This window comes from Pseudoxanthomonas suwonensis (genome assembly GCF_010093235.1).
Taxonomy (GTDB): domain Bacteria; phylum Pseudomonadota; class Gammaproteobacteria; order Xanthomonadales; family Xanthomonadaceae; genus Pseudoxanthomonas; species Pseudoxanthomonas suwonensis.
The window spans coordinates 111,725-168,773 of the sequence record NZ_PDWP01000001.1 but is presented as its reverse complement, the minus strand read 5'-3'; the positions used below and the strand labels follow the sequence as shown (position 1 = coordinate 168,773).

The following is a 57,049-nucleotide window of genomic DNA, read 5'->3' as shown; positions in this document are numbered from 1 at the left end:
TGGCGCTCACCGAGGTGCGGTGCCGATAGAGGTAGTAACCCTCTGCGATCTTCCAGTGGATCTCGATCCGGCCCGGCTCGGGCGCGGTGGCGGTGAGGACGAAGGCCTGGTCCACCGGCAGCAGCTCGGATTCGTCGATGGCGGCGTGGGCGCCGGCAAAGGGCGCCAGCCAGGCCAGCAGCACCAGGAGCAGGCCGGGGAGTCGCCGGGCCGGCAGGGGGCGGTTCGGGGTCATGCAGGGCTTTCCGGATCCGGTCAGTCGCGGGTGGCCTCGACCACCCATCCGAGGTAGCCGGGCAGGCCGGCGGCGGCTTGGACCGCGATCACCTCGGGGAGTTCGTAGGGGTGCAGGGCCTGCAGCCGCTCGACCAGCAGCGGCAGCCGGTCCGCCGGCGCCTTGGCCAGCAGCAGCGCCTCGTCGGCGCGCTCCACCGCTCCCTGCCAGCGGTACACCGAGTGCATGCCGGGCAGCACGCTGGCGCATGCGGCCAGCCGCTCCTCCACCACCGCGGTGGCCAGGCGGGCCGCGGTTTCCGGATCGGGGCAGCTGCAGAAGACCATGTGGACGTCCATGGGCGAAGTGTAGCCGGCCGCCACCGGTGCCGGTCCCGCCGGTGCCGTACGCGGCCGTCCGGAAAAGAAAAGGCGTCGTGGCCCCTTGAAAGCCTTCCCGGGCTGCCCCATCTGCGGTCCATGCCCTCGGTCCGTCGGGGGTTTTCCTGTCGTCGCGGTCGCTGGCACTCACCAGGTCCGAGTGCTAGACTCGCCGCCCTTTTTCCAACCCAGTCAATCACTTGTGAGGGATTGAAATGAGCAACATCAAGCCGCTGTACGACCGCGTCGTGATCAAGCGCACCGAAGAGGAGAAGGTCTCCGCCGGTGGCATCGTGATCCCGGATTCGGCGACCGAGAAGCCGATCAAGGGTCAGGTGATCGCCGTGGGCGAGGGCAAGGTGCTCGACAACGGCAGCGTGCGCACCCCCAAGGTGAAGGTCGGCGACCAGGTCCTGTTCGGCAAGTACGCCGGCACCGAGGTCAAGCTCGACGGCACCGAGTACCTGGTGGTGAAGGAAGACGACATCTTCGCGATCCTGGGCTGAGCCCGGCCCGCTACGCGCTTCGACCCACACAACGCATAACGAATCACGGAGTTTTTCAAAATGGCTGCGAAGGAAATCCGCTTCGGTGAAGACGCCCGCTCGCGCATGGTGCGCGGCGTGAACATCCTCGCCAACGCCGTCAAGGCGACCCTGGGCCCGAAGGGCCGCAACGTCGTGCTCGAGAAGAGCTTCGGCGCCCCGACGATCACCAAGGACGGCGTGTCCGTCGCCAAGGAGATCGAGCTGGCCGACAAGTTCGAGAACATGGGCGCGCAGATGGTCAAGGAAGTCGCTTCCAAGACCTCCGACAACGCCGGTGACGGCACCACCACCGCGACCGTGCTGGCCCAGGCCTTCATCCGCGAAGGCTCCAAGGCCGTCGCCGCCGGCATGAACCCGATGGACCTCAAGCGCGGCATCGACCAGGCCGTCAAGGCCGCCGTCGAGGAGCTGAAGAAGCTGTCCAAGCCGACCGCCGACGACAAGGCGATCGCCCAGGTCGGCACCATCTCGGCCAACAGCGACGAGTCGATCGGCAACATCATCGCCGAGGCGATGAAGAAGGTCGGCAAGGAAGGCGTGATCACCGTCGAGGAAGGCTCGGGCCTGGACAACGAGCTGGACGTGGTCGAGGGCATGCAGTTCGACCGCGGCTACCTGTCGCCGTACTTCATCAACAACCAGCAGTCGCAGACCGCCGACCTGGACGATCCGTTCATCCTGCTGCACGACAAGAAGATCTCCAACGTGCGTGACCTGCTGCCCGTCCTCGAGGGCGTGGCCAAGGCCGGCAAGCCGCTGCTGATCGTGGCCGAGGAAGTCGAGGGCGAGGCCCTGGCGACCCTGGTGGTCAACACCATCCGCGGCATCGTCAAGGTCGTGGCCGTGAAGGCCCCGGGCTTCGGCGACCGTCGCAAGGCGATGCTGGAAGACATGGCCGTCCTGACCGGCGGCACCGTGATCTCCGAGGAAGTCGGCCTGCAGCTGGAGAAGGCCACCATCAAGGACCTGGGCCGCGCCAAGAAGGTGCAGGTCTCCAAGGAGAACACCACCATCATCGACGGCGCCGGCGACACCTCCGCCATCGAGGCGCGCATCAAGCAGATCAAGGCCCAGATCGAGGAGACCTCCTCGGACTACGACCGCGAGAAGCTGCAGGAGCGCGTGGCCAAGCTGGCCGGCGGCGTTGCCGTCATCAAGGTCGGCGCCGCCACCGAGGTCGAGATGAAGGAGAAGAAGGCCCGCGTCGAAGACGCCCTGCACGCCACCCGTGCGGCCGTCGAGGAAGGCGTGGTCCCGGGCGGCGGCGTCGCCCTGATCCGCGCCAAGGCCGCCATCGAGAACCTCAAGGGCATCAACGAGGACCAGAACCACGGCATCCAGATCGCCCTGCGCGCCATGGAAGCCCCGCTGCGCGAGATCGTCACCAATGCCGGCGAGGAGCCGTCGGTGATCGTCAACCAGGTCAAGGCCGGCACCGGCAACTTCGGTTACAACGCCGCCAATGGCCAGTTCGGCGACATGGTCGAGTTCGGCATCCTGGATCCGACCAAGGTGACCCGCACCGCGCTGCAGAACGCGGCCTCCATCGCCGGCCTGATGATCACCACCGAAGCCATGGTGGCCGAGCTGCCGAAGAAGGAAGAGCCGGCGGCTCCGGGCATGGGCGGCATGGGCGGCATGGACTTCTGATCCAGCCGCGGCCCCCGGGTGCCGTAACCGGAAAGGCCCCGCCGCAAGGCGGGGCCTTTTCTTTTGCGGTCGAACAGGTGACGTGCATCGCAGTAATCGGCGAGTGATGTGAAAGACTGGTTAAGAAACCGGATGGGGTGGTCGCTAAGACCCGATGGACCCTCGCGTCCCACCATCCACCGAACCGGAATTCCGCATGTCCAAGAACAAACTCGCCGCGCTGGCCCTCGCCCTGCCCGCCGCCCTGCTCGCACCCGCCGCCATCGCCGCCCCCTTCGAGGACGTGAGCGTGGGCGCCGGCGTCTCCACCCTGGGTTATGGCCTGGACGTCAATGCCAGCCTGAGCAAGCACTTCTCCGCCACCCTCGGCTACAGCACCTTCGAGATCGACGGTGACGAGGACACCGACGAGGTGAACTACAAGGGCGACCTGGAGTTCAGCAACACCCGCCTGCTGCTCAACTGGCACCCGCTGGGCGGCGGCTTCCAGGTCTCCGTCGGCGCCGTGGTCGGCGACATCAAGGCCTCGGTGACCGGCACCCCGCGCGCCGGCGGCGTCTACGAGTTCAACGGCACCGAGTACACCGCCGCGGAAGTGGGCACGCTGAAGGGCACCGTCGAGCTGAAGGACAACGTGGCGCCGTACGCCGGCATCGCCTACCGCTCGCGTGGCGGCAGTGGCCTGGGCTTCTACGTGGAGCTGGGCGCGGTCGCCGCCAAGACCTCGGTCTCGCTGCAGGCCACCGGCCTGGCCAGCGACCCGCGGTTCCAGGCCGACCTGGAAGCCGAGCGCCTGGACCTGGAAGACAGCGTGGACGTGAGCGTGTACCCGGTGCTGGGTGCCGGCCTGGTCTACCGCTTCTGATCGGCGGCCGCGCCGCCCGCGCAGGGCTACGCGGCACCAGGGGGCCGTCGGTCATCCGGCGGCCCTTTTCGTTTCTGTGATGGCAACCCCGCCGGAGCCGCGCGGGTTGCGGATGAAACTGTGGCACCGCACAAGAACGCGTGCTATCAATGCAAGCCATGACCGCAACCCGTGCCAGCTTTTACTTTTGGTACTACTTTCCGAAGCCGCTGGCGGAGGAAGGACTGCGCTCACCCTGAAGAAAGTTTCAGACGCATTCCCGAAAGCCGCCAGCGAACCTGGCGGCTTTTTTGTTGCCGCCTCGCTGGGCAGGCCCCAACCGAAGATGGAAACCGCCATGGCCCCGCACACCGACGACCTCCGCATCCGCAGCCTGCAGCCGCTGACTCCCCCCGCCGAGCTGCTGGCACAGATTCCCTGCGACGAGCAGGCCTCGCAGACCGTGGCCGACGCGCGCCATGCGCTGGCGGCGATCCTGCATGGCCGCGACGACCGCCTGGCGGTGGTCATCGGCCCATGCTCGATCCACGATCCGGAGGCCGCGATGGAATACGCGCGCCGCCTGCGGCCGTTGCGCGACAGCCTTGGCGACGCGCTGGAGATCGTGATGCGCGTGTACTTCGAGAAGCCGCGCACCACGGTGGGCTGGAAGGGACTGATCAACGACCCCGACCTGGACGGCAGCTTCCGCATCGACAAGGGGCTGCGCATCGCCCGCGGCCTGCTGCGCGACATCAACCTGCTCGGCCTGCCTGCCGGTTGCGAGTACCTGGACACGATCTCGCCGCAGTACGTCGCCGACCTGGTGGCCTGGGGCGCGATCGGCGCGCGTACCACCGAAAGCCAGATCCACCGCGAGATGGCTTCCGGCCTGTCGTGCCCGGTGGGCTTCAAGAACGGCACCGACGGCAACGTGCGCATCGCCGCCGACGCGGTGATGGCGGCGGCCCACCCGCACCATTTCCTGGCCGTGACCAAGGACGGGCGTTCGGCGATCGCCGCGACCGCCGGCAACCCCGACTGCCACCTGATCCTGCGCGGCGGCAAGGCGCCCAACTACGACGCGGCCAGCGTGCAGGCCGCCAGCGAGGTGCTGGAGCGCTCCGGCCTGGCGCCGCGCATCATGATCGATGCCAGCCACGCCAACAGTGGCAAGAATCCCGACAACCAGCCGGCCGTGGTGGAGGACATCGCGCGCCAGGTGGAACAGGGCGAACGCCGGATCATCGGCGTGATGGTCGAGAGCCATCTGGTCGGGGGGCGCCAGGATCCGGTGGCCGGACGCGCGCTGATCTACGGCCAGAGCATCACCGATGGCTGCCTCGGCTGGGAGGCGTCGGTGGCCGTGCTGGAGCGGCTCGCCAGCGCCGTGCGCCAGCGCCGCGCCCTGCCGGCCGAGCACCGGGCCGCCTGAAGAAGTTGCGCCGAGCCTGCCCCAGGCCCTCATCGTCGCGGGGGTCGCGTCGTGGCCCGCGCGCGGGCTCGTGCGGCGATTTCGCGCAATCCGTTCAGTTTCATGTCGACGTCGGACCCGCCCGCAACGTCGCCGGGGAAGCCGCATTCCTGGTCGGCAACCCAGTCCCGAATCTGTGATATCGCTATCACTCTAGGGAATACACGTATTCAGCGAAACCAGCCGAAAACCGCCGAAATTGAACCCGCAGGTCCTGTTTTGCAGTGCAGCGTGCAATGCCTGGAGGGGCTCATCACGATGGCCCCGCATCCCGACGTGGGGGAGGGAGCAGGCCCGCTGGCAGTACGCTGCAAGCGGGCTTTTTTATTGCCTGCCGCCGGCCTCGTCCGCCCGGGCCGCATGCCACAATCCGGGCGATGACGACCGCCAGTCCCGTGTCCGCCGCCGACATCCGCGCCCACTACGCCGATCGGGCACTTGCCACCTTGCGCGCGGCCTCGCCACGGCACGACGGGCTGCTGCAGGACGCTGAGCTCCGCGGGCGGGTCGCCCGCGTTGCGGTCGCCAGCGATTTCGCGATCGAAACCCTGCGCCGCCAGCCTTCGCTGCTGGAGCACCTGGCCGCGGACGATCCGCCGCCGCTGCCGCCACCGGTGCTGGACCCGCTGCAGCCACACGACTGGGCCGGGCAGCTCCGCCGCTTCCGCGCCGCCGCGTCCACCCGCCTGGTATGGCGCGACGTGCTTGGCCTGGACGACGTCGACGCCACCCTGGCCGGCAGCACGCAGCTGGCCGAGCAGTGCCTGGCGCTGGCGCTGGAGGCACTGGAGCAGGAGTTCGCGCAGCGCCACGGCGTGGTACGCGATCCGGCCGGCAGGCCGCAGCGGCTGGTCGTGTTCGGCCTGGGCAAGCTCGGCGGCGGGGAACTGAACTTCTCCTCCGACATCGACCTGGTCTACGCCTACGCGCACGACGGCGAATCCGACGGCCGCCGCGCGCTGGCCGCCGAGGAGTATTTCGCGCGCCTGGGCCAGCGCCTGGCCAAGCTGCTGGACGAGGTCACCGCCGACGGCTTCTGCCACCGCGTCGACCTGCGCCTGCGTCCGTTCGGCAATGCCGGCCGGGTGGCGTGGTCGTTCGCGGCGATGGACCAGTACTTCCAGCGCGAGGGCCGCGACTGGGAGCGCTATGCCTGGCTCAAGGCGCGCACCGTGGCCGGCGACATCGCCGCCGGCGAGGCCTGGCTGGAGACGCTGCGCCCGTTCGTCTACCGCCGCTACCTGGACTTCACCGCGCTCGACGGCCTGCGCGCGATGAAGGCGGCGATCGTGGCGGAGATGCAGCGCCGCGACATGGCCGACGACCTCAAGCGCGGCCGCGGCGGCATCCGCGAGATCGAGTTCCTGGTGCAGTCGCTGCAGCTGATCCGTGGTGGCCGCGAGCCGGCGCTGCGCGGCCGCCGGCTGTTGCCGGCGCTGCAGGCGCTGGTCGACGGCGGGCAGGTCGCGGCGGAAGACGGCGCCGCGCTGGCCGCGGCCTACCGCTTCCTGCGCCGGCTCGAGAACCGCGTGCAGATGTTGGCCGATGCCCAGGTGCATGCGTTGCCGGAGGATGCGCACGCGCGCGAGCGCATCGCCGTCGGGTTGGACTACGAGGGCTGGCCGCCGCTTCAGGCCGAGCTGGCGGAATGCCGTGCGCGGGTGTCGGCCGAGTTCGATGCGCTGCTGGTGCCGCGCCGGCGCGAGTCCGCGCCCGATGCGCTGGAAGGCTACTGGCGGCTGCTGCCGCAGGCCGGCGAACCGGCGGTGCTGGCGGACGCGGGATTCGGCGACGCTGCCGGCGCCGACGCGGCGCTGCGGGACTTCGCCCGCAGCAATGGCGTCCGCGCCCTGTCCGACGCCGCGCGCGCGCGCCTGGACCGGGTGGTTCCCGCGCTGCTCGGCGCGGCCTCGCGCTCGGCGCAGCCGGATGCGGCGCTCAGGCGCCTGCTGGGCCTGCTGCAGTCGATCCTGCGACGCGCCAGCTACCTTGCCCTGCTCGACGAACAGCCCAGCGCGCTGGCGCGGCTGGTCGACGTGCTCGCCCGCAGCGCGCTGCTGGCCGACCGCATCGCCGCCTATCCGCTGCTCCTGGACGAGCTGCTGGACGTGCGCGTCGCCGGTCCCATCCCCGATGCGGCGGAGATGCAACGCGCCTGCGCCGAGGCGGTGGCCAGCGGCGACGGCGACCCCGAGGCGGCGCTACGCGCGCTCAACGAGGTGCGCCTGGCGCTGAGCTTCCGCATCGCGCTGGCGGCGCTGGACCGCCGCCAGCCGGCCACCGACAGCGTGCGCCAGCTGGCCTGGCTGGCCGACGCGGTGGTGGTGCAGGTGCTGGCGATGGCAGAGGGGGAGGTCGCGGCAGCGCACGGGCGCATCGCCGGCGGCCGTTTCGCGGTGGTCGGCTATGGCAGCCTCGGCGGCTGCGAGCTGGGCTTCGGTTCCGACCTGGACCTGGTATTCCTCTACGACGCCGATCCCGAAGCCGCGTCCGACGGCGGGCGCCCGCTGGAGGCCGGACGCTGGTACGCGCGCCTGGCGCAGAAGCTCGTCGGCCTGCTGGGTGCGGTGACCAGCGCCGGACGCCTGTACGAGACCGACATGCGCCTGCGTCCCGATGGCGGCAAGAGCCTGCTGGTGTCGTCGCTGCCCAGCTATCTCGATTACCAGATGCACCGCGCCTGGACCTGGGAACACCAGGCCCTGGTGCGCGCCAGGGCGGTCGCCGGAGATCCCGCGCTGGCCGCCGACTTCGAACGCATCCGGGGGGAGACCCTGTCGCGGCCGCGCGAGCCGGCCGCGCTCGCCGCGGACGTGGCCAGCATGCGCCGGCGCATGCGCGCCGAGCTGGATCGCAGCGACGCGGGCCGGTTCGACCTCAAGCAGGGGGCGGGCGGCCTGGTCGACCTCGAATTCCTGGTCCAGTACCTGGTCCTGCGCGAAGCCGGTGCACAGCCGGCGCTGCAGGCTCCGCGCGACACGCCCGGGCTGCTGGCCGCGCTGGCGCAGGCCGGAGTACTCGGCCAGGCCACGGCTTCGGACCTGCTGGCGGCGCATGCGGTGTTCCTCGACGCTGGCCTGGCGTGCACCCTCGACCGCCGCCCGCGCCTGGTGCCGCCGGACGCCGCCGTGGAAGACGCGCGCGCGCGGGTCACCGCCGCCGTGGCGGCGCTGGGGCTGTCCTTCGATCCCTGAGTAGGGTGGCGCGGAGCCGGATCACAGGCCCAGGCGTTCGCGCACCACGTCCGCCACCCGCGCGGTCTCGCGCAGCGGCGTGACCTCGAACGGCTCCAGGTCGCCGCCGGTGGCACGGATGCGGCCGAGCGACTGCAGCGAGGCGATGAAGCTCCCGGCGCGGCTGCGTGCCAGGCCGGGTTCGATCACGTATACCGGCGCGCGCGTGGCGCAGGCCTCGGACAGCATGTTCACCGAATCCGGCGTGCACACGATGCGGTCGGCGCAGGCCAGCAGGCCTGGATAGGGGTTGGCGCCGGCACCTTCCCAGACCACGCCCGGCAGGCCCTGCATGGCCGCGTGCAGCGGCGCGGACACGGCGGCCGGAGTGCGGCGCGACACCGTGGCGAGCAGGCTGCCTGACTCGGCGCGCACCTGCGCGCGCAAGTCCGACAGGGCGGTTTCCAGCGTCTGCAGCGTCCACGGCGCCTGCCGGGTCGGGCCGCCCAGCAGCAGCGCCGTACGCGGCCTGGGCAGGGAGCAGAGCGCCCGGAACTGCTGGCGCGCCCGTTCCAGCCAGGCGTCATCGACCGGGTTGAGGCTGCCGAGCAGGGTGACCACGTTGCCGCCGCGCAGGCGGTCGTGCTCGGGCACGACCACCACGTCCCAGTGCCGGCTGTCGATGCGCGGATCCAGGATCTGCACCGCCCTGGCACCATGCTCGCGCGCCAGCCGCCCGGCCAGTGCGCCCTGGCGGCCGCAGCCGATGGCGATCTCCGGCGACTGGCCCCTGGCCAGCGCGGAGGCCAGGCCGGGCCCGAACGCGTGCCGCGCGCCCGGCATCCGTCGCGGGGCCAGCCAGCGCCAGGGCGCCCGTGGCGCCAGGGTCGGCAGGTGCGGCGATTCCAGGCCCATGGCGGCAGCCAGCGCCTCCGCCTGGCGTACGTTGCCGGCGTTGCCATCGGTCAGCAGCCAGGCCTTGGCGGGCGCTTTCCGTTCCATGCGCGACTCCAATACGTTCCAGGCCGAGTTTGGCAAAGCGTCGGTGCAACACTCTACACTGCCGCCACCCGTGGCCCGGCGCCGCACCCAGACCTTGCCAGAAATCATGAGCCAACCGTTGAACGAAGCCGTCCTCGACCAGCTGTTCACCAGCGCCCGCACCTACAACGCCTTCTCGGGCGAGGTCAGCGAGGAGACGCTGCGCCAGCTCTACGACCTGCTCAAGCTCGGGCCGACGGCCGCCAACACCGGGCCCGCGCGCCTGGTGTTCGTGAAGTCGGCCGAGGCCAAGGCCAGGCTGGCCCCGGCGCTGGCCCCGGGCAACCTGGACAAGACGATGTCCGCGCCGGTGACGGTGATCATCGGCCGCGACCTGGACTTCCACGAGAAGCTGCCGTACCTGTTCCCGCACGCCGACGCCAAGGCCTGGTTCGAAGGTCCGCGGGAGGGCCGCGACAAGCCTTCGCTGCTGAACATGTCCCTGCAGGCCGGCTACCTGGTCATGGCCGCGCGCGCGCTGGGCCTGGATGCCGGCCCGATGACCGGCTTCGACCACGACAAGGTCGACGAGGCCTTCTTCGCCGGCACGAACATCCGCTCGGAAATCCTGGTCAACCTCGGCTACGGTGATCCCGCGAGCCTGTACCCGCGTTCCCCGCGACTGTCCTTCGACGAGGCCGCGCGCATCGTCTGAGGCGTCGACCCATGCAGTCGTCCCCGCAATTCCCAAGGAGCCACACCATGCGCAAGACCCTGCTCGCCGCCGTACTGGCCACCTTCGCCGGCGCCGCCTTCGCCGCCCCCGTCACCTACGACCTCGATCCGACCCACACCAACGTGCTGGCCCAGTGGAGCCACTTCGGCTTCTCCCACCCGTTCGCCAACTTCGGCGACGTGGAAGGCACCCTGGTCTACGACGCCGACAACGTCGCCGCCTCCAGCGTGGAAGTGACCCTGCCGCTGTCGGGCCTGGAGGCCTTCAGCAGCAAGTTCAACGACCACCTGCGCAGCGCCGACTTCTTCGACGCCGCCAAGTACCCGGCCGCGAAGTTCAAGAGCACCAGGGTCGAGGCCGCCGGCGAGGGCAAGCTCAAGGTCACCGGCGACCTGACCATCAAGGACATCACCCGCCCGGTGGTGCTGGACGTGACCTTCAACAAGGCGGCCGACCATCCCATGCTCAAGGCCCCGGCGATCGGCTTCGACGCCACCGCCACCATCCTGCGCAGCGAGTTCGGCGTGGGCGCCTACGCCCCGAACGTGGGCGACGAGGTCACCCTGCGCATCACCACCGAGGCCCACGCCAAGGCCAAGTGATGCCGCGCGGCGCCGGCCCCGGGCGGGCCGGCGCCGTTCCTGCGGTCGCGGGCGGCCGCGACGGCGCGCGCGCTGGTAGAATCCGCGTGCTTCCTGCCGATCCGACCTACACGCCATGAACACCACCGCCGCCGCGCCCGCCAATGCCGAGAAGCGTTACACCGTGCACCGCGCGGACCTGCCGCTGAGCTGCCCGACGCCGGAAATGGCGCTGTGGAACTCGCACCCGCGCGTGTACCTGCCGATCCAGGACGAGCCCAACGGCGAGGCCCAGTGCCCGTACTGCTCGGCCATCTACAAGCTGGTCGACTGAGCAACGCCCGGCGCCGGCCGTTCTTCCGTCGATGCGCCGCCTGACCGTCGTCCAGTTGCTGCCGGCGCTGGAATCCGGCGGGGTCGAACGCTCCACCCTCGAGATCGCCGCCGCGCTGGTCGCCTCCGGGCACCGCGCCATCGTCGTTTCCGCAGGCGGTCGCCTGGTGCCCGCGCTGCAGGCCGCCGGCGCCGAACACATAGCCCTGCCCATCGGCCGCAAGTCGCCGGCCGTGCTGCGCCATGTCCCGGCCCTGCGCCGGCTGTGCCTGGAGGTGGGCGCGGACATCGTCCATGCCCGCTCGCGCCTGCCGGCGTGGCTGGGGCGCATGGGCCTGGCGAGCCTGCCCGCGGCGCGCCGCCCGCGCTGGGTCACCACGGTGCATGGACTGAACTCGCCGGGCCGCTACAGCGCGGTGATGGCCAGCGGGGAGCGCGTTGTCTGCGTTTCGCACACCGTGCGCGACTACGTGCTGCGCCATTACCCCGATACCGATCCGGCACGCCTGCGGGTGATCGAGCGCGGCATCGATCCAGCGCAGTTTCCCCCGCGGCCGCTGCCCGACCCCGATGCCCGTGCCGCGATGGTGACGGAGCATCCGGCGCTGGCCGGCGCCGACCCGCTGCTGCTGCTGCCAGGCCGCGGCACCCGCCTGAAGGGCCATGCCGATGCGCTGCAACTGCTGGCGACGCTGCGCGCCGGTGGCCATCCGCAGGCAAGGCTCTGGCTGCCGGGCGCGCGCGAGGCAGGGCGCGAGGCCTATATCGCCGAACTGGAGGCGCTGGCCGGGCAGCTGGGCGTGGCCGATGCGGTGCTGTTCACCCCGGCCACGTCGCGCATCGCCACCGCCTACGCCGCCAGCGACCTGGTGCTGCAGCTGTCGCGCAAACCCGAGGCGTTCGGTCGCACGGTGGTCGAGGCGCTTTCGGTGGGCCGCCCCGTGCTGGGCTGGGCGCATGGCGGGGTGGGCGAGCTGCTGGCGCAGCTGCAGCCTGCCGGAGCGGTGCCGCCTTTCGACGCCGATGCGCTGGCCACCGCGGCCGCGGGCCTGCTGCGCGATCCGCCGGCGCCGGTCGCCGTTCCGTTCACGCTGCAGGCCATGCAGCAGGCCACCCTGGACCTGTATGCCGAACTGGCCGGCTGAGCACGCGCCCCCCGCAGGGCGTGCCTTCGCGTGGACGCCTGCCTGGGTGGTGCTTGCCGTGGCCCTGTGGCCGCTGCCGGGACCGGCGGAGGCGGTGTTTTCCCTCGGCGCCCTGGTGGTGGCCGGGCAGCTGGCCTGGGTCGCCGCCCGCGGCCGGCCGATGCCGCTGGATCGCGGTGCTTTCGTGCTGGCGGGCCTGCTGTTCGGTGCCTACTGGCTGCCGGAACTGCTGTCCGCGCCGGATGCGCTGGACCGTGGCCGCGCCTGGAAGGAAACGCTGGCCGACCTGCGCTACCTGCCGCTGCTGTGGGGGATCGCCATCGCCGTGCGCGAGCCGCGTGGTCGCCGCGTCGTGGCCGGTGGCATCGCCGTCCTCGCCCTGGCCTGGAGCATCGATGCACTGGTGCAGGCGCTGGCCGGTGCCAGCCCGCTGTTCCGCGGCCTGGACGCGCTGAAGGGGCTTTCCGGCGGCGGCCCGCTGTGTCCGGTCGACGAGGTCCAGGCCTGGGATCGCGTCAGCGGCGTGTTCGGCGACTGCAATCCCAAGCTGGGCCTGGTGCTGGCCAGCCTCTCGCCGTTCGCCCTGGCCTGGGCGGAGCGCCGCGGCCGGGCCCGGGGCTGGCGCGTCGCCGCCGGCCGGGTGGGGGCGGCGGTGCTGCTGGGCGGCGTGCGCGCCGGCTGGCTGACGTTCGGCCTCGTCGTGCTGGTGTCCGGCTGGCGCGTGCTTGGCCCCGTGCGGCTGGCGGGCTTCGCCGTGGCGGGCGTGCTGGCGCTGGGCATGCTCCACCTGGCCTCGCCGCAGCTGCAGCAGCGCGTGGCGCGCACCACCATGGTCCTGCAGGGCGATGCCGGTGGACTGGACGGCGCGCTGTCCGGGCGCGGACGGATCTGGCAGGGCGCGCTGTGCATGGCGCGCTCGCATCCGCTCAACGGCGTGGGCGTGCGCGGCTTCCGCGATGCCTGGGCCGGCTGCGATCCTGCGCCCGGCGAGGCCGCCGCGTGGGGCGATGGCGATGCGCTGCATGCCCACCAGCTGGTGCTGGAACTGCTGAGCGAGACCGGCGTCCTCGGCCTGCTGGCCTGGCTGGGCGGGGCGTTCGTGGCGTGGCGTGCCTGGGCGCGTGCCGATGCCGGCGCGCGCCTCCGCGCCGCTCCGGCGCTGCTGGCCCTGGCGGCGACCGTGTTCCCGCTCAATACCCACCTGGCGGCGTACTCGACCTTCTGGGGCGGGGTGCTGGTGCTGCTGGCCGGACTCCATGCGGGCCTGCTGCATGCCCGCGCGGATACCCCCGCGGAGGCGGGCGCCACGCACCGTTGAGGTGCCGGCGCGTGCGCCGGCTCAGCCGGCCGCAGCCGGTGGCGTGGGCAGGTCGCGGCCGCGGTCGTAGTAGTCGCTGCGGCCGTGCGGCTGGCGCTTGAAGCGGCGGTGGATCCACAGGTACTGGGCCGGCGCCTCGCGCACCATGGCCTCGATCGCCGCGTTGACCCGGGCGGTGTCGGCCACCGCGTCCTCGCTGGGGAAGTCGGGCAGCGGCGGCGCCACGCGCAGGATGTAGCGCCCGCCCTCGCGGCGGTGGAAGAACGGCACCACGGCGCAACCGGTGACCCGCGCCAGCTGGTGGGTGGCGGTGATGGTCGAGGCCGGCATGCCGAAGAACGGCGCGAACACCGAGTCCTTGCCGCGCATGTCCTGGTCGGGCGCGTACCACAGCATGCCGCCGCGCTTGAGGTGTCGCACCGCGCCGCGCAGGTCGCTGTTGGCGAACATCGCCACCGCATAGCGCAGGCGGCCGCGCTTGACCGCCCACTCCATCACCGGGTTGCGGTGGCGGCGGTACATGCCGGCCAGCGGCACCTGGCCGCACATCAGCCGGCCGCACATCTCCAGGGTCATGAAATGGCCCGAAACCAGCAGCACGCCGCGGCCCTGGGCCTGCAGTTCCTGCAGGTGCTCCAGTCCCTCGATCCGGGCCTGGCGTTCGATCGGGGCCAGCGAGCCCCACCACGCGCGCGCGAACTCGAACAGGCCGACGCCCAGCGCGTCGAAGCTGTCGCGGGCCAGGCGTGCGCGCCACTCCGGCGTCTGCTGCGGGAAGCACAGCGCGATGTTGACCTCGGCGGCGCGGCGGCGGGTACGTGCCAGGCGCCAGGCAAGCCAGCCGATGCCGCGCCCGATCGCGCGCTGCCACAGCCAGGGCAGGCGCGCGGCGGTGACCATGACTCCCAGCGCCAGCCACATGGGCCAGTTGCGCGGGGCGAGGGAGGGGCGGGGAGGTGGCGGGTCTGCGGCGCTCATGTGCCGATTCTAAGCCTGCGCCCGGGGCCGGCCGGCGTCGCCTCGGCTATCCTGCGTCCATGTCGACTCCGTTTCCGCGCAAGGAACGGGGCGAAAGCGTGGTGCGCTGGCTCTATTCGCTGGCCCTGTACCTGCTGTCGCCCTTCACCCTCTACCACCTGGTCTCGCGCGGCTTCCGCGTGCGCGAGTATTTCCGCCGCTGGGACGAGCGCTACGCGGCATACAGCACCGAGCAGGGCCGGCCCTGCGTGTGGCTGCACGCGGTGTCGGTGGGCGAGGTCAACGCGGCCGCCCCGCTGGTCAACGCGCTGTTGCGGCAGGGCAAGGGCACGCGCTGGGTGGTCACCACCATCACCCCCACCGGTTCGCAGCGCGTGCGCGCGCTGTGGGGCGAGCGCGTCGACCACGTCTACCTGCCCTACGACCTGCCGGGCAGCGTGGACCGCTTCCTGCAGCACTTCCGGCCGACGGTGGCGCTGATCATGGAGACCGAGCTGTGGCCGAACATGCTGTTCGGCTGCCGCGACCACCGCATCCCGGTGTACGTGCTCAACGCGCGGCTGTCGGCGCGCTCGCTGCGCGGCTACCGGCTGCTGCGGCCGCTGCTGGGCCGCGCCCTGCGCACCGTGCGCTGCGTGGCGGCGCAGTCGGCCGCCGACGCGCGCCGCTTCCAGGTGCTGGGCGCGCGCGCGGACCAGGTGCGCGTGCTGGGCAACCTCAAGTACGACGTGGAGGTGCCGGATGGCCTGGGGGCGCTGCGTTCGGCGTTCGCCGACGCGCTGGGCCGGCCGCGTCCGGTGTGGATCGCCGCCAGCACCCACGAGGGCGAGGAGGAGGCCGTGCTGGCCCTGCACCGGCGCCTGCGCGCGCGCTGGCCGGACCTGCTGCTGCTGTGGGCGCCGCGGCATCCGGAGCGTTTCGGCCGGGTCCAGGCGCAGGCCGCGGCCGCGGGCTGGCAGGTGGGCACGCGCAGCCGAGGTGGCTGGCCGGCGGCCGGCGACGAGGTGTTCGTGGTCGATACCCTGGGGGAGCTGATGGCGTTCTACGCCTGCGCCGACGTGGCCTTCGTCGGCGGCAGCCTGCAGCCGGTGGGCGGGCACAACCTCCTGGAGCCGGCGGCGGTGGGCACGGCGATCGTCACCGGTCCGCACCTGCACAACTTCGCCGAGGTCTCGCGCCGCCTCGACGAGGCCGGCGCGCTGCGCGTGGGCCAGGACCTCAACGAGGTCGGCGACGCGCTGGAGGCGCTGCTGGGCGATCCCGGGCTGCGCCAGGCCATGGTGGCCGCGGGACTGGGCCTGGTCGACCAGGGACGCGGTGCCCTGCGCCGGACCCTGGAGCTGATCGCGCCCGACCTGCCTGCCCCGGATCCGGTCGAGGACTGAGCCAGAGGCCGGAAAAGGGAAGGCCGCCCGGAGGCGGCCTTCCCGTCGTGCGGCGCGGAGCGGGGGCTTACTGCCGCAGGATCGACGGATCCTGCAGCTGGGCCTCGGCGTCCACCGTCAGCAGGGCGTTGACCTGGCGCAGCGCATCCACGTCCAGCTCGCCGGTGGCCTGCGACAGCAGCAGGCGGTTGAGCAGGAAGTTGTACTTGGAGCGCGCGTACTCGACCTGCGCCTGGAACAGCGTGCGCTGGTTCTGGACCACGTCCAGCACGGTGCGGGTGCCGACCTCCAGGCCGACCTGCGAAGCCTCGTAGGCGCTCTGCGCGGAGACCACGGCCAGGCGGCGGGCCTCGACCTCGCTCACGCCGGCGACCAGCGCCTGGTAGAGGTTGCGGGTGTTGCGGTCCAGGGCGCGGCGCTGCTGCTCGTACTGGTCCTGGGCGATATCGCGCTGGGCGACGGCCTGGCGCACGCGGGACTGGGTCGCGCCGCCGGAGAAGATCGGCACGGTCAGGGTGATGCCGATGCTGCTGCCGGTGCTTTCGCCGTTGCCGGCGCCGGTGAGGTTGTCGATGTCGCCCCAGGCCGCGTCCTTGCCCCAGTCGGCGTTGAGCGCCAGGGTGGGGTAGTGGCCGGCACGGGCGGTTTCCACGCTCTGGTCCGCGGCCTGGGCACGCAGCTCGGCCGAGCGCAGGCTGGGATTGCGCTCGATCGCGGCGGCCACCCAGGCGTCGGCGTCGCTGCGCAGGCTCGGCAGCTCCGGGCGGAAGTCGGCCGGCAGGGCGCGCAGGTCGCGCACCGGCTGCCCGGTCAGCTCGGCCAGCGCCTGGTAGGCGTCCTGCAGGGCGTTGCGGGCGAGGATGGTGTTGGCGCGGGCCTCGTCGTACTGGGCGCGGGCCTCGTGCACGTCGGTGATCGGGGCCAGGCCCACTTCCAGGCGCTTGTCGGCGTAGTCGAACTGGCGCTTGCCGGCGGCCTCGTTGGTCTCGGCGGCGGCCAGGGACTCGATCGCCACCAGTACGTCGAAGTAGGCGGCGGCGGTGCGCACCATCAGGTCGTCGCCGGCGGCGGCCAGGTCCTGGTCGGCGGCGGCGCTGAGCGTGCGCTCGGCGCGCAGGGTGGAGAAGTCGCCCCAGTTGAACAGCGTCTGCGAAGCGCGCAGGCCGTAGCTGCGGGAGGTCCTTTCGATGGTGCCGGGACGGCCATCGCGCTCGGTGCGCGAGCGGGTGAGGCTGGCGGAGCCGTTGACCTGCGGCAGCAGCGCCGCGCGCGCCTGGACCCGGCCTTCCTTGGTGATGAGGGTGTTCGATTCGGCGATCGCCAGCGTCGGGTCGCCGTTGCGGGCCATTTCGTAGGTCTGCAGCAGGTCGGCGGCGCTGGCGGTGACGGGGACCAGTGCGGCCGCCAGGGCCAGGGCGAGGGAACGGCGGATCATCAGCGGCTTCCTTATCTTCATGTTGGGCCCGGGTCCATGCCCGGGCCGTCGTGGGGATATCCGGATCGGACCGCTGCCCCGCGGGGCATTGCGGTCAGAAACTGAACTGCGGGGCCGGCTCGGCGCCACGCAGGTACTCGAGCTCGGTCTCGAACAACGATTCAACGGCCGGCGAGTTGACATCGCCGGTGTGGCGCAGCAGCACGGCTTCCATCACCGGCGCGCGGCCACGGACCACGAACAGGCGGCCGCCCGGGCGCAGCCACTCCAGGAAACGGGCCGGGACCGTGTCGACGGCGCCGGTCACGCAGACCGCGTCGAACTGGCGGGTCGGCGCGTAGTGCAGGGCGTCGGCGGTCTCGATGCGGACGTTGGTGCCCAGGCCGGTGGCGTCCAGGCGCGCACGCGCGGCCGTGGCTAGTTCCGGCACCAGTTCGATGCTGACGACCTCGCGGGCCATCGCGGCCAGGCAGGCGGTCGAATAGCCGCTGCCTGTGCCCACTTCCAGCACGCTGTCGCCGGGCTGCAGGGCCAGGGCCTGCAGCATGCGGCCCTCGACCACCGGCTTCATCATCCGGGCGCCGTGGCCCAGCGGGAGCTCGATGTCGGCGTAGGCCAGGGCGCGCTGGGCCTCCGGCACGAAGGCCTCGCGCGGCAGGCGGCCGATCACGTCCAGCACGGCGGCGTCCAGGACCTCCCAGGGTCGGACCTGCTGTTCCACCATCAGTTCGCGGGCAAGGGCGTAATCGATCGTCATGGCTGCTATCACAAGGCGCGGGAGGCCGGGCATTCTACTACCGCGGGGACCCGGGCCGGCGCAGAGAGGATGGCCGCGCGCGCCGGGGGGCGCTCAGTGCCGGAAGTCACCGAGACCACCGGCGCCGTGCGCGCCTGTTCAGGCGGCATAGGCGCGCAGGAAGAAGTCGGCGGTCGCCTCCAGGTGCCGGGCGAGCTGCTCGGGGGCCGGCGCACCGCACAGCCCGCAGGACATCCGCGAGTACAGCTCCCCCTTGAGCAGGCTGAAGAACTGGGAGGCGGCCAGCGGCACGTCGTCGATCCGCAGCTGGCCCTCGTCCACCCGGGCCTGCAGGAACTGGGCGAACACGTCCTGGACCCGCCGCGGGCCGGCGTTCCAGAACAGCAGGCGCAGGGCCTCCTCGCCGGTGCCGGTGTTCATCATGCGGTGGATGCGCAGCGCTTCCTCGCTGCTGATCAGGGTGAAGAAGGCATGCCCGATGGCCACCAGCTGCGCACGCAGCGGGCCTTCCGGCGGGTTCAGCAGCAGCTCGTCCGGCAGCACCTCGCGGCACTTGGCGGCAATGGCCTCGGAGAACAGCGTCTCCTTGTCGCCGAAATGGCTGTAGACCGTGAGCTTGGAAACGCCTGCGGCCGCGGCGATCTGGTCCATGCTCACGCCCTGGTAGCCCTGCTCCAGGAACATGCGCTTGGCCGCATCGAGGATCGCGGCGCGCTTGGCCAGGTCCTTGGGGCGGCCCGGGCCCGGATTGCGGACGGGAGCCGGAACGCTGGCCGGCGAGGTCTGACGGGTCATGGTGGTAATACTAGACTACTTGGTTTTCTATTTATACCATACCGCCCGGTTCACTATTTTCCATCTACGGGACGGAGCTGCTCCGATGCAGGGAAGGGTCAGGTATGGAGTGCTGGCGGCGATCGTGGCGATCGCGCTGGCCGGTTGCGGCAATGGCGACGAAGCACCGCAAGCCGCGCGTCCGGTATGGGTGGTGCAGCCGCAGCCGGCCGGTGGAAGCGCCGGGCTGGCGTTCCCGGGCGAAGTGCGTGCCCGCGAGGAGAGCCCGCTGGCCTTCCGCATCGGCGGCGAACTGGTGGCCCGGCGCGTCGACGCCGGCGCGCGCGTGGCCGAAGGCCAGGCGCTGGCCGAGCTGGATCCGGGCGACCAGGCGCTGCAGGCGCGCGCCGCGCGGGCGCAGTACGCCGCGGCCGAGGCCGAGCGCGTGCGCCTGAAGGGCGAGCTGGACCGCTATGCACAACTGGTCGGACAGCAGCTGGTCAGCCGTTCGGCCTACGAGGCGCAGGAAGCGGCCTACAAGGCCGCCGCCGGGCAGGCCGATGCCGCACGCGCGCAGTGGGAGGTCACCCGCAACCAGTCCGCCTACACCACCCTGCGTGCGCCGCATGCCGGCGTGATCGCCAGCCGCCAGGCCGAGGTCGGCCAGGTGGTGGCGGCGGGCCAGACCATTTTCATGCTGGCGGCCGATGGCGGGCGCGAGGTGGCGATCGACCTGCCGGAAGACCGCATCGGCCAGTTCAAGGTCGGCGACCCGGCCGAGGTCGAACTGTGGAGCCGCCCGGGCCAGCGCCTGCCGGCGCGGATCCGCGAGCTGGCCCCGGCCGCCGATCCGCAGACCCGCAGCTACGCCGTGCGCGTGGCGCTGGACGCCGCGGTGGCCGGCGACGTGGCCCTGGGCCAGAGCGCGCGGGTGTTCCTGGGTCGTGGCGATGCCGGGGCCGGCCTGCAGGTGCCGCTGTCGGCGCTGCAGCAGGGCGCGGATGGCAAACCCGTGGTCTGGGCGGTGCGCGAAGGCAAGGCGGTGCCGGTGCCGGTCGAGCACGGCCCGCTGGGCAGCGAGTCGGTGGACGTGCGCGGCGGGCTGCGCGCCGGGGACTGGGTGGTCGCCGCCGGCGGCCACCTGCTGCGCGAGGGCGAGGAGGTGGTCCCGGTGGACCGCGCCAACCGGCCGGTGGCCGCGGCCGCCGCCAAGCCGAAGGCGGACTGAGCCATGCGCCGCTTCAACGTCTCCGAGTGGGCGCTGCACAACCGCGGGCTGGTGCTGTACGCGATGATCGCGCTGGCGGTGATCGGCACCTGGTCCTACCTGCGCCTGGGCCAGAGCGAGGACCCGCCGTTCACCTTCAAGGCCATGGTGGTGCAGACCCTGTGGCCGGGCGCTACCGCCGAGGAAGTCTCGCAGCAGGTCACCGAACGCATCGAGAAGGCGGTGATGAACACCGGCAAGTACGAGTTCGTGCGCAGCTATTCGCGCCCGGGCGAGTCGCAGGTGATCTTCATGGCCCGCGATTCGATGCGTTCGAAGGACGTGCCGGACCTGTTCTACCAGGTGCGCAAGAAGGTCGGCGACATCCGCGCCACGCTCCCGGAAGGCGTGGTCGGTCCGTTCTTCAACGACGAGTTCGGCGACACCTTCGGCAACATCTACGCCCTGACCGGCGAGGGCTTCGACTACGCCATCCTCAAGGACTACGCCGACCGCATCCAGCTGGAGCTGCAGCGGGTGGCCGACGTAGGCAAGGTCGAGCTGATCGGCCTGCAGGACGAGAAGGTCTGGATCGAGATCGACAACGCGCGCCTGGCCACCCTGGGCATCCCGCTGCAGGCCGTGCAGCAGGCGCTGGAAGGCCAGAACGCGGTGGTGCCGGCGGGCTTCTACGAGACTCCCGGCGAGCGCGTGCAGCTGCGCGTGGACGGTTCCTTCCGCACCCTCGACGAGATCCGCGCGTTCCCGATCCGCGCCAACGGCCGCACGATCCGCCTGCAGGACGTGGCCACGGTCACCCGCGGCTTCGCCGATCCGGCCTCGCCGCGGATGCGCTTCATGGGCCAGGACGCGATCGGCATCGCCGTGGCCATGCGCGACGGCGGCCATATCCTGCGCCTGGGCGATGCCCTGGAGGCCGAGTTCGCGCGGCTGCAGGAGCAGCTGCCGGCGGGCATGGAGCTGCGCAAGGTCTCCGACCAGCCCGAGGCGGTACGCGACTCGGTGGGCGAGTTCGTGCGCGTGCTGGCCGAGGCGGTGACCATCGTGCTGCTGGTCAGTTTCTTCTCGCTGGGCTTCCGCACCGGACTGGTGGTGGCGGTGTCGATTCCGCTGGTGCTGGCGATGACCTTCGCGGTGATGAACTACTTCGGCATCGGCCTGCACAAGATCTCGCTGGGCGCGCTGGTGCTGGCCCTGGGCCTGCTGGTGGACGACGCGATCATCGCGGTGGAGATGATGGCCATCAAGATGGAGCAGGGCTTCGATCGCCTGCGCGCGGCCAGTTTCGCCTGGGAGTCCACCGCGTTCCCGATGCTCACCGGCACCCTGATCACCGCCGCCGGCTTCCTGCCGATCGCCACCGCCGCCTCGAGCACCGGCGAGTACACCCGCTCGCTGTTCCAGGTGGTGACCATCGCCCTGCTGGTGTCGTGGATCGCCGCGGTCCTGTTCATCCCGTACCTGGGCGACAAGATGCTGCCTGACCTGGCGCATCCGCAGCCGCCCAGGCCCGGCAGCCTGGCCGCGCGCCGCCGCGCCTTCCGCGAGCGGCTGGCCGACCGCTGGCCGCAGTACGCGGCCCTGCTGGCGCCGGCGCCGATCGACGGCCACCACCATGATCCTTACCAGCGCCCGTTCTACCAGCGCTTCCGTCGCCTGCTGGACGCCTGCCTGCGCCGGCGCTGGCTGGTGATCGGCGCGACCGTCGGCCTGTTCGTGCTGTCGCTGCTGATGTTCCGCTTCGTGCCGCAGCAGTTCTTCCCGGACTCGACCCGGCCGGAGCTGATGGTCGACATCGAACTGGCCGAGGGCGTGTCGCTGCGCTCCACCGAGGCCCAGGCGAAGAAGCTGGAAGCGCTGCTGCAGACGCGCGAGGACATCCGCAACTACGTGGCCTACGTCGGTACCGGTTCGCCGCGCTTCTACCTGCCGCTGGACCAGCAGTTGCCGGCGACCAACTTCAGCCAGTTCGTGGTGCTCGCGCGCGACATCCGGGCACGCGAGGAACTGCGCAACTGGCTGCTGCGCGAGGTGGCGCCGCAGTTCCCGGAGCTGCAGATGCGCGTGACCCGGCTGGAGAACGGCCCGCCGGTGGGCTACCCAGTGCAGTTCCGCGTTTCCGGCGAGCACATCGACCAGGTGCGCGCGATCGCGCGCAAGGTCGCGGAGAAGGTGCGCGCCAACCCGCACACCACCAACGTCAACCTGGACTGGGACGAGCCGAGCAAGGTGGTGCGCCTGGAAATCGACCAGGACCGCGCCCGCGCGCTGGGCGTCAACAGCGCCCAGCTGGCGCAGTTCCTCAGCGCGCAGCTGTCCGGCTACACCGCCAGCACCTTCCGCGAGGGCAACGAGCTGGTCGGGATCATGCTGCGCGGTGGCGCCGGCGACCGCGAGCAGCTGGAACTGCTGGGCAGCCTGGCCATCCCCACCGGCGACGGCGGCAGCGTGGCGCTGTCGCAGGTGGCACGCATCCGCCAGACCTTCGAGGAGGGGATCATCTGGCACCGCGACCGGCTGCCGACGATCACCGTGCGCGCGGACATCGGCGACGAGCTGCTGCCGGCGGCGGTCACCGCGCAGATCGATCCGACCCTGGAGGAGATCCGCGCCTCGATGCCGGCCGGTTACCTGCTGCAGGTGGGCGGCTCGGTGGAGGACTCGGCGCGCGGCCAGAACTCGATCAAGGCCGGCATGCCGTTGTTCCTGTTCGTGGTCACCACCCTGCTGATGGTGCAGCTGCGGAGCTTCTCGCGCACGCTGATGGTGCTGGTGACCGCGCCGCTGGGCCTGATTGGCGCCACCTGGTTCCTGCTGCTGTTCCGCATGCCGTTCGGTTTCGTGGCCCTGCTCGGCACGATCGCGCTGGCCGGCATGGTGATGCGCAACTCGGTGATCCTGGTCGACCAGATCGAGCAGGACATCGCCGCCGGCCACGACCGCTGGCACGCGATCGTCGACGCCACGGTACGCCGCTTCCGCCCGATCGTGCTGACCGCGCTCACCGCGGTGCTGGCGATGATCCCGCTGTCGCGCAGCGCGTTCTACGGCTCGATGGCGGTGGCGATCATGGGCGGCCTGATCGTGGCCACCGCGCTGACCCTGCTGTTCCTGCCGGCGCTGTACGCGGCCTGGTTCCGGGTCAGGCCGGAAGAGGCGACGGCCTGACGGCGGGACGGTGTAGCCGAAGCAATGCCGCTGCTTCGGCTACGCCCCGGGTGCGCCCGCACGAAGCACCTTTCTCCCCGGGAGAGGGGAACCCGGGTGCGCTTCGCTTACCCGGGCTACATCTTTGCTTGCCGTCGGCCAGCGCCATCATCCCGGCCAATCACCAATCACGAATCACGAATCACGAATCACGAATCACGAATCACGAATCCCCGCGCAACAACGCGATGAACGCCTGCGCCGCCCGCGACAGCGTGCGCCCGCCATGCACGACGTAACCGAGCTGCCGTGAAAGCTGCACGCCCTGGACCGGCAGCACCTGCACCTGCGCGTCGAGCATGGTCTGCGGCAGCGCGCTCCAGGCCAGGCCGACCGAGACCAGCATCTTGATGGTCTCCATGTAGTTGGTGGTCAGGCGCAGCTGCAGCGACAGCCCGCGGCGGGCGAAAGTCCCGGCGATGATGCGGTGGGTGAAGGTGCCTGGATCCGGCAGTACCGCCGGGTGCGCTGCGATATCGGCCAGTCCCACCTTCGCCATCCGTGCCAGCGGATGGTCCGGCGCCACCACGAAGCGCAGCGGGTCGTCCCATACCGGCGTCGCCAGCAGCGGCGCCTCGGTGGGGCCGAGCGTGGTCACCGCCAGCTCCGCATCGCCGCCCAGCACCTGCGCGTAGGCCTGCTCCGAATCCATGAAGCGGATATCCAGCGCCACCCGCGGATGCAGCGCGGTGAAGCGGCGCAGCAGCGCCGGCAGCCGGTGCAGGCCGATGTGGTGGCTGGTGGCCAGGCTCAGGCGGCCGCCGATGTCCTGGCCGAGGTCCTGCAGTGCGCGCCGCGCCGCGTCGGCTTCGGCCAGCATCTGCCGCGCGCGCGGCAGCAGCAGGCGCCCGGCCTCGGTCAGCACCACCTGGCGGCCCAGCCGGTCGAACAAGCGCACGTCCAGGTCCTGCTCCAGCTGGGCGATGCGTTTGCTTACTGCAGGCTGGGTCAGGTGCAGCTGTTCGGCGGCCGCGGAGAAGCCGCCGCGGTCGGCGACGGCGACGAATGCGGACAGGCTGGCCCAGTCCATCGAGGCTCCGGATTGGATTCCTGACGGGAATCTAGTGGATGAAAAATATGCATTTGAGTTATCGATGGCAAGGCGGCAGGATTTCCCTTCAGCCCGGCGGGCCGTGCACGCCCGCCACCGCCAGAGGAACAGAGGGATGGCCGGCAAGACCCTGTACGACAAGCTGTGGGAAATGCACGAGGTGACCCGTCGCGACGACGGCTCCTCGCTGATCTACATCGACCGCCACATCCTGCACGAGGTGACCTCGCCGCAGGCGTTCGAGGGACTCCGGCTCGCCGGCCGCAAGCCCTGGCGCGTGGACGCCAACATCGCCACGCCCGACCACAACGTGCCGACCACCCGCGCCGAGCGCGCCGGCGGCCTGCAGGCCATCGCCGACCCGGTGTCGCGCCTGCAGGTGCAGACCCTGGACGAGAACTGCGAGGACTTCGGCATCCTCGAGTTCCGGATGGACGACGCCCGCCAGGGCATCGTCCACGTGGTCGGCCCGGAGCAGGGCGCGACCCTGCCGGGCATGACCGTGGTCTGCGGCGACTCGCACACCTCCACGCATGGCGCTTTTGGAGCACTGGCGCACGGCATCGGCACCTCCGAGGTGGAACACGTGCTGGCCACCCAGTGCCTGGTGGCGAAGAAGATGAAGAACATGCAGGTCCGGGTCGAAGGAAAGCTCGGCCCGGGCGTGACCGCCAAGGACATCGTCCTGGCGGTGATCGGCAGGATCGGGACCGCCGGCGGCAACGGCCACGCGCTGGAGTTCGCCGGCAGCGCGATCCGCGGCCTGTCGATCGAGGGCCGCATGACCATCTGCAACATGGCCATCGAGGCCGGCGCGCGGGTGGGCATGGTGGCGGTGGACGAGAAGACCATCGAATACGTGAAGGGCCGCCCGTTTGCGCCCAAGGGCGAGCAGTGGGACGCGGCCGTGGCGCTGTGGCGCACCCTGGTTTCCGATCCGGACGCGCACTTCGATACCGTGGTCGAGCTGCGCGCCGAGGACATCAGGCCGCAGGTCAGCTGGGGTACCTCGCCGGAGATGGTGGTGGCGGTCGACGCCGCGGTGCCGGATCCGGAGCGCGAGGCCGATCCGGTGAAGAAGGACTCGATCGTGCGCGCACTGAAGTACATGGGCCTGGAGCCCAACCAGCCGATCACCTCGATCCGCCTGGACCGCGTGTTCATCGGTTCCTGCACCAACTCGCGCATCGAGGACCTGCGCGCCGCCGCCGCGGTGGCGCGCGGGCGCAAGGTTGCGCCGACGATCAAGCAGGCGCTGGTGGTCCCGGGCTCGGGCCTGGTCAAGGCCCAGGCCGAGGCCGAGGGCCTGGACAAGGTGTTCATCGAGGCCGGCTTCGAGTGGCGCGAGCCGGGCTGCTCCATGTGCCTGGCGATGAATCCCGACAAGCTCGGCGCCGGCGAGCATTGCGCCTCCACGTCCAACCGCAACTTCGAGGGTCGCCAGGGCGCCGGTGGCCGCACCCACCTGGTGAGCCCGGCGATGGCCGCCGCCGCCGCGGTGGCCGGCCACTTCGTCGACGTGCGCGAACTGGTCCAGGCCTGAGGAGACCGCCGAATGAAAGCCTTCACCACCCATACCGGCCTGGTCGCCCCGCTGGACCGCGCCAACGTCGACACCGACCAGATCATCCCCAAGCAGTTCCTCAAGTCGATCAAGCGCACCGGCTTCGGCCCGAACCTGTTCGACGAGTGGCGCTACCTGGACGTCGGCCAGCCCGGACAGGACTGCAGCACCCGCCCGCTGAACCCGGACTTCGTGCTCAACTTCCCGCGCTACCAGGGCGCCAGCGTGCTGCTGGCGCGCGAGAACTTCGGCTGCGGCTCCTCGCGCGAGCACGCGCCGTGGGCGCTGGACGAATACGGTTTCCGCGCCATCATCGCGCCCAGCTTCGCCGACATCTTCTTCAACAACAGCTTCAAGAACGGCCTGCTGCCGATCGTGCTCAAGGACGAGGAGGTCGACGAGCTGTTCCACCAGTGCGAGGCCACCGAGGGCTACACCCTGACCGTGGACCTGGCCGCGCAGGCGGTGACGCGCCCGGACGGCGTGCAGTACGGCTTCGAGATCGACGCCTTCCGCAAGCATTGCCTGCTCAACGGCCTGGACGACATCGGCCTGACCCTGCAGGAGAAGGACGCGATCGCCGCCTTCGAGGCGCGCCACCGCGCCGCCCAGCCCTGGCTGTTCAACGCCGGCGCCTGATCCATTGCGCGGCGCGGGTCGTCCGCGCCGCCCGATCGCGCCGCTGGCAGCTCACCTGACCGCCGGCAGCAGCTTCCCGGTCAGCAGGCGGAAGGTCCGCCGCGGTGCATCCTGCATGCCGTAGTTGGTCGTGGTGACCACCACGACCAGCTGCTGCGCAGGGAATACCCGCACCGTGTTGCCGCCGGTGCCGTTCATCGCGAACGAATCGAACGTGCGGCCCTCGCTGGTGTCGTGGTGCAGCCACCAGAGGTAGCCGTAGTCGATGTCGTCCTCGATGCGCGCATGCGGCCGGGTGGATTCGGCCACCCACGCCGCCGGCACCAGCTGGCGGCCGTACCATTCGCCACCGCGGCGGTAGAGCTCGCCCAGGGTGAGCAGGTCGCGGCTGCGCAGGGCCAGCCCGCCGCCGGCCTGGGCCAGGCCCAGCGGCGAGAGCTGCCAGGCCGGCGCTTCGATGCCCAGCGGGTCGAACAGCTTGTCGCGGGCATAGTCCTGCAGGGGGCGGCCGACGGCGGCCTGGATCGCGGCGCCGAGCGTGGTCACGCCCGCGGTGCAGTAGCGGAAGCTGCGCCCGTAAGGCGAATCCTCCGGTCGCTTCATCCATGCCGGGAAGCCCTGGATCGGCAGGTCCAGGTAGAAGCCCACCCAGTCCTCGACCAGGTACATGCGTTCCTCGTTGCCGCGCGATCACTGGTTCCAGTCGTCGCACTCCAGCAACGAGGACATGCTCATCAGGTCCACCGCCGTGATCGCGTCCTTGCGCGGATCCGGATGGGCCGGCGGCGGCCGTCGCAGCAGCGGCAGCACCGGGGCGTCGGCCCGCATCCGGCCTTCGGCCTGGGCGATGCCGACCAGCATGCCGGCGACGGTCTTGGTGGCCGAGCGCGTGTCCCGGCGCGCATCGGCACCGCCTTCGTCGAAGTAGCGTTCGTAGACCAGGACGCCATCGCGGGCGACCAGCACGCTGGTGACCTGGCCGAAGTCGCCCGCCTCGATGGCCTGTTCCATCGCGGCCAGGGCGGCCGGATCGATGCGGTGCTCCACGGCTGGTTCCAGTTGCCAGCCCGGCTCCCTGGCCACGGCCGCGGGGGCCACCAGCAGCAGGATCATCGGAAGCAGGAACAGCCGCATGGCAGGTCTCCGGCAGCGAAGGTGGCCGGAGACTGGCACGGCGCTGCCGGCCGGCGGAGAGGGCCTGCGATGAAGCGCCGGAAACGCCGACGGAACCCGGCCGCGGCGGCACGAAGCAAGGGGGCGCCCGCGCGGACGCGCCCGTGCTGCGACGTGGCAAACCGGCCAACCGCGTGGCGCTACGGCGTGGCCGCCGCGCCACCTGCGGTCAGTACACGCCCTGCGCGAGCATCGCGTCGGCGACCTTGACGAAGCCGCTGATGTTGGCGCCGTCGACGTAGTTGACCGTGCCGTCCTTGCGCTTGCCGTGGCGCACGCAGTTGCCGTGGATGTCCTTCATGATCGCGTGCAGGCGCTCGTCGACCTCGGCGTGGTGCCAGGCCAGGCGCGCGGCGTTCTGGCTCATCTCCAGGCCCGAAGTGGCCACGCCGCCGGCATTGGAGGCCTTGCCGGGCGCGTACAGGGTGCCGGACTCCAGGAACACGTCCACCGCCTCCAGGGTCGAGGGCATGTTCGCGCCCTCGGCCACGCAGATGACACCGTTCTTCACCAGGGTGCGCGCGTCCTCGCCATCCAGTTCGTTCTGGGTGGCGCAGGGCAGGGCGATCTCGGCCGGGATATGCCAGGGCCGCTTGCCAGGCAGGTATTCGAAGCGCGGGTCCTCGGCCAGTTCGGCCAGGCGGCCGCGGCGCACGTTCTTCAGGTCCATCACCGCCTCGATGGCTTCCATGTCGAAGCCGTCGCGCGCGTAGAGCGTGCCGTTGGAATCGCTGAAGGTCAGCACCTTGCCGCCCAGGTCGGTGGCTTTCACCGCCGCGTACTGGGCCACGTTGCCGGAGCCGGAGACCAGTACGCGTGCGCCATGGGTCTGGCGCTGGGCGTGGTGCAACATCTGTTCGACGAAGTAGACCGTGCCGTAGCCGGTGGCTTCCGGGCGCATCAGGCTGCCGCCGTAGGCCAGGCCCTTGCCGGTGAACACGCAGCCGGCCTGGTTGGAGAGCTTCTTCATCATGCCGGCCATGTAGCCGACCTCGCGCGCGCCCACGCCGATGTCGCCCGCCGGCACGTCGGTGTCCGGGCCAAGATGGCGGTACAGCTCCAGCATCAACGCCTGGCAGAAGCGCATCACCTCGCCGTCGCTCCTGCCCTTGGGGTCGAAGTCCGAGCCGCCCTTGCCGCCGCCCATGGGCAGGGTGGTGAGCGCGTTCTTGAAGGTCTGCTCGAAGGCGAGGAACTTCAGGATCGACAGGTTCACCGACGGGTGGAAGCGCATGCCGCCCTTGAACGGGCCGATCGCCGAGCTGTGCTGGACGCGGAAGGCGCGGTTGACCTGCACCTGGCCGCGGTCGTCGACCCACGCGACGCGGAACTGCAGTACGCGCTCGGGTTCGACCAGGCGGTCGAGCAGGCCGTCGCGCGCGTACTGCGGGTGCCGCTCCAGGAACGGCCACAGGCTGGCGGTGACTTCCTTCACCGCCTGCAGGAACTCGGGCTGGCCCGGATCGCGGCGTTGCACCCGCTCGAGGAATTCTTCCCTGGAACCTGGCATGGCTTGCACTCCTGGTCTGGTGTGGCGCGTTCTGTGCGGCGTGCTCAGCGCAGGCGTTCGATCACCGCCTGCGCCGCCTGTTGCGTATTGACCGCCTGCCCGGCCGCGGCGAGGTCGGCGGTGAACACGCGGTCGTCCAGCGCCGCCGAGACCGCGGCCTCGACCGCGGCGGCCTCGGCTTCCAGGCCCAGCGAGTGGCGCAGCAGCATGGCCGCGCTGAGGATGGTCGCGTAGGGATTGGCGATGCCCTTGCCGGCGATGTCCGGCGCCGAGCCGTGGATCGGTTCGAACAATCCAACCTGACGTTCCGCCTTCGGCGATCCGTCAGGGCCAATCTTGCCGTCGCCCAGCGAAGCGGACGCCAGCAGGCCCAGCGAGCCGGCCAGCATCGAGGCCTCGTCGGTGAGGATGTCGCCGAACATGTTCTCGGTGACGATGACGTCGTAGGCGCGCGGCCTGGACAGCAGGTGCATGGCCATGGAATCGACCAGCTGGTGCTCCAGAGTCACGTCCGGGAATTCCTCGCGCACCACGCGCGCGGCCACGTCGCGCCACAGGCGCGAGGTCTCCAGCACGTTGGCCTTGTCCACCGAGGTGAGATGGCCGCGGCGGCTACGCGCCAGGGTGGCGGCGCTGCGCACCACGCGCTCGATCTCGGCCACGGTGTAGCGGCACAGGTCGCTGGCATCGGTGGCGCTGCGGGTCTTGTCGCCGAAGTAGATGCCGCCGGTCAGCTCGCGCACGACCACGATGTCCACGCCTTCCAGCAGTTCGGACTTGATCGGCGAGGCGCCCAGCGCCGCCGCGTGCGGGCGCACCGGGCGCAGGTTGGCGAACAGGCCCAGGCCCTTGCGGATCGCCAGCAGGCCCTGCTCCGGACGCACCTTCGCATTGGGATCGGACCACTTCGGCCCGCCGACCGCACCGAGCAGGATCGCGTCGGCCTTCCTGGCCGCTTCCAGCGTGCTGGCCGGCAGCGGCTCGCCGGGGCGGTCGATGGCGATGCCGCCGATGTCGTGCTCCTGGAAGGAGAAGCTGTGGCCGGGGCGGGCGGCGACCGCCTCCAGCACCGGCAGGGTCGCGGAGACGATTTCAGGACCGATGCCGTCACCGGGCAGTACGACGATGTTCGCGTGCATGGGGTGCCTCGTAACGGAGGGGACTCAGGCCGCGTCACGCGCGGCGTCGGGATCAGGCGCGGGCAGCGACGGGTCAGGCTCCGGCACGGACGCGGACGTCGCCCGCGGTGTGTCTGCGGGCTTCACCGGGCCGTCCCAGTCGGACGCGTCGGGGCGTGGCGGCAGCGGCGTATCGGCGGGACGGCGCGACAGGGCGCGGTTCACGGCGGCGTCGAAGCTGAGCGCGGCAGCCGGATTGCTTTCAGCGATGGGCATGGAACGTTCCTCGACGACCGGCACGGGGAGCGCCGGTCGGCGGTCTGTTGAAAGGAAGCCGGCCGCCGGCTCCCCACCGGCGGCCGGTCGGGTGTGGATCGGTCAGGCGGTGGCCAGCTGCTCGCTGTTCCCCGCGGCACGGCGCTGGCGAAGCAGGCGGTTGGCCACGTCCAGCCAGGCCAGTGCGCTGGCCTCGATGATGTCGCGGCTGGTACCGGTGCCTTCGTACTCGTCCTCGCCATGGCGCACGCTGAGGCTGGCCTCGCCGCGCGCGTCGGTGCCCAGGCCCACGCTGTGCACCTGGTAGCTCTCCAGGCTCAGCTGCACGCCGGTGGCGGCCGACAGCGCCGCGAACAGCGCGTCCACCGGGCCGTCGCCCTCGGCGGTCTCGGCCACGCGGCGGCCGTCCGGATCGGACAGTTCGACCGTGGCGCTGGCGCGCTGGCCGGCGTCGCTGACCGTCATCGAGGCCAGGCGGTAGCCCTCGCCGTCGCCGGTGTCCTGCATCAGGTGCTGCAGGTCGGCGTCGGTGACCACGCGCTGCTGCTCGCACAGCGCCTTGAAGTCGGCGAAGACCATGTCCAGCTCGGCCTCCTCCAGGTAGTAGCCGAGCGCGCGCAGGCGCTGCTCGACCGCGGCGCGGCCGCTGTGGCGGCCCAGCACCATCTGGGTGTCCGGCCAGCCCACGTCCTGGGGGCGCATGATTTCGTAGGTGCCGCGGTGGCGCAGCATGCCGTGCTGGTGGATGCCCGACTCGTGGGCGAAGGCATTGCTGCCGACCACCGCCTTGTTGCGCTGCACCGGCATGCCGATCAGGCGCTGCAGAAGCTGCGAGGTCGGGACCAGGCGGCGGGTGTCCACGCCGGTGTCGGCCTCGAAGAACGCGTTGCGCACCTTCAGCGCCATCACGATCTCCTCCAGCGCGCAGTTGCCGGCGCGCTCGCCGATGCCGTTGATGGTGCACTCGACCTGGCGTGCGCCGCCCTCGATCGCGGCCAGGGTATTGGCCACGGCCAGGCCCAGGTCGTTGTGGCAGTGGGCGCTGAAGACGACCTTGTCGGCCCCCGGCACCTGCGCGATCAGGCGCTGGAAGATGCCACGGATTTCCTCCGGCGTGGTGAAGCCGACCGTGTCCGGGATGTTGATCGTGGTGGCGCCGGCGGCGATCGCCGCGGCCACGACCTCCTGCAGGAAATCCTCCTCGGTGCGGGTGCCGTCCTCGGTGGAGAACTCGATGTCGTCGATATGGCCCTTGGCATGGCGGATGCTCTCGACCACCCGGTCCAGCACCTGCTGCCGGCTCATGCGCAGCTTGTGCTCGCGGTGCAGCGGGCTGGTGGACAGGAACACGTGCAGGCGCGGCTTCGCCGCCGCCTCCAGCGCGCGCAGCGAGATGTCGATGTCGGCCTGCAGGCAGCGCGACAGCACCGCCAGGGTCGGCTCGCGGATCTCGCGGGCGATCAGGGCCATGGCCTCGCGGTCGGACTGCGAGCTGGCCGGGAACCCGGTCTCGATGACGTCAACGCCCAGGTCGGCCAGGGCACGGGCCATCACCAGCTTCTGCGGCGGGGTCATGCTGCAGCCGGGAGACTGCTCGCCATCGCGCAGGGTGGTATCGAAGACCCGGATGCGGGCCGGGGAGACCTGGGTTTGGGCTTGGGACTGTTGCGCGTTCACCAGGTGAACTCCTCTTCGCTGACGGGCTGCGGCGCGGTGGGCGCCTTTGGGGCGGAAATGGTGGGTTTGGAAGACAGGTTAGCGACTGTACGGCGCTTTGCCAGTGGATTCGGTTTGCGCGCCGCACCATCGCCCGGGACGGCGGCGGCCGGCTCGGGGCCGCGGCTGCGCCGGCGCGGTTTGCGCGGCGGCCGCGGGCGTACCTCGGACAGCAGCTGGGCCAGGATCGCGGCATCGATGTTCCCGCCGGAGACCACGGCGCACTTGCGCCTGCCGGCCACGCGGCGGCCGGCGGCCAGGGCCAGGGCGCCGGCGCCCTCGGCGATCAGGTTCTCCTCCAGCGCCAGGCGGACCAGGGTCTCGCGCAGCTCGGCCTCGCGCACGATCACCACGTCGTCCAGCAGGCGCGCGCACAGGCGACGGGTCAGGAAGCCGGGCACCTTCACCCGGACGCCGTCGGCCAGGGACTTGGCCGGGGCGATCTCGCGCACGTCGCCGCGGATGGCGCGGGCCATGGAATCCACGCCCTCGACCTGGGCGCCGACCACGCGCACGCCCTGTGACTTCAGCGCCAGGGCCACGCCGGAGGCCAGGCCACCGCCGCCGATCGGCACGATCACCACGTCCGGCGCGTGCGGCGCGATCTCGATGCCGATCGTGCCCTGGCCGGCGATCACGTCCGGGTCGTCGAAGGCGGACAGGAAGCGGTAGCCGTACTGCTCGGCCAGCTGGCAGGCGAAGGCGTAGGCCTCGTCGTAGCTGTCGCCGTGCTGGCGCACGGTGGCGCCCCAATGGGTGACGCCGGCGATCTTGGTCTGCGGCGCGCCGTGCGGCATCACCGTGATCGCCTGCACGCCCAGGCGGTAGGCGGCCCAGGCCACGCCCTGGGCGTGGTTGCCGGCCGAGGCGCAGATCACCGGGCGCTCGTCGCCGCGCTCGCGCGCGGCCAGCATCGCGTTAAGCGCGCCGCGGACCTTGTAGGAACCGGTGCGCTGCAGGTTCTCCAGCTTCAGCATCACGCCGAAGCGCTCTGCCAGGTGCATCGGCGTGACCGGCAGGAACCGGCGCAGGCGCGACTGCGCGGCCAGCACGTCGGCGACGCCGACGTCCGGTTCCCCGGTGCTGACGCGGCCGGTGTCAGGCATCGCCGTGGCGCTCCGCGCGATCTCCGAGAAGGCACCTCCGCACCGTTGCCTCCGCATGGGCGGCAACGGCGGTCGCGGGCTGGACATGCATGTTCATGGCGCCGCTCCGGTGGGCGCATCGGCCTGGCCCGGCAGGGGCCCGTCGACCGGCACGATCTGCACCGATTCGCAGTCGTACACCTTCTGCAGCTGGCGGCGCAGGGTCTCGGCCGGCCGGCCGCCGTCGACCACCAGCTGCAGCCGCCAGCGCCCGTCTCTGGCGGGCGAACCCTGGATCGCACGCGGGGCGAAGCCGCGGCGCTCGGTCATGCCGATCACGCGCACCAGCGCGCCCTCCACGGGCTTCAGCACCAGGTCAAGCCGGTAGTGCATGAGCTGACTCTGCCTTCTGTTCATTGGGGTTGGCCTCCAGCATGTGGCTGTTGGCCGTGTTCGGCGGCACCAGCGGCCAGACGTTGGCCTTGGCGTCGATCTTCACGTGCAGCAGGCCCGGGCCGGGCGCGGACAGCAGCGCCGCCAGCGCGTCCTCGACCTGCGAGCGCTGCTCGATGCGGGTCGCCGGGATGCCGCAGACCTGGGCCAGCGCGGCGAAGTCCGGGTTGTCGGACAGGTCGATCTCGCTGTAGCGCTTGTCGAAGAACAGCTCCTGCCACTGGCGGACCATGCCCAGGGCGCTGTTGTCCAGCAGGATGATCTTCACCGGCAGCCTGCAGCGGGCGATGGTGACCAGCTCCTGCACGTTCATCATGAAGCCGCCGTCGCCGTTGACCAGCACCACCGGCCGCTCGGGGAAGGCGAACTGCGCGCCCATCGCCGCCGGCAGGCCGAAGCCCATGGTGCCCAGGGCGCCCGAGGTCAGGTGGTTGCGCGGATGCGAGAAGCGGCAGTGCTGCGCCACCCACATCTGGTGCTGGCCCACGTCGGCGGTGATGATCGCGTCCGGGCTCAGCTCGCTGACCCGCTTCAGCAGCGCCGGCGCATAGATGTCGGTGCCGGGGGCGTCGTAGCGCGCGGCGTGTTTCTCGCGCAGGCTGGCACAGCGCTTGCGCCATTCCGACGCGGTGCTGCGTGCGGTGGCCAGGGCGCGCAGGCCGGTGGCCATGTCGCCCGGCAGGGCGATGTCGGCGGTGCGCAGCTTGGAAATCTCGTAGGCGTCGGCGTCCAGGTGGATGACCCGGGCGAACGGCGCGAATTCGGCCAGCTTGCCGGTGGCGCGGTCGTCGAAGCGCGCGCCGACCACCACCAGCAGGTCCGATTCCTGCACCGCGATGTTCGCGGCGCGGGTGCCGTGCATGCCCAGCATGCCCAGGTACTGCGGGTGGTTGCCCGGCAGCGCGCCCAGGCCGCGCAGGGTCAGCACGGTCGGGATGCCGGTGGCCTCGACGAACTGGCGGAACTCCTCCACCGCATCGCAGATGCCGATGCCACCGCCGCCGTAGACCACCGGCTTCTCGGCGGCGGCGATCGCGGCGATGGCCTCGGCCAGTGCCTCGTCCGGCGGCGGCGGCGGCGCCTCAACCGTCGCCGGCACGTGCGCCGGCAGGTGGGTGGCGGCGCCGACCTGGACGTCCTTGGGCAGGTCGACCAGCACCGGGCCGGGGCGGCCTTCGCGGGCGATGCGGAAGGCCTCGGCCATCACGTGCGGCAGGTCGTCCACGCTGCGGACCAGGAAGCTGTGCTTGACGATCGGCATGGTCATGCCGAACACGTCCAGTTCCTGGAACGCATCGGTCCCCAGCAGCGTCGTCGGTACCTGGCCGGTCAGGCAGACCATCGGGACCGAGTCCAGCATCGCATCGGCGATGCCGGTGACCAGGTTCGAGGCGCCGGGCCCGGAGGTCGCCACGCATACCCCGACCCGCCCGGACGCACGCGCGTAGCCATTGGCCGCCAGGGCGGCTCCTTGCTCGTGGCGGACCAGGATGTGGCGCAGCCCCGAATCCACCAGGGCGTCGTAGAACGGCATGATCGCGCCGCCCGGATAGCCGAAGATGGTGTCGACCCCCTCGGCCTCCAGCGCGTGCGCGACCCAGGCTGCGCCATTGCGCAGCCCGGCCGCCGTCGCTGTCGGGGATTTGGCGTTCATGCGGCGGCAGTCTTCTTGGCAGGTTGGTCGTTGGTGGCCGGATCGGCGTTGGCCTGCAGCCACACCATCTTCGCGCGCAGTTCCTTGCCGACCTTCTCGATCGGATGGTCCTTGTCGGCCTGCTGGAACTTCCTGTAGTTCGGCAGGCCCGCGTCGTACTCGGCCTGCCAGTTCCGCACGAAGGTGCCGTCCTGGATGTCCTTCAGGACCTCCTTCATGCGCGCCTTCACCGAGGCGTCGATGACGCGCGGGCCGCTGACGAAGTCGCCGTACTGGGCGGTCTCGGAGATGAACTCGAGCATGCGGGTGATGCCGCCCTCGTAGAACAGGTCGACGATCAGCTTCAGTTCGTGCAGGACCTCGTAGTAGGCGATCTCCGGCTGGTAGCCGGCCTCGACCAGGGTCTCGAAGCCGGCCTGAACCAGCGACGAGGCGCCGCCGCACAGCACGGCCTGCTCGCCGAACAGGTCGGTCTCGGTCTCTTCCTTGAAGGTGGTCTTGATGATGTTGGCGCGCGCGCCGCCCAGGCCGGCCGCGTAGGCCAGGGCGTACTCCTCGGCCTTGCCGGACCTGTCCTGGTACACGGCGTAGATGCACGGCACGCCGCGGCCGATCTCGTACTCGCGGCGGACCAGCGCGCCCGGGCCCTTGGGCGCGACCAGGACCACGTCCAGGTCCTCGCGCGGGGTGATCATGCCGAAGTGCACGTTGAGGCCGTGGGCGAACAGCAGCACCGCGCCCTGCTTGAGGTTGTCGCGCAGGACCTCCTCGTAGAGCTTCTTCTGGACCATGTCCGGGGTCAGCACGGCGACCAGGTCGGCATCCTTCACCGCCTCGGCCGGGCTCTTGACCACGAAACCGTCCGCCTGGGCCTTGGCCTCGGTAGGACCGCCGGGGCGCAGGCCCACGGTCACGTCGAAGCCGGAATCGCGCAGGTTCAGCGCGTGCGCGCGGCCCTGGCTGCCGTAGCCGACGATCGCGATCTTGGTGGAGGTGCTGCTGGTCATTGGCGTGGTCCTGTGCGGTTGCGTGGATGGGAAGGCGAAGCTTGGGAATTTGCCGGATCGAATTCGTTTCTGCTGATAACTTTCCGGACGGAACCTTGTGGAAGCCGGAAACAAAAAACCCCGCGCCTTCCGGTGCGGGGTTCTGAGGTTCTGGCGTCTGTTTGCTGCTTACACGCCGGCTCGTCCCGCACCTGTTGGCGAGGTAATAAGGACGACGAGAAGGACCGAGCCCGCGGCGATGGCGGGGGCGTCCAGAAGGTCGACGGCGACGGTGTGGCGATGCAGCATGGGTCGCAGGAAAGCACGCCATTTCCGGGCTTGTCAAGCGGCCCGTCATGGCGCACTACTGTTGCAGTCGCAACCGTAGAAACGCATCACAATCGGGGCGTCCATCGCGCGCCTCATCCCGCAGCCGGCCATGCCGCCGCGCATGCGCGCCCGCCTTTCGCCAGCCGCCGCAGAACCATGCCCGAATACCGCTCCCGCACCTCGACCCACGGCCGCAACATGGCCGGCGCCCGCGCCCTGTGGCGCGCCACCGGCATGAAGGATGGCGACTTCCAGAAGCCGATCGTCGCCATCGCCAACTCGTTCACCCAGTTCGTGCCCGGCCACGTCCACCTGAAGGACCTCGGCCAGCTGGTGGCGCGCGAGATCGAGCGCGTGGGCGGCGTGGCCAAGGAGTTCAACACGATCGCCGTCGACGACGGCATCGCCATGGGCCACGACGGCATGTTGTATTCGCTGCCCAGCCGCGAACTGATCGCCGACGCGGTGGAGTACATGGTCAACGCGCATTGCGCGGATGCGCTGGTGTGCATCTCCAACTGCGACAAGATCACCCCGGGCATGCTGATGGCCGCGCTGCGGCTCAACATCCCCACCGTGTTCGTGTCCGGCGGTCCGATGGAAGCGGGCAAGACCCGCCTTGCCGACCACAAGCTGGACCTGATCGACGCGATGGTGATGGCGGCCGACCCGAATGCCTCCGACGAGCAGGTCGCGGCGGTGGAACGCAGTGCCTGCCCGACCTGCGGTTCGTGCTCGGGCATGTTCACCGCCAACTCGATGAACTGCCTGACCGAGGCGCTGGGCCTGTCGCTGCCGGGCAACGGCACCGTGGTCGCCACCCACGCCGACCGCGAGGCGCTGTTCAAGCGGGCCGGCGTGACCGCGGTCGAGCTGTGCCATCGCTGGTACGGCGCCGGTGACGAGCGCGCGCTGCCGCGTGGCATCGCCACCTTCGAGGCGTTCGAGAACGCGATGGCGCTGGACATCGCCATGGGCGGATCGACCAACACCATCCTGCACCTGCTGGCCGCTGCGCAGGAGGGCGAAGTGCCGTTCACCCTGCGCGACATCGACCGGCTCTCGCGCAAGGTGCCGCAGCTGTGCAAGGTCGCGCCGAACACGCAGAAGTACCACATCGAGGACGTGCACCGCGCCGGCGGCATCATGGCCATCCTCGGCGAGCTGGCGCGTGGCGGCCTGGTGCACACCAACGTGCCGACCGTGCACGCGCCCAGCCTCGGCGAGGCGATCGAGCGCTGGGACGTGACCCGCACCGGCGACGAGTCCGTGCACACCTTCTTCCGTGCCGGTCCGGCCGGGATCCCGACCCAGGTCGCCTTCAGCCAGGACACGCGCTGGCCGTCGCTGGACACCGACCGCGCCGAGGGCTGCATCCGCGACATGGACCACGCCTTCTCGAAGGAAGGCGGGCTCGCGGTGCTCCACGGCAACATCGCGCTGGACGGCTGCGTGGTGAAGACCGCCGGCGTGGACGAATCGATCCTGGTGTTCGAGGGCCCGGCGCGGGTGTACGAGAGCCAGGACGCGGCGGTGAAGGGCATCCTCGGCGACGAGGTGCAGCCGGGCGAGGTGGTGGTGATCCGCTACGAAGGCCCCAAGGGCGGCCCTGGCATGCAGGAGATGCTGTATCCGACCAGCTACCTCAAGTCGAAGGGGCTCGGAAAGAAGTGCGCGCTGCTGACCGACGGCCGTTTCTCCGGCGGAACTTCCGGGCTGTCGATCGGCCACGCATCGCCGGAAGCTGCGGCTGGCGGCGCGATCGGCCTGGTGCGCGACGGCGACCGCATCCGCATCGACATCCCGGCGCGCAGCATCGACCTGCTGGTGGACGAGAGCGAATTGGCGCGGCGTCGCGCCGAGCAGGACGCGAAAGGCTGGCGCCCGGCGCAGCCGCGGCCGCGCAAGGTCAGCACGGCGCTCAAGGCCTACGCCCTGCTGGCGACCAGCGCCGACAAGGGCGCGGTACGCAACCGCGAGCTGCTGGACGGCGCCTGATCGGGCCTGGCGGCCGCTGCGCGGCCGCCGCCGGCGTGGCATCGCCGCACGGCGCGCGCGCCACCGGCACGTCCGGATCGTCTATCTTGCGGCGGTCCCATGATGGTGCCTGACATGCCGATCCGTTCCCTGTTCCTGTGCGCCGCGGCACTGCTGCCCGCGGCCGCTACCGCCGCCGACCGCGTCACCGGCCACGCCTTCGCCACCCGTTCGGAGGTGATCGCGCCGCATGCGATGGCCGCGACCTCGCATCCGCTGGCCACCCAGATCGCGCTGGACGTCATGAAGCAGGGCGGCTCCGCGGTGGACGCGGCGATCGCCGCCAACGCCGCGCTGGGCCTGATGGAGCCGACCGGCAACGGCATCGGCGGCGACCTGTTCGCCATCGTGTGGGATCCGGAGACGCGGAAGCTCTACGGGTACAACGGTTCCGGCCGCTCGCCGAAGTCCCTGACCCTGGCCGAGTTCCGCCGCCGCGGGCTCACCGACATCCCCGCCCATGGTCCGTTGCCGGTATCGGTGCCCGGCGCGGTGGATGGGTGGTTCGCGCTGCATGGCCGCTTCGGGCGGCTGCCGATGGCGGACAACCTGGCCCCGGCAATCCGCTACGCGCGCGAGGGCCATCCGGTGCACGAGGTGATCGCCTACTACTGGGAGCGCTCGGTGCCGCGGCTGTCGCAGTACCCGGGTTTCACCGAGCAGTTCACCATCGATGGCCGCGCCCCGCGCAAGGGCGAGCTGTGGAAGAACCCGAACCTGGCCGACACGCTGCAGAAGATCGCCGACGGCGGACGCGACGCGTTCTACAAGGGCGACATCGCCCGCACGATCGATGCCTACTTCAAGGCCAACGGTGGCTTCCTGTCCTACGCGGACCTGGCCGCCCACCAGGGCGAGTGGGTGGAGCCGGTGTCGACCAGCTACCGCGGCTACGACGTGTGGGAGCTTCCGCCCAACAGCCAGGGCATCGCCGCGTTGCAGATGCTCAACATCCTCGAGGGTTACGACTTCTCGAAGATCCCGTTCGGTTCGGCCGAGCACGTGCACCTGTTCGTGGAGGCCAAGAAGCTGGCCTTCGCCGATCGCGCGCGCTTCTATGCCGACCCGGCGTTCCAGCCGGCGCCGGTGGAGCGCCTGGTGTCCAAGGACTACGCCGCCCGGCGCCGCGCCCTGATCTCGCCGGACAAGGCCCTGCGCGAGGTGCAGCCGGCGACGCCCAGGCAGCTGGAGGAAGGCGACACCATCTACATGACCGTCGCCGATGCCGACGGGATGATGGTCTCGCTGATCCAGTCCAACTACCGCGGCATGGGCAGTGGCATGGCCCCGCACGGGCTGGGCTTCATCCTGCAGGACCGCGGCGAGATGTTCGTGCTGGCCGGCTGCGGGCGCAAACCCGAGCATCCCAACTGCTACGCCCCGGGCAAGCGCCCGTTCCAGACCATCATCCCGGCCTTCGTCACGAAGGACGGGAAGCCGTGGGTGAGCTTCGGCGTGATGGGCGGAGCCATGCAGCCGCAGGGCCACGTGCAGATCGTGATGAACCTGGTCGACTTCGGCATGAACCTGCAGGAGGCCGGCGACGCGCCGCGCATCCAGCACGAGGGCTCGACCGAACCCACCGGCGCCGGCACGGCGATGAGCGATGGCGGCGAGGTCAACCTCGAGACCGGATTCTCCTGGGAGACCGTCCGCGCGCTGATGCGCAAGGGCCATCGCGTGACCTTCGCCGACGGTCCCTATGGCGGCTACCAGGCCATCGCCCGCGATCCGGAGACCGGCGTGTATTACGGCGCTTCGGAGAGCCGCAAGGATGGCCAGGCCGCCGGCTACTGAGGCACGCGCCCGGTACCGGCGCACGCCACCCGGCTGCATCGCGTGTGCGCATGCAGCATGCCGGCGGCGCCGGTTGCGGTTCCAATACCCGGTCCAGACAAGGGGAGTCGCGCATGCGTGGGACGTGGACAGCTGGCCTCGGCCGCAGGGCCGTCGTGTTTGCGGCGGTACTGCTGGCGGGGCTGCAGGCGATGCCGGCGCTGGCCCAGTCCGGCTTCGTGCGGGTGGAGGGGGCCGGCTTCGTCCTCGATGGCAGGCCCTACCGCTTCGCCGGCGCGAATTTCTGGTACGGCGCCTATCTCGGGGCGGCGGACGGGGTGGGCGACCGCGCGCGCCTGCGCGCCGAGCTGGACCAGCTCAAGGCCGCCGGCATCGACAACCTGCGCGTGCTGGCGATGAGCGAGGCCAGCGGCTTCAGGCGCGGGGTGCGCCCGGCCTTCATGCATGCCCCGGGCGAGTACGACCAGCGCCTCCTCGAAGGCCTGGACGTGCTGCTGGACGAGATGCGCCGGCGCGACATGAAGGCCGTGCTGTACCTCAACAACTTCTGGCAGTGGTCAGGCGGCATGTCGCAGTACGTGTCCTGGTTCACCGGCGAACCGGTGTTCGACCCGGACGAGACCGGCGACTGGAACGGCTTCATGCAGAACTCGGCGCGCTTCTACGCCATGCCCGAGGCCCAGGCCGCCTACCGCGATGCGCCCCGCACGGTGGTCACCCGCCGCAACAGCATCAACGGCCTTGCCTACTTCGACGACCCGACGGTGATGTCATGGCAGCTGGCCAACGAGCCGCGCCCGGGCAGCGATGCCGGCGGCGTCGCCAGCTTCCAGGCCTACCGCGCCTGGCTGGACGACACCGCCCGCTTCATCCGCGAGCTCGCGCCGAAGCAGCTGGTCAGCACCGGCAGCGAGGGCAGCAAGGGCTCGCTGGGCGAGGATGACTACTACCTCATCGCCCATGCCTCGCCCGCGATCGATTACCTGACCTTCCACCTGTGGCCGTCCAACTGGGGCTGGATCGACCACCAGGACCCGGCGGCGCGGCTGGAGCCGGGCCTGGAGACCTCGCTGGAATACATCGACCGCCACGTGGAAATGGCGGCCCGGCTGGGCAAGCCGATCGTGCTGTCGGAGTTCGGCCTCGACCGCGACCGGGGCTCGTACGATCCGGCCTCGACCGTGGTCGCGCGCGACCGCTTCTACCAGGCGGTCTACGACCGTGTCCTGGAACACGCACGCGCCGGTGCGCCGATCGCCGGTTCCAACTTCTGGGCCTGGGGCGGTCGTGGCCGCACCTCGAACCCGGACTGGATGTGGAAGGAGGGCGATCCCTTCACCGGCGATCCGCCGCAGGAGGCGCAGGGCCTGTTCTCGCTGTTCGACAGCGACGCCTCGACCCTGGGGATCGTCTCCGCACACGCGCGGCAGATGCGCGAGCTTCCCTGAACCAGTCAGGTACGACCCGGCCCGACGCATCGCAAAGTCGCCTCCGCCTTCAGGCCCCAGCCTCCGCGGCCGATATGCCGGAAAGGGAGAGGAGGAATAGCCATGTCGACTACCGGGTCGGCACCGACGTTGACGGAAGGGCAGGCCACCGCGCCTGCGCTGCCGGACGCGCCGGTCGCACTGCTGCGTCTGGACCGCGAGGGCCGCATCGTCGCGGCCAATCGTGCCGCCAGTGACCTGCTTGGCCTGGAGGACGCCGTCCTGCCGGTGCCAGCCTCCGGCCCGCTGTGGGGGCTGGAGGTCGGGGAGCTCGCCCGTGCGGGTGGCGTCTGGGCCGCGCCGGGCGACGATCCCGCGCGGCGCCTGCGCTACCAGGCCGACGACGAGGGCTGGATCGTCTCCCTGCCGCATGCCGAACCCGCCACCCTGATGCGGGAAGCCGCGCTGCTGGCCGGTAACCCCGGGGCGACCGTCCCCCATCCGCTGCTGGCCCCGCTGGCCCAGGGCCTGGCCGGCGCCAGCACGCCGCTGGAGCTGCTGGCCCACGTCAACGACACCCTGGCGCGCTGCGACCTGGCGCTGGAGCTGCCCGCGGCACATGCCGAGAGCGAGCCCGGCCGGCGCCTGGCGGCCGGCTTCGGCAACCTGGCCGAGGCGGTGCGGCAGGCCGTGTCGCTGTCGGTACAGCTGGCTGCCGACGTGCCCAAGGAGGTGGGCGAGAACGACGAGCTGGCGCAGCAGACCCGCGCCCAGGCCGAGGCCCTGGAGACGGTGCTGGCCGCCACCCGGCGCCTGCGCAAGGACCTGGACGAGGTGCGTCGCGAGCTGGAGGAAGTGCGCGCGGCGGCGGTGCGCGCAGACGCCGACGCCCGTCGCGGCGGCGAGGCCGCCCGCGCCCTGGCCGCGGCGATGGAACAGGTCGAGGCGCGGGCGGCGCGCGCTGGCGAGGTCATCGAGGTGATCGATTCGGTCGCCTTCCAGACCAACATCCTGTCGATCAATGCCGGCATCGAGGCCGCGCACGCCGGCGAGGCCGGTCGCGGCTTCGCCGTGGTCGCCAGCGAGATCCGGCGCCTGGCGGAACGCGCAGCCAGCGCCGCGCGCGACGTGCGCGCCATCGTCGGCGGCACGGTCGAGGCCCTGGGCGAGAGCGCGGACTCGGCGCGCCACACCGGCGAGGTCCTGGCCGGCATCGGCCAGTCGCTGGAAGGCGCCGGTGCGGCGATGGAGTCGGTGGCCGAGCGCATCGCCTCGCAGGGCGAGGAGGTGATGGCGATCGACCGGGCGGTGGAGCAGGTGGTCGGCCTGGGCCACAGCAACCTCCAGCACGCCGCGCACGTGGCCGAGCTGAGCGAGGCGCTGGGCCAGGGCGTGGCCACGCTGCACGACTGCGTCGGCCTGTTCCGCCTGCCGCCGGACCCGATGCGGGTGCCGCGGCACGCGCGCGTGCGCGAGCTCGCCGAGGCCGGCGCGCGCCGCATCGGCATGGCCCTGGCCGCGGCGGTGGCCGATGGCCGGATCGGCGCCGATGCCCTGTTCTCGCGCGAGTACAAGCAGATCCCCGGGATCGATCCACCCAAGTACCGCACCCCGTTCGACTCGCTGTGCGACCGCATCCTGCCGCCGCTGCAGGAGCCGATCGCCAATGCCGAGCCGTGGATCGTGTTCGCGATCAGCGCCAACCCCGACGGCTACGTGCCCACCCACAACCAGCGCTACTGCCAGCCCATGACCGGCGACCGCGCCAAGGACCTGGTCGGCAACCGCACCAAGCGTATCTTCGGCGACCGCGTCGGCCGCAGCGTGGGCGCGCACACCGATCCGTACCGGTTGCAGGTCTACCGCCGCGACACCGGCCAGATCATGTTCGACCTGTCGGTGCCGGTGTACGTGGGCGACCGCCACTGGGGCGGCTTCCGGATCGGCTACTCGCTGGAGTAGGGCGGGGGTGCCGGGCCGCGGGTACGGTGCGGCCCGTAGACCCAGTGCTCCAGGGCGTGGCGCAGCGCCTGCGTCCGCCGCCGGCGCACCTCGCGCGCATGGGCGAGCGTGCGGTGCATGGCCAGGATCACCAGCACCAGCAACAACGCGAACGGCAGGGCCGAGATGGTCACCAGGCCCTGCAGCGCGTCCAGGCCGCCGGCCAGCAGCAGGGCCGCGGCCACCACAGCGATCGCCACGCCCCAGGCGACCCGCCGCAGCGGCGGCGGATCGCCTGCCTGGTCGCTGGACATGCTGGCCAGCACCAGCACCGCCGAGTCGGCCGAGGTGACGAAGAACAACGCCAGCAGGGCCACCGCCACCGCGCTCAGCGCGGTGCTGCCGGGCAGCTGCTGGAACAGGGCGAACAGCACGTTCTCGTAGCCGCTTTCCAGCACCGGCTGCAGGTCGACCACGAACAGCTGCTGCCAGAGCGCCATGCCGCCGAACACCGCGAACCAGGCGAAGCCCAGCAGGCTCGGCGCCAGCACCGTGCCGACCACGAACTCGCGGATGGTGCGGCCGTAGGACACGCGGGCGATGAAGGTGCCCACGAACGGCGCCCACGAGATCCACCAGGCCCAGTAGAAGATCGTCCACTCGCTGACCCAGGCGCTGCCGGAGAAGGGGGACATGCGCAGGCTCATGCCGACGAGCCGGTCCAGGTAGCCGCCCAGCGCGTTGGTGAACAGGTCGAACAGGAACGCGGTCGGGCCCAGGGCCAGTACCGCCAGCAGCAGCAACCCGGCCAGCGCGAGGTTGGCGCTGGACAGCCACTTGATGCCGCGGTCCACGCCGCTGAGGCTGGAGGCCATGTACAGCACGAAGGCCGCGCCGATCACCACCAGCTGCATGCCGGTACCGGTGGGCGTGCCGAACACCGTGCGCAGGCCGGCGGTGATCTGCAGCGCACCGAAGCCCAGGGTGGTGGCGACGCCGATCGCGGTGGCCACCACCGCGGCGATGTCCACGCAGCGGCCGGCCCAGCCGCGATGGTGCCTGCCCAGCACCGGCTGCAGCAGGTCGCTGAGCTGGCCGCGGCCGCGGCGGTTGTACTGGAACCAGGCCATCGCCAGCCCGACCAGGGCGTAGATCGCCCACGGATGCAGGCCCCAGTGGAAGAACGCGTAACGCATCGCCGCGCGCGCGGCCGGCATGCTCGCCGGTTCCAGTCCCTCGGGCGGCTTGAAGTAGTGCGACAGCGGCTCGGCCGCGCCCCAGAACACCAGGCCGATGCCCATGCCGGCGGCGAACAGCATCGCCAGCCAGCTGCCCACCGCGAACTGCGGTTCGGCATCCTCGCCGCCGATGCGCAGCTCGCCCAGGCTGCCGAACGCCAGGTACAGCATGAACAGCAGGGTGGCGAAGACCACCAGCAGGTAGAGCCACCCGGTGTTGGCGAGCATGCCGGCGAGCATCCCGTCCACGACCGCGGCGAAGCGTGCCGGTGCCAGCCCCGCCGCGGCCGCCAGCAGCACGATCAACAGGAAGGAGATGCGGAAGACCATGCCGGCTCCGGGTGCCTGGAGGCGGGGCAGTCTAGCAACGGGGCCGTTGCCGGGCCGTCGCGGCCGGCCGCCGGCAAGCACGCGCGGTCTGTGGTCTAATCGCGGCCGAAGCGGGGGTACCGCGACGCCGATCCCGGGCGCGCGGTTGAGACAGTCCCTTGGAACCTGATCCGGCTGATACCGGCGTAGGGAAGCTTCGCAGGACGGGATACGTCCGTCCTGTGTCCGCCCGCTTCGGGCGGCGGTGCCGCGCATGCGTGGCCCGTCGTCCCGCCCCGCACCCAGGTGCGGTTCTCCCCAGAACGGACGGACACAACGCATGAATGCCATCCCCGCCTCCCTGCTCCAGCAGACCGCGCAGCTTTCCGGCTCCGTCACCCGGCCGATCCCCGGCTCGCGCAAGATCCACGTCGAAGGTTCGCGCCCGGACATCCGCGTGCCGATGCGCGAGATCGCGCTGACCCGCACGCCGACCGTGTTCGGCGGCGAGGACAATCCGCCGGTCACCGTCTACGACACTTCCGGTCCGTACACCGACCCGGATGCCCGCATCGACCTTGCCACCGGCCTGCCGGCGCTGCGTGCGCAGTGGATCGCCGAACGCGGCGACACCGAGGAGCTGCCGGCATTGACCTCCGAGTTCGGTCGCGCGCGCGAGCACGACCCGAGGCTGGACGCGGTGCGTTTCCCCGGGCGCCGCCTGCCGCGACGCGCGAAGGCCGGCGCCAACGTCACCCAGATGCATTACGCGCGGCGCGGGATCGTCACCCCGGAGATGGAGTTCGTCGCCATCCGCGAGAACCAGCGCCTGGAGGCGGTGCGCGACGCGGCGCTGCGCGCCCAGCACCCGGGGCAGAGCTTCGGCGCCAGCATCCCGGAGCTGATCACGCCGGAGTTCGTGCGCGACGAGATCGCCCGTGGCCGCGCGATCCTGCCGTGCAACATCAACCACCCGGAAAGCGAGCCGATGATCATCGGCCGCAACTTCCTCACCAAGATCAACGCCAACATCGGCAACTCCGCGGTGTCCTCGGGCATCGCCGAGGAGGTCGAGAAGCTGGTGTGGGCGATCCGCTGGGGCGGCGACACGGTGATGGACCTGTCCACCGGCAAGCACATCCACGAGACCCGCGAGTGGATCATCCGCAACTCGCCGGTGCCGATCGGCACGGTGCCGATCTACCAAGCCCTGGAGAAGGTCGACGGCCGCGCCGAGGAGCTGACCTGGGAGATCTTCCGCGACACGCTCATCGAACAGGCCGAGCAGGGCGTGGACTACTTCACCATCCACGCCGGTGTGCTGCTGCGCTACGTCCCGCTGACCGCGAAGCGCGTCACCGGCATCGTGTCGCGCGGCGGCTCGATCCTGGCCAAATGGTGCCTTGCGCACCACAAGGAGAATTTCCTCTACACCCACTTCGAGGAAATCTGCGAAATCATGAAGGCCTACGACGTGGCCTTCTCGCTGGGCGACGGCCTGCGCCCGGGTTGCATCGCCGACGCCAACGACGCAGCCCAGTTCGGCGAGCTGGAGACGCTGGGCGAACTGACGAAGATCGCGTGGAAGCACGACGTCCAGACCATGATCGAAGGCCCGGGCCACGTGCCGATGCAACTGATCAAGGAGAACATGGACAAGCAGCTGCGCGAGTGCGGCGAGGCGCCGTTCTACACCCTGGGACCGCTGACCACCGACATCGCGCCCGGCTACGACCACATCACCAGCGCGATCGGCGCGGCGATGATCGGCTGGTACGGCACCGCCATGCTCTGCTACGTCACCCCGAAGGAGCACCTGGGCCTGCCCAACCGCCAGGACGTGCGCGACGGCATCATGGCCTACAGGATCGCCGCCCATGCGGCCGACCTGGCCAAGGGCCACCCCGGCGCGCAGGTGCGCGACAACGCGCTGAGCAAGGCGCGCTTCGAGTTCCGCTGGGAGGACCAGTTCCACCTCGGCCTGGATCCGGAGAAGGCGAAGGAGTTCCACGACGAGACCCTGCCCAAGGAAGCGCACAAGCTGGCGCATTTCTGCTCGATGTGCGGCCCGCACTTCTGCTCGATGAAGATCACCCAGGACGTGCGCGACTATGCCGCCGAGCGCGGGGTGGACGAACAGGCCGCGCTGGAGGCGGGCATGGCCGAGAAGTCGGCGCAGTTCCGCGAGCAGGGCGCGGAGGTCTACCGCGCCGGCTAGCGCAGAAGGCGCCTGGCCGCGGCCCCTCCCGTGCCGCGGCCAGGCGCAATGGCGCCGCTGGCGCCGGCCGCAGACAGGCGGGAACCCGCTGCGGCCGGTGGCGAGTGTCGGCGCCTGCCGGCCGCGCACGGTAGCCGGCGATGGCCGCCAGGGTTTGCCGCGATTGGCGTCCCGCGCCGGTCGGCGGCCTGCTTCCCCACCGGCTGCTGACTGGGACGTTGTGCCCCCGTACCAAAGACACATGGCGCTGCCGGACCCCCCGGCTAGTGTGCGCGCCTTGCCGGACGGTCCGCGTGCATGGGGTGCGCGGCTCCGCACGCGGACGCGTTGCCGCCGTGCACTCCGTGCAACCTGGATTACGTGGGGACGGATGGCAGCTGCGGACACGAGTTCCCGGAACCAGCCTGCGGCGGGCGGCAGGCTGCTGCGCGTCGGACGGCACGAGGTCGACCTCGACCGCAGGCTGGTGGCGCTTGCCGGCACGCAGGAAACCCGGCGGCTGACGCTCAAGGCGATGCAGGTGCTGCTGGCGCTGGCCGAGCCGCCCGCCCCGGAGCGGGAGGGGAGGATCGTCCCGATCCCGCGGTGTTCACGCGCCCGCGCGGATGATCCGGCACCAGGTCTTCCGCCCCGGAAGACGGGAGCATGCCATGGCCCGCTTCAATCGCTACCTCCGCATTCCACGCATCGCCTTCCTGCTGGTCCTGGCCACGCTGTTGGCCGCCTGTGCCACCGGTCCACGCGTCAGCAGCGAGATCGATCCCACGGCCGACTTCGGCCGCTACCGGACCTTCGCCTTCTACTCGCCGCTGGCGATCGAGGCGCAGGGCTACTCGACCCCGACCAGCAACCGCCTGCGCGACGCGGCGCGGGCGCAGATGGAAGCGCGCGGCTACGTCTACGACGAGCGCGATCCGGACCTGTGGGTGAACCTCAACGCCTACCTGCAGGAGCGCACCGACGTCACCACCATGCCCGAGGTGGACTACAGCTACTACTACAGCTACCGCGCCCGCGCCTACGTGGCCGTGCCGTACTGGCGCGACCGCACCGACGTGCGCCGCTATACCGAGGGCACCCTCAACGTCGACCTGGTGGACGCGCGCCAGAACCGCCTGGTATGGACGGGCGTGGCCGTGGGCCGCGCCAGCCGCAGCAGCACGCCGGCTGAGCGCGGAGCGAAGATCGATTCGGCCATGGCCGAGATCTTCGCGCGCTATCCGCATCGCGCGGCAGGGCGCTGAGGGCGGGACCCCCGACGGCGGCCGGGCGGCATGCCCGGCCGCGCCGCACCGTGCGCGGATTCCCGATACACCGCCGGGAACGTGACGTCCCTCACATGGCGCCGCGCACCGCGCGGTCTGATCAAGGCCATAGCCGTGGGCGAGGCACCGGACCCTGCCCTGTCGGGGCATGGCCGAGGCTTCCTGGTGGTGGCTGCACCGGTGCAGCCCTTCGAACGAACGACCTGCGCACGGGCACGTGTACGTGCGCGCAGCGTGCCGGAACGGGGAGCTGCTCCGGGACGCCAGGCCTCCTGCGCGTCTACCTCCAGGATGGGCGCATGTCGTGGACGAAGGCGTTGAGCCACGCGTCGGGTGAACGGCTGCAGCCAGGGTGGCGTCCGCAAAGCGTGGCCGCACGGCGGCGGGAGCGGCGCGGTGTTGCCAGACCCAGGTGGGTGGCGCCGCATCGGACAGCCGCGTACAGGTCGGCGCGTGCGGGCGCATGCGATTGAAACGCCCAGGCAAGTCACTGGAACATCCCGTCAAACCCCGGGGGCGCACTTCGGCTTACACCATCGCATCGGTTGGCGGTGATCAGGACGTCGCTGCGGTCGAGCTGTCGTAGCGATGTCCTGCCGCTTCCACCGATGCGTCCGCTCCCCTGCGGAGCGATTGGTCAGGCTGGAGGGGCATGCAATGGAAGGCCAGGATGGTCCATTTGTCTACGCAGTCCACGCCGGTTCGCGCGGCGGGACCACGGATGGAATCGGCGTGCGGGACTGCGGCGGGCACCAGTACGGACGACGCGCGGAACGGCTCTTGTCCCGCGCACGCAGCTGGGTAGAGCACCACGTCGACGAGGAGGACCTGTCGGTCAGCGCGATGGCTTCGGCCATGCACATGTCCAGGTCGACGCTTCACCGGAAGCTGGTCGCCATGACCGGCATGGCACCGGGCGCCTTCATCCGCGACACGCGCATGCACCTGGCGCGGCGCCTGCTTAAGGAAGGCGAATGCAACGTCTCCGAGGTCGCCTATTCGGTCGGCTTCGTGAGCCTTTCCGGCTTCAGCCGCGCATACCGCCACCACTACGGCGAGGCGCCTTCGAGCAGCCTGCACAGGCGCGAACGCTGAGATGCAACAGCGGGTCAAGCGCGTGCGACGCCCGGGCAATGACGCCGCCGGCGGCGGCGATATACCTGCATCCACACCGCCGCCGGCCATCGCCGGGACCGAAGCGGACGGAACGAAACGGGAGGATCCACCATGAAGGGAAAGATCTCGTTCCACTCGCTGATCGAGGCGTTGAGCAGCGCCGTGATCGAAGCGCAGGACAGCATCAACCTCCACCAGATCGCGACCATCCGCGGCTACTTCGACGAGGACAACCGCCCCAGGAGCGTGAGCTTCCGGTTGCCCTCGCTGCACCCGGCCGCGGAGGAAGGCGACGAGGACCTCTACCGCGCGCCGCTGCTGCCCCTGGTGTCGACCAACCACCTCCGGATCAAGGACGTGGAAATCAGCTTCGAGGCCGACCTGGGCGAGCTGGCGGCCGAGGAGTCCGGCGCGGACCCCGGGGCCGACCCGGTCGGCGAGGCGTGGTCCTCTTCGCGCCGGCCCCCGCCGCGCATCGGCCTGGATACGGGCGTGACCCGCCAGCGCGGCAACGTCCGCGTGGTGCTGCGGGTGGAGGGCACCGAGCCGACCGACGGCGCTGCAAGGCTCATCAACCAGTTGGCGCAGAGCCAGGGGGTGTTCAAGACGATCAAGGCGACCTAACCCACGGTGCCGGCTTCCGCCGACGGCACATCCGCAGCATTCCATTCGGGCGGTCCAGATAGAGGAGATACGGCCATGGCCGACGAACTCGTCAACATGTCAAGTCAGTTCAAGGGGTTGCCGATGGGCGACCTGATCGGTGGCCCGCTGACGGCTGCCTGCGATTCGCAGATCAAGCTGGCCAACGCCACCGCGGACTTCATCCGCGTGGTGGGCTTCCTGCCACCCGCCAGCCCCGACCCGAACGATCCGTATGCGGTGGGTGGCACGCGCACCGCGCTGTTCCGGTTCAAGCGCCCGGTCGACAACCCCGATCCGGCCAACGGCGGCGCCATCGCCGAGGAAGAGGTCGAGCTGGAGGTGCCGCTGCTGTCGATCGTCAAGGTGCCTTCGCTGAGCATCCAGAGCGTGGACATCACGTTCGACATGGAGGTGAAGTCCTCCTTCAGCGCCAAGGAGTCCACCGACGCCAGCGCCACGATGAACGCCGAGATGAGGGTCGGGTGGGGCATTTTCTCGGCCAAGGTGAACATCCAGGGCTCGGTGGCCACGCACAAGGAAAACACCCGCAGCTCGGACAACTCGGCCAAGTACCACGTCGAGGTCCGTGCGCAGGACACCGGCATGCCCGAGGGGCTGGCGCGGGTGCTGGACATCCTGCAGACCGCGGCGGCGCCGCGGAAGATCAGCGCGCCGGTGCCGGTGACCTGATCCCGGTCGCGTGACCGGAACGCAGGAGAACGGTGAAGGGAGCGGCGGCCGCCGCCGTCGCGGCGGTCGCCGTCTGGATGGACTCTTCCGTGCAGGAGGCAAGCGATGTCCGACCTGAGCCAGGTCAAGTACGTCAAGCGCGTGGTGGTAGGCAGCGACAACCCGTCGCAGATGCTGTCGGACGCGCAGATCGCGCAGAAGCAGGAGCTGCTCAACCGCTGCCTGAGCGACACGCCGAAGGGCATGATCCTCGGGATCGAACGCAGCTTCAGCCTGCTGCAGATCGGCGAGCACCAGGTGGTGCTGCAGTGGCTGGCCTACCACGTCGGCTTCCCGCGCAAGCCGGCGTGGATGCAGGACGCGGAGTGAAACGCCGGTGGCCGCGCATACGCTGGACGAGCTGCTGGGCGAACTGGGATCGGCCGTGGCTGCGGCCGACGCGAGGCTGCAGGAAGACCGCCGGGCGCGCTGGCGCCGTGGATTCGGGCTCGATGGCGACGGGCCCCTCGAGTTCCAGGTTCCGAGCCTGGGCGACGATGGCTGGCGGGTCCTGCAGGTCCCGCTCGAATCGCTGATGTGCCGCGAAGGGATGTCGGTGGCCGGGTTGAGCCTGGAGATCGACTGCGCCCTGCGGGTCCGGCCACCGTCGACCCGCGATGGCGCCGTGCGGATAGAACTGGATCCCTGCGCACGTCGCACGCCGCATCGGCTTGCGCTGCGGCTGCAGGGGCCGGAAGTGGAGGTGTGGCTGGACGGAACCGTCCTGCGCCGCAACCAGCGAGACGGTGGAGTGGCAGGCACGTCGCCGGCGCCGCGCAAGGCCTGGCGCATTCGCCGACGCTCCCGTCCGTCCCTGCTGCTCGAGGGCGAGGACGCACGCCGCGCACTCGCAGCCCTGGGGCCGGTGCTGGCGCGCGAGGCGTCGGCCAGGCGTCGCCGGCTCGTCCTGCTCCTGTCGCTATCCGCACTGCTGGCGGCGGTGGCCGCCGTCCTGCCGTACCTGCTGGCTTCCTGAGGCAACGCAAGCGCGGCGGCCGCCGCGCGCGACAAACGAGGAGAACGACATGAAACGCAACAAGGTGCGCCGCATGGCGGCGCAGGCGGCATTGGCCTGGATCGCGACGGGGGCGAGTACGTCCCCGGCCTCGCCCCTGTCCGGCGACTGGGTCGGACAGGATCAGGTGTCCAGCGCCCCGTCCTCGCTGCGCCTGAGCATCGACAAGGGCAGCGGCGCGGTGCTGCGGTTCGGCGCAGGACGGAACTGCACGCTGCTCCTGCGCGCGGTCGGAGGCGCACAGGCGCCGACTGGGTTCGCGATCACCGAATCCAACGGCGGCCGGTTCTGCGACCGGCTGGTTCCGGGGACGCTGCAGCTGGCGGCGAAGGACGATGCGCAGCTGTCGGTTTCGCTCTCGGCCAGCGACCGGCGATACGGGTGGACCCTGCGGCGCGCCGGTGGCGCGGCCGATCCGGTGCTGCATGGCGCCTGGGCCGGCTGGCTCCAGCCGGCGCAATCCAGCGTGCCGGTCGACGTGCGCCTGGACGTCGGTGGCACCGAGCCGGGCGATGCGGACAGCCTGCTGCGCCAGGGCGGCACGCGGCAGTGCCAGGTCGGCCTCGCCTACCAGGGGGCAGCCGGCACGGTGCACTACTTCCAGGCCTTGATGCGCCAGGTGGCCGGCGGCTACTGCGAAGCGCTGGTGGACCGCCTGCTGCGCGTGGAATCGGATGGCCGGACGCTGCGCTACTCCTTCATTCCCGACGACGGGCAGTGCGGAAAGGGCTGCGTGCTGGAACGGGTCCCGCGCTAGCGGGTCCTCCGCGCTGATTGCGACATGCGGGAAAGCGGCTGCAACGCACGGACCAACAGCGTTTCCGGTCGACGACTACGTTCGATACCGGCGGCGATTCCGCCGCCGCGGCCAGCATCGATGCGATGCCACGGCCGGCCCCAACGACCCAACACGACGAGGTGGCACATGGGCATCATCGACGGTACGCCGACCGCGCTCACCGGTCCGGAGAAGGATGCGCTGGTCCTGGAGGCGAGCACCATCTTCTCCAGCGTATTCATTGGATTCCTGGACAGCGCGTTCCAGAAAAACGTTCCGCTGCGCTGGGACGTGGAGCCGGACAGCTCCCCCGACCGGCAGGAAAGGGCCCTTGGCGAACTGAGCGCGGCTGTTATTCCGCTGGCCGAGCATGTCAGCCGGACACGCCATCGCGGGCAGGTCGACATCGGAGTCAGCCAGGCGCACGACCGCGACCACGTCGCCATCAGCACCAGCGAGGAAATCGACAGGCGCTTCGAGGAGCGGCAGGAGCTCCAGCCCCGCTCGGAGTGGGTCAGGCGCTACATGAGGGACCTGGCGTACCCGGCGGATAGCCGCGAACCGGCGCCGAAGGGCTACCGGGAATGGGCGACCGGCCTGGATGAGCTGCGCGAAGAGAACCTGGACAAGGAGTTCGGCGCGTATTACGGCATCGTCGACCATCCGGACAACGTGCCGCCGCGGGTGATCTCCTCGGTGCGATGCCTGATTCCATACGGCGGGGAACCTGCACGCTGGAACCGCGGTGTCGCGCTCCATGGCCTGATCGGATACGAGCAGGAGGATGCCAGGCCCAGCGAGTCGCCGAAGCAGGCGGGCTCGTTCGAGCCGACCGGGATGATCCGGGAATGGGCCGCTCGCGGCGGCGGCGAGTGCGTCTGCGGCTACTGCCACGGCATGGTCTGGGCGGTGGGCATGGCCAGGACGGATTTTCCGGGCGGCATTCCCTACGAAATCGCGCTGGGGGAGAAGACCCTCAAGCTCGCGTCCTGCTTCGGCTGCACGACGTTCCTGTACGCCAACGGCATCGCGCCCGCCTCGATGCACCTGGGGCGCAGCGAATCGTGGATACCCCTGCCCGAGGACGATTACGGGCTGGGCGGCCTGGCCTATTTCAGCGACGAGGAAGCGGCCAGGGTCGTGGTGCGGCAGCTCAACGGCGCCTGGGAGGACTCGGTGGCCGGATGGCTGCGGACGGGCGCGGAGATCATCGCGGCCAACCAGTCCGTCGATGGCAAGGCGCCATTGTTCTCCGGTGCGGCAGCGGGGATCGCCAGCAAGCTCCTGGATGAGGCACGCAGGAGGGACAACGCGGCCGCCGCGGCCCTGTTCCTCGATGCGCTGACGGTCCACGAAAAGAAGGACGTGGACCGGCTGAGGGCGATCCGCGCGTAGCTCCGCGGACAGGTGCGCATGGCGGCGTCGGGAGATGGCGATGGATACGTTCGTGCCAGGCAGCACTGCCACCGCCGGCTGGCGGCGGTGGCGGGGCAGGAATGCGAGACTGCTGCGGCTGGTCTGCGTGCTGCTGGTGCTGGGCGCGCCGGCCGCGGGCTGGGCAAGCGTGGTGACCGCGCCGCGCGTGGTCGGTGTCGAGGGCTGGCTTGAACTCGACTGCCCCATCGAGGTGGAGGTCGCCGGCCTGCGGGAATGGGCGAAGGACAACGATCCGCGAAGGCTGGTGCCGTTCATCGATGGCTACCCGATCGCGGGCAACACGCCCGTCGCGATCGACCTGCAGCACGGACGCCTGCTGTTCCACCTGGCGATCACCCGCCAAAGCGAGGACACGTGGCGGCAGTTGCTGGGCGCACCTGAAGGCCTGAAGCGACCGGTGACCTTCAGCGTCGGCCCGGAGGACGACTCGCCGTTCGACACGGTCTACGCCCGCTACAACCGGCTGCCGCTGACGGTGATCAATCCGGCCTACGGCTACCTGGCGCTGGCGGTGGTGCTGCTTACCCTGTCGACCTTGGTGTGGCTGGCGCGGACCACAGGCATCATCCGCCACCCCGGCAATGGCGAACTGGGGCCCTACGACCTGGGGCGGTTCCAGATGGCGTTCTGGTTCTCGCTGGTCTACGCCTCGTACGTTTCGATCTGGCTGGTCACCGACGCGAAGGACACCATCACTCCGTCGTTGCTGGCGCTGATGGGCATCAGTGCCGGTACCGCCCTGGGCGAGGCGCTCATCGACTCCGATCGTGCCGGTGCCTCCGCGCAGGAAGTGCGTGCGCTGCAGGCCGAGCAGCGGGCGCTGTCCGCGGCCGCAGGCACTGCCGGCGGGGACGATGGCAACGACACGGCGAACGCAGCGCGCCTGCTGGAGATCGAGGCACGGTTGCAGGAGCTGCAGGGTGCGCCGGTGCACCGCTCGCGCGGGTTCCTGCGCGACCTGCTGTCGGACGCGCACGGCTACCGCTTCGACCGGTTCCAGATCCTCGCCTTCACCCTGATCCTCGGCGTGATCTTCCTGTCGGCCGTCTACAACGGGCTGACGATGCCGGAGTTCAGTCCCACCTTGCTGGGGCTGATGGGCCTGAGTTCCGGCACCTACATCGGCTTCAAGTTCCCCTCGAACAGATGATCCGCGCAGGCCCGTCCGGCAGGGGCCGGGGCGGGCGTCGCGGGAAGGACGAATCCCATGGACACGATGCACATGAGCAACGAAGGACTGGCCTGGCTGAAGAAGGTGGAGGGCAAGTCCCTGGTGCCGTACGACGACCAGACCGGCAAGCCGGTCGACCACTGGGTGCAGGGCGCCACGATCGGCTACGGCCACCTCATCACTTCAGCCGAATGGCCGCAGTACCGCGGCGGCATCGACGAGGCCGCCGCCGAGGCACTGCTGCGCAGGGACCTGGCGCCGTTCGAGAACGCGGTCAACCAGGGACTCAAGGTGCCGCAGCAGCAGAACCAGTTCGATGCGCTGGTGGCGCTGGCCTACAACATCGGCACCGGGGCGTTCCTGGGCTCGTCGGTGCTGCGCATGATCAACGACCCTGGCCTGCGGGTGCCGGCCTATCCGACCCTGGAGCAGGCCTGGAAGGCGTGGTCGCGTTCGCAGGGCCGCGAGAACCGCGGGCTCGCCAACCGCCGCGCGGCCGAGTGGACGATGTACAGCGAAGGCCGCTACACCCACTGGTGAGGACGAGGCCGGGCATGGCCCGGCGCCGGCGGTGCCGTCCTCCGGGGGGCCGCGCGGACCGGCTGGCGCCTGCGCCAGCACATGCCGGAGGGATGGATCGCCGGCCGGGGCGGCGCGGATCGCGCGCGCCCCGGCCGGCACCTGCGGTCAGGCGGTGGCCGAATCCAGCATCAGTTCGGCCTGGGCGCGCCAGTCGTCCAGGCGCGAGAGCACGTTGCAGCGCTGCAGGTACTCCAGGTCCGGCTCCTCGCCGGAGGCCAGGGCCATGGCCACGTGGGTGGCGCCGGTGACCCAGAAGCTGCGGCTGGCCGAGCGCGAGGGGCGGCGAGGGAAGGCCACCGCCTCGATGATCGGCATCGGCAGGCCCCACAGGCCCAGCAGGTAGGCGCCGGCCTCGGTGTGGCCCGGACGGGGGTCGCCCTCGGCCACCGGCTCGCGCTCGGCGCGCACGCCCGGCAGCAGCAGGCCGATGTCGGCCAGCAGGGCGGCGGTGGCGCCCAGCTCGGCGCTGGATTCGGGGAGCATGCGCTTGGCCAGGCGCGAGGCCACCAGGGCGCGCTGCTGCAGGGCATTGCGGTCCACGCCGGCCGGGGCCGGCAGGGCGAACACCTCGCTGGCCAGGACCAGGTCGCGCAGGGTGGCGATGCCCAGGCGGGTCACCGCGGCGCGCAGGTCGGTCACGGTGCGGCC

Annotated in this window: 48 protein-coding genes, 1 pseudogene and 1 riboswitch (2 of these 50 cut by a window edge); of the genes and pseudogenes, 30 read left to right on the top strand and 19 right to left on the bottom strand. The window is 70.8% G+C overall.

Features of this window, described 5'->3' with window-relative positions; genetic code table 11:
* Together CSC68_RS00735 and cutA are read right to left on the bottom strand one after the other, a co-directional pair.
* On the bottom strand, nt 1-235 hold the 5' end (the start) of the coding sequence (locus tag CSC68_RS00735; RefSeq protein WP_162201597.1) for a protein-disulfide reductase DsbD family protein. 2,048 nt of this gene lie to the left of the window's left edge; the window shows 235 of its 2,283 coding nt (coding positions 1-235); its start codon is at nt 233-235; its stop codon lies beyond the left edge, outside the window.
* 20 nt (nt 236-255) lie between these two features.
* Nucleotides 256-573, bottom strand: coding sequence for a divalent-cation tolerance protein CutA (gene cutA / locus CSC68_RS00730; RefSeq protein ID WP_162201596.1), 318 nt, complete (start codon nt 571-573; stop codon nt 256-258).
* Nucleotides 574-809: 236 nt separating this feature from the next.
* On the opposite strand from cutA, the gene groES reads away from it, so the two are divergent.
* The 5 genes from groES (at nt 810) to glnE (ending at nt 8,304) form a co-directional block, all read left to right on the top strand.
* A complete protein-coding gene (gene groES / locus CSC68_RS00725; RefSeq protein ID WP_162201595.1) occupies nt 810-1,100 on the top strand; it encodes a co-chaperone GroES in 291 nt (96 codons plus the stop codon).
* 60 nt (nt 1,101-1,160) lie between these two features.
* Entirely contained in the window at nt 1,161-2,792 is a 1,632-nt protein-coding gene (groL, locus tag CSC68_RS00720; protein WP_162201594.1) for a chaperonin GroEL, read from the top strand.
* A 196-nt stretch (nt 2,793-2,988) separates the two neighbouring features.
* Nucleotides 2,989-3,657, top strand: coding sequence for a hypothetical protein (locus CSC68_RS00715; protein WP_162201593.1), 669 nt, complete (start codon nt 2,989-2,991; stop codon nt 3,655-3,657).
* A 337-nt stretch (nt 3,658-3,994) separates the two neighbouring features.
* A complete protein-coding gene (locus CSC68_RS00710) occupies nt 3,995-5,071 on the top strand; it encodes a 3-deoxy-7-phosphoheptulonate synthase (protein WP_162201592.1) in 1,077 nt (358 codons plus the stop codon).
* A gap of 416 nt (nt 5,072-5,487) precedes the next feature.
* On the top strand, nt 5,488-8,304 hold the full coding sequence (glnE, locus tag CSC68_RS00705) for a bifunctional [glutamate--ammonia ligase]-adenylyl-L-tyrosine phosphorylase/[glutamate--ammonia-ligase] adenylyltransferase (RefSeq protein WP_162201591.1): 2,817 nt from the start codon (nt 5,488-5,490) through the stop codon (nt 8,302-8,304).
* 21 nt (nt 8,305-8,325) lie between these two features.
* On the opposite strand, the gene CSC68_RS00700 is transcribed toward glnE, so the two are convergent.
* Entirely contained in the window at nt 8,326-9,285 is a 960-nt protein-coding gene (locus CSC68_RS00700; protein ID WP_162201590.1) for a mitochondrial fission ELM1 family protein, read from the bottom strand.
* A gap of 106 nt (nt 9,286-9,391) precedes the next feature.
* Here CSC68_RS00700 and CSC68_RS00695 point away from each other — a divergent pair, with 106 nt between their 5' ends.
* The 5 genes from CSC68_RS00695 to CSC68_RS00675 all read left to right on the top strand — a co-directional run bounded on the left by CSC68_RS00695 (nt 9,392) and on the right by CSC68_RS00675 (nt 13,377).
* Nucleotides 9,392-9,979, top strand: a complete 588-nt coding sequence (locus CSC68_RS00695; protein WP_162201589.1) for a malonic semialdehyde reductase — start codon at nt 9,392-9,394, stop codon at nt 9,977-9,979.
* Nucleotides 9,980-10,026: 47 nt separating this feature from the next.
* A complete protein-coding gene (locus CSC68_RS00690) occupies nt 10,027-10,602 on the top strand; it encodes a YceI family protein (protein WP_162201588.1) in 576 nt (191 codons plus the stop codon).
* A gap of 115 nt (nt 10,603-10,717) precedes the next feature.
* Nucleotides 10,718-10,915 carry a zinc-finger domain-containing protein gene (locus tag CSC68_RS00685; RefSeq protein WP_162201587.1) on the top strand — a complete coding sequence of 66 codons (198 nt, stop codon included), beginning with the start codon at nt 10,718-10,720 and terminating at the stop codon, nt 10,913-10,915.
* Nucleotides 10,916-10,946: 31 nt separating this feature from the next.
* Entirely contained in the window at nt 10,947-12,059 is a 1,113-nt protein-coding gene (locus CSC68_RS00680) for a glycosyltransferase (protein WP_162201586.1), read from the top strand.
* Nucleotides 12,040-13,377: an O-antigen ligase family protein gene (locus CSC68_RS00675; protein WP_162201585.1), complete on the top strand. Its 1,338-nt coding sequence runs from the start codon at nt 12,040-12,042 to the stop codon at nt 13,375-13,377. The genes CSC68_RS00680 and CSC68_RS00675 overlap by 20 nt, the downstream gene beginning before the upstream one ends.
* A gap of 21 nt (nt 13,378-13,398) precedes the next feature.
* On the opposite strand, the gene CSC68_RS00670 is transcribed toward CSC68_RS00675, so the two are convergent.
* Nucleotides 13,399-14,355, bottom strand: a complete 957-nt coding sequence (locus tag CSC68_RS00670) for an LpxL/LpxP family Kdo(2)-lipid IV(A) lauroyl/palmitoleoyl acyltransferase (RefSeq protein WP_162201584.1) — start codon at nt 14,353-14,355, stop codon at nt 13,399-13,401.
* Between the two features lie 59 nt (nt 14,356-14,414).
* On the opposite strand from CSC68_RS00670, the gene waaA reads away from it, so the two are divergent.
* On the top strand, nt 14,415-15,740 hold the full coding sequence (waaA, locus tag CSC68_RS00665) for a lipid IV(A) 3-deoxy-D-manno-octulosonic acid transferase (RefSeq protein ID WP_162201583.1): 1,326 nt from the start codon (nt 14,415-14,417) through the stop codon (nt 15,738-15,740).
* 67 nt (nt 15,741-15,807) lie between these two features.
* On the opposite strand, the gene CSC68_RS00660 is transcribed toward waaA, so the two are convergent.
* The 3 genes from CSC68_RS00660 to CSC68_RS00650 all read right to left on the bottom strand — a co-directional run bounded on the left by CSC68_RS00660 (nt 15,808) and on the right by CSC68_RS00650 (nt 18,727).
* A complete protein-coding gene (locus tag CSC68_RS00660) occupies nt 15,808-17,175 on the bottom strand; it encodes a TolC family outer membrane protein (protein WP_162201582.1) in 1,368 nt (455 codons plus the stop codon).
* A gap of 94 nt (nt 17,176-17,269) precedes the next feature.
* Nucleotides 17,270-17,932 (bottom strand): protein-L-isoaspartate O-methyltransferase family protein, encoded by a 663-nt coding sequence (locus tag CSC68_RS00655; RefSeq protein WP_162201581.1) that lies wholly within the window; start codon nt 17,930-17,932, stop codon nt 17,270-17,272.
* Nucleotides 17,933-18,070: 138 nt separating this feature from the next.
* Entirely contained in the window at nt 18,071-18,727 is a 657-nt protein-coding gene (locus CSC68_RS00650; protein WP_162201580.1) for a TetR/AcrR family transcriptional regulator, read from the bottom strand.
* Nucleotides 18,728-18,812: 85 nt separating this feature from the next.
* On the opposite strand from CSC68_RS00650, the gene CSC68_RS00645 reads away from it, so the two are divergent.
* Nucleotides 18,813-19,934, top strand: coding sequence for an efflux RND transporter periplasmic adaptor subunit (locus CSC68_RS00645; protein ID WP_162201579.1), 1,122 nt, complete (start codon nt 18,813-18,815; stop codon nt 19,932-19,934).
* A gap of 3 nt (nt 19,935-19,937) precedes the next feature.
* Nucleotides 19,938-23,102, top strand: coding sequence for an efflux RND transporter permease subunit (locus tag CSC68_RS00640; protein WP_162201578.1), 3,165 nt, complete (start codon nt 19,938-19,940; stop codon nt 23,100-23,102).
* Between the two features lie 202 nt (nt 23,103-23,304).
* On the opposite strand, the gene CSC68_RS00635 is transcribed toward CSC68_RS00640, so the two are convergent.
* Nucleotides 23,305-24,171 (bottom strand): LysR family transcriptional regulator, encoded by an 867-nt coding sequence (locus CSC68_RS00635; protein WP_162201577.1) that lies wholly within the window; start codon nt 24,169-24,171, stop codon nt 23,305-23,307.
* A gap of 136 nt (nt 24,172-24,307) precedes the next feature.
* On the opposite strand from CSC68_RS00635, the gene leuC reads away from it, so the two are divergent.
* Nucleotides 24,308-25,735 (top strand): 3-isopropylmalate dehydratase large subunit, encoded by a 1,428-nt coding sequence (leuC, locus tag CSC68_RS00630; protein ID WP_162201576.1) that lies wholly within the window; start codon nt 24,308-24,310, stop codon nt 25,733-25,735.
* 12 nt (nt 25,736-25,747) lie between these two features.
* Nucleotides 25,748-26,395, top strand: a complete 648-nt coding sequence (gene leuD, locus CSC68_RS00625; RefSeq protein ID WP_162201575.1) for a 3-isopropylmalate dehydratase small subunit — start codon at nt 25,748-25,750, stop codon at nt 26,393-26,395.
* Nucleotides 26,396-26,446: 51 nt separating this feature from the next.
* On the opposite strand, the pseudogene CSC68_RS15855 reads toward leuD, so the two are convergent.
* From CSC68_RS15855 to ilvC, 9 genes and pseudogenes are all read right to left on the bottom strand, one after another.
* Nucleotides 26,447-27,406: pseudogene (locus CSC68_RS15855) on the bottom strand (serine hydrolase domain-containing protein).
* Nucleotides 27,407-27,737: 331 nt separating this feature from the next.
* Nucleotides 27,738-29,078, bottom strand: a complete 1,341-nt coding sequence (gdhA, locus tag CSC68_RS00615) for an NADP-specific glutamate dehydrogenase (RefSeq protein WP_162201574.1) — start codon at nt 29,076-29,078, stop codon at nt 27,738-27,740.
* Between the two features lie 44 nt (nt 29,079-29,122).
* The gene (gene leuB / locus CSC68_RS00610) at nt 29,123-30,217 is read right to left on the bottom strand and encodes a 3-isopropylmalate dehydrogenase (protein ID WP_162201573.1); all 1,095 of its coding nucleotides are present in this window, start codon (nt 30,215-30,217) and stop codon (nt 29,123-29,125) included.
* Between the two features lie 24 nt (nt 30,218-30,241).
* Complete coding sequence (locus CSC68_RS00605; protein WP_162201572.1) at nt 30,242-30,472, bottom strand: hypothetical protein; 231 nt, start codon at nt 30,470-30,472, stop codon at nt 30,242-30,244.
* 102 nt (nt 30,473-30,574) lie between these two features.
* Nucleotides 30,575-32,149, bottom strand: coding sequence for a 2-isopropylmalate synthase (locus tag CSC68_RS00600; RefSeq protein WP_162201571.1), 1,575 nt, complete (start codon nt 32,147-32,149; stop codon nt 30,575-30,577).
* Entirely contained in the window at nt 32,146-33,294 is a 1,149-nt protein-coding gene (locus tag CSC68_RS00595) for a threonine dehydratase (protein ID WP_162201570.1), read from the bottom strand. The genes CSC68_RS00600 and CSC68_RS00595 overlap by 4 nt, the downstream gene beginning before the upstream one ends.
* Nucleotides 33,295-33,387: 93 nt before the next feature.
* On the bottom strand, nt 33,388-33,666 hold the full coding sequence (locus CSC68_RS00590; protein WP_162201569.1) for an ACT domain-containing protein: 279 nt from the start codon (nt 33,664-33,666) through the stop codon (nt 33,388-33,390).
* Nucleotides 33,650-35,380 carry an acetolactate synthase 2 catalytic subunit gene (ilvG, locus tag CSC68_RS00585; RefSeq protein ID WP_162201568.1) on the bottom strand — a complete coding sequence of 577 codons (1,731 nt, stop codon included), beginning with the start codon at nt 35,378-35,380 and terminating at the stop codon, nt 33,650-33,652. Before ilvG ends, CSC68_RS00590 begins: the two co-directional genes overlap by 17 nt.
* The gene (gene ilvC, locus CSC68_RS00580) at nt 35,377-36,387 is read right to left on the bottom strand and encodes a ketol-acid reductoisomerase (protein WP_162201567.1); all 1,011 of its coding nucleotides are present in this window, start codon (nt 36,385-36,387) and stop codon (nt 35,377-35,379) included. The genes ilvG and ilvC overlap by 4 nt, the downstream gene beginning before the upstream one ends.
* A gap of 465 nt (nt 36,388-36,852) precedes the next feature.
* On the opposite strand from ilvC, the gene ilvD reads away from it, so the two are divergent.
* The 4 genes from ilvD (at nt 36,853) to CSC68_RS00560 (ending at nt 43,919) form a co-directional block, all read left to right on the top strand.
* Nucleotides 36,853-38,694: a dihydroxy-acid dehydratase gene (gene ilvD, locus CSC68_RS00575; RefSeq protein ID WP_162201566.1), complete on the top strand. Its 1,842-nt coding sequence runs from the start codon at nt 36,853-36,855 to the stop codon at nt 38,692-38,694.
* A 114-nt stretch (nt 38,695-38,808) separates the two neighbouring features.
* Nucleotides 38,809-40,530, top strand: coding sequence for a gamma-glutamyltransferase (ggt, locus tag CSC68_RS00570; RefSeq protein WP_425501180.1), 1,722 nt, complete (start codon nt 38,809-38,811; stop codon nt 40,528-40,530).
* A 113-nt stretch (nt 40,531-40,643) separates the two neighbouring features.
* A complete protein-coding gene (locus CSC68_RS00565) occupies nt 40,644-41,978 on the top strand; it encodes a glycoside hydrolase 5 family protein (protein ID WP_246193403.1) in 1,335 nt (444 codons plus the stop codon).
* Between the two features lie 102 nt (nt 41,979-42,080).
* Entirely contained in the window at nt 42,081-43,919 is a 1,839-nt protein-coding gene (locus tag CSC68_RS00560; protein ID WP_162201565.1) for a methyl-accepting chemotaxis protein, read from the top strand.
* Here the strand turns inward: CSC68_RS00560 and CSC68_RS00555 are convergent.
* Nucleotides 43,904-45,466: a BCCT family transporter gene (locus tag CSC68_RS00555; protein WP_162201564.1), complete on the bottom strand. Its 1,563-nt coding sequence runs from the start codon at nt 45,464-45,466 to the stop codon at nt 43,904-43,906. The genes CSC68_RS00560 and CSC68_RS00555 overlap by 16 nt on opposite strands.
* Nucleotides 45,467-45,568: 102 nt before the next feature.
* Nucleotides 45,569-45,676: riboswitch (TPP riboswitch) on the top strand.
* A gap of 109 nt (nt 45,677-45,785) precedes the next feature.
* On the opposite strand from CSC68_RS00555, the gene thiC reads away from it, so the two are divergent.
* The 11 genes from thiC (at nt 45,786) to CSC68_RS00500 (ending at nt 56,359) form a co-directional block, all read left to right on the top strand.
* Nucleotides 45,786-47,663: a phosphomethylpyrimidine synthase ThiC gene (gene thiC / locus CSC68_RS00550; RefSeq protein ID WP_162201563.1), complete on the top strand. Its 1,878-nt coding sequence runs from the start codon at nt 45,786-45,788 to the stop codon at nt 47,661-47,663.
* 650 nt (nt 47,664-48,313) lie between these two features.
* The gene (locus CSC68_RS00545; RefSeq protein WP_162201562.1) at nt 48,314-48,907 is read left to right on the top strand and encodes a DUF4136 domain-containing protein; all 594 of its coding nucleotides are present in this window, start codon (nt 48,314-48,316) and stop codon (nt 48,905-48,907) included.
* 801 nt (nt 48,908-49,708) lie between these two features.
* Complete coding sequence (locus tag CSC68_RS00540) at nt 49,709-50,023, top strand: helix-turn-helix transcriptional regulator (protein WP_162201561.1); 315 nt, start codon at nt 49,709-49,711, stop codon at nt 50,021-50,023.
* Nucleotides 50,024-50,155: 132 nt separating this feature from the next.
* Nucleotides 50,156-50,668 carry a DUF2589 domain-containing protein gene (locus tag CSC68_RS00535; protein WP_162201560.1) on the top strand — a complete coding sequence of 171 codons (513 nt, stop codon included), beginning with the start codon at nt 50,156-50,158 and terminating at the stop codon, nt 50,666-50,668.
* A gap of 75 nt (nt 50,669-50,743) precedes the next feature.
* Nucleotides 50,744-51,379 carry a DUF2589 domain-containing protein gene (locus CSC68_RS00530; RefSeq protein WP_162201559.1) on the top strand — a complete coding sequence of 212 codons (636 nt, stop codon included), beginning with the start codon at nt 50,744-50,746 and terminating at the stop codon, nt 51,377-51,379.
* Nucleotides 51,380-51,484: 105 nt separating this feature from the next.
* Nucleotides 51,485-51,748: a hypothetical protein gene (locus tag CSC68_RS00525; RefSeq protein WP_162201558.1), complete on the top strand. Its 264-nt coding sequence runs from the start codon at nt 51,485-51,487 to the stop codon at nt 51,746-51,748.
* Between the two features lie 7 nt (nt 51,749-51,755).
* A complete protein-coding gene (locus tag CSC68_RS00520) occupies nt 51,756-52,394 on the top strand; it encodes a hypothetical protein (RefSeq protein ID WP_162201557.1) in 639 nt (212 codons plus the stop codon).
* Between the two features lie 49 nt (nt 52,395-52,443).
* A complete protein-coding gene (locus tag CSC68_RS00515; RefSeq protein WP_162201556.1) occupies nt 52,444-53,190 on the top strand; it encodes a hypothetical protein in 747 nt (248 codons plus the stop codon).
* 168 nt (nt 53,191-53,358) lie between these two features.
* Nucleotides 53,359-54,606, top strand: coding sequence for a hypothetical protein (locus CSC68_RS00510; protein WP_162201555.1), 1,248 nt, complete (start codon nt 53,359-53,361; stop codon nt 54,604-54,606).
* A gap of 40 nt (nt 54,607-54,646) precedes the next feature.
* Complete coding sequence (locus CSC68_RS00505) at nt 54,647-55,798, top strand: hypothetical protein (RefSeq protein WP_162201554.1); 1,152 nt, start codon at nt 54,647-54,649, stop codon at nt 55,796-55,798.
* A 72-nt stretch (nt 55,799-55,870) separates the two neighbouring features.
* Nucleotides 55,871-56,359 carry a lysozyme gene (locus tag CSC68_RS00500; protein WP_246193402.1) on the top strand — a complete coding sequence of 163 codons (489 nt, stop codon included), beginning with the start codon at nt 55,871-55,873 and terminating at the stop codon, nt 56,357-56,359.
* A 147-nt stretch (nt 56,360-56,506) separates the two neighbouring features.
* Here CSC68_RS00500 and CSC68_RS00495 read toward each other — a convergent pair whose 3' ends face one another.
* Nucleotides 56,507-57,049, bottom strand: the 3' portion of a protein-coding gene (locus tag CSC68_RS00495; protein WP_162201552.1) for an HDOD domain-containing protein. 561 nt of this gene lie beyond the right edge of the window; only the last 543 of its 1,104 coding nucleotides appear in the window; the start codon falls outside the window, past its right edge; the stop codon is at nt 56,507-56,509.

Coding starts and splice junctions, on each gene's coding strand:
- cutA (WP_162201596.1), bottom strand. CDS start 573: ATGGACGTCCACATGGTCTTCTGCAGCTGCCCCGATCCGGAAACCGCG.
- groES (WP_162201595.1), top strand. CDS start 810: ATGAGCAACATCAAGCCGCTGTACGACCGCGTCGTGATCAAGCGCACC.
- groL (WP_162201594.1), top strand. CDS start 1,161: ATGGCTGCGAAGGAAATCCGCTTCGGTGAAGACGCCCGCTCGCGCATG.
- CSC68_RS00715 (WP_162201593.1), top strand. CDS start 2,989: ATGTCCAAGAACAAACTCGCCGCGCTGGCCCTCGCCCTGCCCGCCGCC.
- CSC68_RS00710 (WP_162201592.1), top strand. CDS start 3,995: ATGGCCCCGCACACCGACGACCTCCGCATCCGCAGCCTGCAGCCGCTG.
- glnE (WP_162201591.1), top strand. CDS start 5,488: ATGACGACCGCCAGTCCCGTGTCCGCCGCCGACATCCGCGCCCACTAC.
- CSC68_RS00700 (WP_162201590.1), bottom strand. CDS start 9,285: ATGGAACGGAAAGCGCCCGCCAAGGCCTGGCTGCTGACCGATGGCAAC.
- CSC68_RS00695 (WP_162201589.1), top strand. CDS start 9,392: ATGAGCCAACCGTTGAACGAAGCCGTCCTCGACCAGCTGTTCACCAGC.
- CSC68_RS00690 (WP_162201588.1), top strand. CDS start 10,027: ATGCGCAAGACCCTGCTCGCCGCCGTACTGGCCACCTTCGCCGGCGCC.
- CSC68_RS00685 (WP_162201587.1), top strand. CDS start 10,718: ATGAACACCACCGCCGCCGCGCCCGCCAATGCCGAGAAGCGTTACACC.
- CSC68_RS00680 (WP_162201586.1), top strand. CDS start 10,947: ATGCGCCGCCTGACCGTCGTCCAGTTGCTGCCGGCGCTGGAATCCGGC.
- CSC68_RS00675 (WP_162201585.1), top strand. CDS start 12,040: ATGCCGAACTGGCCGGCTGAGCACGCGCCCCCCGCAGGGCGTGCCTTC.
- CSC68_RS00670 (WP_162201584.1), bottom strand. CDS start 14,355: ATGAGCGCCGCAGACCCGCCACCTCCCCGCCCCTCCCTCGCCCCGCGC.
- waaA (WP_162201583.1), top strand. CDS start 14,415: ATGTCGACTCCGTTTCCGCGCAAGGAACGGGGCGAAAGCGTGGTGCGC.
- CSC68_RS00660 (WP_162201582.1), bottom strand. CDS start 17,175: ATGATCCGCCGTTCCCTCGCCCTGGCCCTGGCGGCCGCACTGGTCCCC.
- CSC68_RS00655 (WP_162201581.1), bottom strand. CDS start 17,932: ATGACGATCGATTACGCCCTTGCCCGCGAACTGATGGTGGAACAGCAG.
- CSC68_RS00650 (WP_162201580.1), bottom strand. CDS start 18,727: ATGACCCGTCAGACCTCGCCGGCCAGCGTTCCGGCTCCCGTCCGCAAT.
- CSC68_RS00645 (WP_162201579.1), top strand. CDS start 18,813: ATGCAGGGAAGGGTCAGGTATGGAGTGCTGGCGGCGATCGTGGCGATC.
- CSC68_RS00640 (WP_162201578.1), top strand. CDS start 19,938: ATGCGCCGCTTCAACGTCTCCGAGTGGGCGCTGCACAACCGCGGGCTG.
- CSC68_RS00635 (WP_162201577.1), bottom strand. CDS start 24,171: ATGGACTGGGCCAGCCTGTCCGCATTCGTCGCCGTCGCCGACCGCGGC.
- leuC (WP_162201576.1), top strand. CDS start 24,308: ATGGCCGGCAAGACCCTGTACGACAAGCTGTGGGAAATGCACGAGGTG.
- leuD (WP_162201575.1), top strand. CDS start 25,748: ATGAAAGCCTTCACCACCCATACCGGCCTGGTCGCCCCGCTGGACCGC.
- gdhA (WP_162201574.1), bottom strand. CDS start 29,078: ATGCCAGGTTCCAGGGAAGAATTCCTCGAGCGGGTGCAACGCCGCGAT.
- leuB (WP_162201573.1), bottom strand. CDS start 30,217: ATGCACGCGAACATCGTCGTACTGCCCGGTGACGGCATCGGTCCTGAA.
- CSC68_RS00605 (WP_162201572.1), bottom strand. CDS start 30,472: ATGCCCATCGCTGAAAGCAATCCGGCTGCCGCGCTCAGCTTCGACGCC.
- CSC68_RS00595 (WP_162201570.1), bottom strand. CDS start 33,294: ATGCCTGACACCGGCCGCGTCAGCACCGGGGAACCGGACGTCGGCGTC.
- CSC68_RS00590 (WP_162201569.1), bottom strand. CDS start 33,666: ATGCACTACCGGCTTGACCTGGTGCTGAAGCCCGTGGAGGGCGCGCTG.
- ilvG (WP_162201568.1), bottom strand. CDS start 35,380: ATGAACGCCAAATCCCCGACAGCGACGGCGGCCGGGCTGCGCAATGGC.
- ilvC (WP_162201567.1), bottom strand. CDS start 36,387: ATGACCAGCAGCACCTCCACCAAGATCGCGATCGTCGGCTACGGCAGC.
- ilvD (WP_162201566.1), top strand. CDS start 36,853: ATGCCCGAATACCGCTCCCGCACCTCGACCCACGGCCGCAACATGGCC.
- ggt (WP_425501180.1), top strand. CDS start 38,809: ATGCCGATCCGTTCCCTGTTCCTGTGCGCCGCGGCACTGCTGCCCGCG.
- CSC68_RS00565 (WP_246193403.1), top strand. CDS start 40,644: ATGCGTGGGACGTGGACAGCTGGCCTCGGCCGCAGGGCCGTCGTGTTT.
- CSC68_RS00560 (WP_162201565.1), top strand. CDS start 42,081: ATGTCGACTACCGGGTCGGCACCGACGTTGACGGAAGGGCAGGCCACC.
- CSC68_RS00555 (WP_162201564.1), bottom strand. CDS start 45,466: ATGGTCTTCCGCATCTCCTTCCTGTTGATCGTGCTGCTGGCGGCCGCG.
- thiC (WP_162201563.1), top strand. CDS start 45,786: ATGAATGCCATCCCCGCCTCCCTGCTCCAGCAGACCGCGCAGCTTTCC.
- CSC68_RS00545 (WP_162201562.1), top strand. CDS start 48,314: ATGGCCCGCTTCAATCGCTACCTCCGCATTCCACGCATCGCCTTCCTG.
- CSC68_RS00535 (WP_162201560.1), top strand. CDS start 50,156: ATGAAGGGAAAGATCTCGTTCCACTCGCTGATCGAGGCGTTGAGCAGC.
- CSC68_RS00530 (WP_162201559.1), top strand. CDS start 50,744: ATGGCCGACGAACTCGTCAACATGTCAAGTCAGTTCAAGGGGTTGCCG.
- CSC68_RS00525 (WP_162201558.1), top strand. CDS start 51,485: ATGTCCGACCTGAGCCAGGTCAAGTACGTCAAGCGCGTGGTGGTAGGC.
- CSC68_RS00515 (WP_162201556.1), top strand. CDS start 52,444: ATGAAACGCAACAAGGTGCGCCGCATGGCGGCGCAGGCGGCATTGGCC.
- CSC68_RS00510 (WP_162201555.1), top strand. CDS start 53,359: ATGGGCATCATCGACGGTACGCCGACCGCGCTCACCGGTCCGGAGAAG.
- CSC68_RS00505 (WP_162201554.1), top strand. CDS start 54,647: ATGGATACGTTCGTGCCAGGCAGCACTGCCACCGCCGGCTGGCGGCGG.
- CSC68_RS00500 (WP_246193402.1), top strand. CDS start 55,871: ATGAGCAACGAAGGACTGGCCTGGCTGAAGAAGGTGGAGGGCAAGTCC.